The organism is Nocardia jiangsuensis (assembly GCF_042650385.1).
GTDB classification, from domain to species: domain Bacteria; phylum Actinomycetota; class Actinomycetes; order Mycobacteriales; family Mycobacteriaceae; genus Nocardia; species Nocardia jiangsuensis.
In genome coordinates this window covers 66,371-124,041 of the sequence record NZ_JBHSAX010000013.1, presented here as the reverse complement: position 1 = coordinate 124,041, position 57,671 = coordinate 66,371, and the positions used below count along the sequence as shown (strand labels likewise).

Annotated in this window: 44 protein-coding genes and 1 pseudogene; 23 read left to right on the top strand and 22 right to left on the bottom strand. The window is 72.4% G+C overall.

The genetic code is table 11. The features are described 5' to 3' along the window. Nucleotides 1–53: 53 nt before the first annotated feature. Together ACFO0B_RS12140 and ACFO0B_RS12135 are read right to left on the bottom strand one after the other, a co-directional pair. Entirely contained in the window at nt 54–872 is an 819-nt protein-coding gene (locus tag ACFO0B_RS12140) for an alpha/beta fold hydrolase (protein ID WP_378612498.1), read from the bottom strand. Between the two features lie 116 nt (nt 873–988). Then, entirely contained in the window at nt 989–1,486 is a 498-nt protein-coding gene (locus tag ACFO0B_RS12135) for a tellurite resistance TerB family protein (protein ID WP_378612497.1), read from the bottom strand. A gap of 136 nt (nt 1,487–1,622) precedes the next feature. Between ACFO0B_RS12135 and ACFO0B_RS12130 the strand changes: the two genes are divergently transcribed. Beyond that, nucleotides 1,623–3,260 (top strand): alkaline phosphatase D family protein, encoded by a 1,638-nt coding sequence (locus ACFO0B_RS12130; RefSeq protein ID WP_378612496.1) that lies wholly within the window; start codon nt 1,623–1,625, stop codon nt 3,258–3,260. A 106-nt stretch (nt 3,261–3,366) separates the two neighbouring features. On the opposite strand, the gene ACFO0B_RS12125 is transcribed toward ACFO0B_RS12130, so the two are convergent. The 6 genes from ACFO0B_RS12125 to ACFO0B_RS12100 all read right to left on the bottom strand — a co-directional run bounded on the left by ACFO0B_RS12125 (nt 3,367) and on the right by ACFO0B_RS12100 (nt 19,907). After that, nucleotides 3,367–4,173 carry an ABC transporter permease gene (locus tag ACFO0B_RS12125; RefSeq protein WP_378612495.1) on the bottom strand — a complete coding sequence of 269 codons (807 nt, stop codon included), beginning with the start codon at nt 4,171–4,173 and terminating at the stop codon, nt 3,367–3,369. Further along, on the bottom strand, nt 4,173–5,000 hold the full coding sequence (locus ACFO0B_RS12120) for an antibiotic transporter (RefSeq protein ID WP_378612494.1): 828 nt from the start codon (nt 4,998–5,000) through the stop codon (nt 4,173–4,175). The genes ACFO0B_RS12125 and ACFO0B_RS12120 overlap by 1 nt, the downstream gene beginning before the upstream one ends. Next, the gene (locus ACFO0B_RS12115; RefSeq protein ID WP_378612493.1) at nt 4,997–5,956 is read right to left on the bottom strand and encodes an ATP-binding cassette domain-containing protein; all 960 of its coding nucleotides are present in this window, start codon (nt 5,954–5,956) and stop codon (nt 4,997–4,999) included. The genes ACFO0B_RS12120 and ACFO0B_RS12115 overlap by 4 nt, the downstream gene beginning before the upstream one ends. Beyond that, on the bottom strand, nt 5,953–18,873 hold the full coding sequence (locus ACFO0B_RS12110) for an amino acid adenylation domain-containing protein (protein WP_378612492.1): 12,921 nt from the start codon (nt 18,871–18,873) through the stop codon (nt 5,953–5,955). The genes ACFO0B_RS12115 and ACFO0B_RS12110 overlap by 4 nt, the downstream gene beginning before the upstream one ends. 42 nt (nt 18,874–18,915) lie before the next feature. After that, nucleotides 18,916–19,317, bottom strand: a complete 402-nt coding sequence (locus tag ACFO0B_RS12105; protein ID WP_378612491.1) for an AMP-binding protein — start codon at nt 19,315–19,317, stop codon at nt 18,916–18,918. A 170-nt stretch (nt 19,318–19,487) separates the two neighbouring features. Then, nucleotides 19,488–19,907 (bottom strand): DoxX family protein, encoded by a 420-nt coding sequence (locus ACFO0B_RS12100; RefSeq protein ID WP_378612867.1) that lies wholly within the window; start codon nt 19,905–19,907, stop codon nt 19,488–19,490. A gap of 119 nt (nt 19,908–20,026) precedes the next feature. On the opposite strand from ACFO0B_RS12100, the gene ACFO0B_RS12095 reads away from it, so the two are divergent. The 3 genes from ACFO0B_RS12095 (at nt 20,027) to ACFO0B_RS12085 (ending at nt 21,774) form a co-directional block, all read left to right on the top strand. Next, nucleotides 20,027–20,686, top strand: a complete 660-nt coding sequence (locus ACFO0B_RS12095; protein WP_378612490.1) for a TetR/AcrR family transcriptional regulator — start codon at nt 20,027–20,029, stop codon at nt 20,684–20,686. Between the two features lie 10 nt (nt 20,687–20,696). Continuing rightward, nucleotides 20,697–21,515 (top strand): mycofactocin-coupled SDR family oxidoreductase, encoded by an 819-nt coding sequence (locus ACFO0B_RS12090; RefSeq protein ID WP_378612489.1) that lies wholly within the window; start codon nt 20,697–20,699, stop codon nt 21,513–21,515. Nucleotides 21,516–21,627: 112 nt separating this feature from the next. Further along, on the top strand, nt 21,628–21,774 hold the full coding sequence (locus tag ACFO0B_RS12085; RefSeq protein ID WP_378612488.1) for a hypothetical protein: 147 nt from the start codon (nt 21,628–21,630) through the stop codon (nt 21,772–21,774). Nucleotides 21,775–22,018: 244 nt separating this feature from the next. Here ACFO0B_RS12085 and ACFO0B_RS12080 read toward each other — a convergent pair whose 3' ends face one another. The 6 genes from ACFO0B_RS12080 to mftR all read right to left on the bottom strand — a co-directional run bounded on the left by ACFO0B_RS12080 (nt 22,019) and on the right by mftR (nt 27,393). After that, nucleotides 22,019–24,334, bottom strand: a complete 2,316-nt coding sequence (locus ACFO0B_RS12080) for a SpoIIE family protein phosphatase (protein ID WP_378612487.1) — start codon at nt 24,332–24,334, stop codon at nt 22,019–22,021. Continuing rightward, nucleotides 24,331–24,963 carry a SpoIIE family protein phosphatase gene (locus ACFO0B_RS12075; RefSeq protein WP_378612486.1) on the bottom strand — a complete coding sequence of 211 codons (633 nt, stop codon included), beginning with the start codon at nt 24,961–24,963 and terminating at the stop codon, nt 24,331–24,333. Before ACFO0B_RS12075 ends, ACFO0B_RS12080 begins: the two co-directional genes overlap by 4 nt. After that, nucleotides 24,956–25,369, bottom strand: a complete 414-nt coding sequence (locus ACFO0B_RS12070) for an ATP-binding protein (protein ID WP_378612866.1) — start codon at nt 25,367–25,369, stop codon at nt 24,956–24,958. Before ACFO0B_RS12070 ends, ACFO0B_RS12075 begins: the two co-directional genes overlap by 8 nt. Beyond that, nucleotides 25,359–25,745 (bottom strand): STAS domain-containing protein, encoded by a 387-nt coding sequence (locus tag ACFO0B_RS12065; protein ID WP_378612485.1) that lies wholly within the window; start codon nt 25,743–25,745, stop codon nt 25,359–25,361. Before ACFO0B_RS12065 ends, ACFO0B_RS12070 begins: the two co-directional genes overlap by 11 nt. 16 nt (nt 25,746–25,761) lie before the next feature. Further along, on the bottom strand, nt 25,762–26,667 hold the full coding sequence (locus ACFO0B_RS12060) for an STAS domain-containing protein (protein ID WP_378612484.1): 906 nt from the start codon (nt 26,665–26,667) through the stop codon (nt 25,762–25,764). A 72-nt stretch (nt 26,668–26,739) separates the two neighbouring features. Next, entirely contained in the window at nt 26,740–27,393 is a 654-nt protein-coding gene (gene mftR / locus ACFO0B_RS12055; RefSeq protein WP_378612483.1) for a mycofactocin system transcriptional regulator, read from the bottom strand. Between the two features lie 81 nt (nt 27,394–27,474). On the opposite strand from mftR, the gene mftE reads away from it, so the two are divergent. Together mftE and mftD are read left to right on the top strand one after the other, a co-directional pair. Next, nucleotides 27,475–28,182 carry a mycofactocin biosynthesis peptidyl-dipeptidase MftE gene (gene mftE / locus ACFO0B_RS12050; RefSeq protein ID WP_378612482.1) on the top strand — a complete coding sequence of 236 codons (708 nt, stop codon included), beginning with the start codon at nt 27,475–27,477 and terminating at the stop codon, nt 28,180–28,182. Beyond that, nucleotides 28,179–29,390, top strand: coding sequence for a pre-mycofactocin synthase MftD (gene mftD / locus ACFO0B_RS12045; protein WP_378612481.1), 1,212 nt, complete (start codon nt 28,179–28,181; stop codon nt 29,388–29,390). The genes mftE and mftD overlap by 4 nt, the downstream gene beginning before the upstream one ends. A gap of 129 nt (nt 29,391–29,519) precedes the next feature. Here the strand turns inward: mftD and ACFO0B_RS12040 are convergent, their stop codons facing one another. From ACFO0B_RS12040 to ACFO0B_RS12030, 3 genes are all read right to left on the bottom strand, one after another. Then, entirely contained in the window at nt 29,520–30,767 is a 1,248-nt protein-coding gene (locus tag ACFO0B_RS12040) for a fatty acid desaturase family protein (protein ID WP_378612480.1), read from the bottom strand. An 8-nt stretch (nt 30,768–30,775) separates the two neighbouring features. After that, nucleotides 30,776–31,888, bottom strand: coding sequence for a ferredoxin reductase (locus ACFO0B_RS12035; protein ID WP_378612479.1), 1,113 nt, complete (start codon nt 31,886–31,888; stop codon nt 30,776–30,778). Between the two features lie 282 nt (nt 31,889–32,170). Then, nucleotides 32,171–32,920 (bottom strand): helix-turn-helix domain-containing protein, encoded by a 750-nt coding sequence (locus tag ACFO0B_RS12030; RefSeq protein ID WP_378612478.1) that lies wholly within the window; start codon nt 32,918–32,920, stop codon nt 32,171–32,173. 54 nt (nt 32,921–32,974) lie between these two features. On the opposite strand from ACFO0B_RS12030, the gene ACFO0B_RS12025 reads away from it, so the two are divergent. Further along, entirely contained in the window at nt 32,975–33,346 is a 372-nt protein-coding gene (locus tag ACFO0B_RS12025) for a VOC family protein (protein ID WP_378612477.1), read from the top strand. Nucleotides 33,347–33,445: 99 nt separating this feature from the next. On the opposite strand, the gene ACFO0B_RS12020 is transcribed toward ACFO0B_RS12025, so the two are convergent. Beyond that, nucleotides 33,446–33,910 (bottom strand): MarR family winged helix-turn-helix transcriptional regulator, encoded by a 465-nt coding sequence (locus ACFO0B_RS12020; RefSeq protein ID WP_378612476.1) that lies wholly within the window; start codon nt 33,908–33,910, stop codon nt 33,446–33,448. A gap of 165 nt (nt 33,911–34,075) precedes the next feature. Here ACFO0B_RS12020 and ACFO0B_RS12015 point away from each other — a divergent pair, with 165 nt between their 5' ends. Together ACFO0B_RS12015 and ACFO0B_RS12010 are read left to right on the top strand one after the other, a co-directional pair. Beyond that, nucleotides 34,076–35,752 (top strand): fumarate hydratase, encoded by a 1,677-nt coding sequence (locus ACFO0B_RS12015; protein WP_378612475.1) that lies wholly within the window; start codon nt 34,076–34,078, stop codon nt 35,750–35,752. Between the two features lie 19 nt (nt 35,753–35,771). Continuing rightward, a complete protein-coding gene (locus ACFO0B_RS12010; RefSeq protein ID WP_378612474.1) occupies nt 35,772–36,338 on the top strand; it encodes a M15 family metallopeptidase in 567 nt (188 codons plus the stop codon). A 45-nt stretch (nt 36,339–36,383) separates the two neighbouring features. On the opposite strand, the gene ACFO0B_RS12005 is transcribed toward ACFO0B_RS12010, so the two are convergent. Next, nucleotides 36,384–37,523, bottom strand: a complete 1,140-nt coding sequence (locus ACFO0B_RS12005; RefSeq protein WP_378612473.1) for an XRE family transcriptional regulator — start codon at nt 37,521–37,523, stop codon at nt 36,384–36,386. A gap of 353 nt (nt 37,524–37,876) precedes the next feature. On the opposite strand from ACFO0B_RS12005, the gene ACFO0B_RS12000 reads away from it, so the two are divergent. Then, on the top strand, nt 37,877–38,182 hold the full coding sequence (locus ACFO0B_RS12000) for a hypothetical protein (protein WP_378612472.1): 306 nt from the start codon (nt 37,877–37,879) through the stop codon (nt 38,180–38,182). Between the two features lie 48 nt (nt 38,183–38,230). On the opposite strand, the gene ACFO0B_RS11995 is transcribed toward ACFO0B_RS12000, so the two are convergent. Next, a complete protein-coding gene (locus ACFO0B_RS11995; protein ID WP_233019019.1) occupies nt 38,231–39,115 on the bottom strand; it encodes a PAC2 family protein in 885 nt (294 codons plus the stop codon). Between the two features lie 102 nt (nt 39,116–39,217). Here ACFO0B_RS11995 and metH point away from each other — a divergent pair, with 102 nt between their 5' ends. From metH to ACFO0B_RS11940, 11 genes and pseudogenes are all read left to right on the top strand, one after another. Continuing rightward, the gene (metH, locus tag ACFO0B_RS11990; RefSeq protein ID WP_378612471.1) at nt 39,218–42,805 is read left to right on the top strand and encodes a methionine synthase; all 3,588 of its coding nucleotides are present in this window, start codon (nt 39,218–39,220) and stop codon (nt 42,803–42,805) included. Between the two features lie 366 nt (nt 42,806–43,171). Continuing rightward, nucleotides 43,172–45,727: a serine/threonine-protein kinase gene (locus ACFO0B_RS11985; RefSeq protein WP_378612470.1), complete on the top strand. Its 2,556-nt coding sequence runs from the start codon at nt 43,172–43,174 to the stop codon at nt 45,725–45,727. Nucleotides 45,728–45,789: 62 nt separating this feature from the next. After that, nucleotides 45,790–46,479: an HAD family hydrolase gene (locus ACFO0B_RS11980; protein WP_378612469.1), complete on the top strand. Its 690-nt coding sequence runs from the start codon at nt 45,790–45,792 to the stop codon at nt 46,477–46,479. A 114-nt stretch (nt 46,480–46,593) separates the two neighbouring features. After that, entirely contained in the window at nt 46,594–47,457 is an 864-nt protein-coding gene (locus ACFO0B_RS11975; protein ID WP_378612468.1) for a HalD/BesD family halogenase, read from the top strand. 111 nt (nt 47,458–47,568) lie between these two features. Then, nucleotides 47,569–48,312 (top strand): class I SAM-dependent methyltransferase, encoded by a 744-nt coding sequence (locus tag ACFO0B_RS11970; protein ID WP_378612467.1) that lies wholly within the window; start codon nt 47,569–47,571, stop codon nt 48,310–48,312. Further along, nucleotides 48,309–50,129: a choline/carnitine O-acyltransferase gene (locus tag ACFO0B_RS11965; protein WP_378612466.1), complete on the top strand. Its 1,821-nt coding sequence runs from the start codon at nt 48,309–48,311 to the stop codon at nt 50,127–50,129. Before ACFO0B_RS11970 ends, ACFO0B_RS11965 begins: the two co-directional genes overlap by 4 nt. A gap of 81 nt (nt 50,130–50,210) precedes the next feature. Beyond that, complete coding sequence (locus ACFO0B_RS11960; RefSeq protein ID WP_067659283.1) at nt 50,211–50,474, top strand: phosphoribosyl-ATP diphosphatase; 264 nt, start codon at nt 50,211–50,213, stop codon at nt 50,472–50,474. Nucleotides 50,475–50,537: 63 nt separating this feature from the next. Beyond that, on the top strand, nt 50,538–51,389 hold the full coding sequence (gene hisG, locus ACFO0B_RS11955) for an ATP phosphoribosyltransferase (protein WP_378612465.1): 852 nt from the start codon (nt 50,538–50,540) through the stop codon (nt 51,387–51,389). Between the two features lie 102 nt (nt 51,390–51,491). Continuing rightward, entirely contained in the window at nt 51,492–51,620 is a 129-nt protein-coding gene (locus ACFO0B_RS11950) for a hypothetical protein (protein WP_378612464.1), read from the top strand. A gap of 19 nt (nt 51,621–51,639) precedes the next feature. Continuing rightward, nucleotides 51,640–52,398: pseudogene (locus tag ACFO0B_RS11945) on the top strand (YeiH family protein); the annotation flags it as partial. Between the two features lie 309 nt (nt 52,399–52,707). Next, complete coding sequence (locus ACFO0B_RS11940; protein ID WP_378612463.1) at nt 52,708–53,274, top strand: TetR/AcrR family transcriptional regulator; 567 nt, start codon at nt 52,708–52,710, stop codon at nt 53,272–53,274. Between the two features lie 25 nt (nt 53,275–53,299). Here the strand turns inward: ACFO0B_RS11940 and ACFO0B_RS11935 are convergent, their stop codons facing one another. Continuing rightward, nucleotides 53,300–54,169 carry a RecB family exonuclease gene (locus ACFO0B_RS11935; protein WP_378612462.1) on the bottom strand — a complete coding sequence of 290 codons (870 nt, stop codon included), beginning with the start codon at nt 54,167–54,169 and terminating at the stop codon, nt 53,300–53,302. Between the two features lie 86 nt (nt 54,170–54,255). Between ACFO0B_RS11935 and ACFO0B_RS11930 the strand changes: the two genes are divergently transcribed. After that, entirely contained in the window at nt 54,256–55,089 is an 834-nt protein-coding gene (locus tag ACFO0B_RS11930; protein WP_378612461.1) for a tRNA (adenine-N1)-methyltransferase, read from the top strand. A gap of 129 nt (nt 55,090–55,218) precedes the next feature. Here ACFO0B_RS11930 and ACFO0B_RS11925 read toward each other — a convergent pair whose 3' ends face one another. Then, nucleotides 55,219–55,722 carry a hypothetical protein gene (locus tag ACFO0B_RS11925; RefSeq protein ID WP_378612460.1) on the bottom strand — a complete coding sequence of 168 codons (504 nt, stop codon included), beginning with the start codon at nt 55,720–55,722 and terminating at the stop codon, nt 55,219–55,221. Between the two features lie 209 nt (nt 55,723–55,931). Here ACFO0B_RS11925 and arc point away from each other — a divergent pair. Beyond that, nucleotides 55,932–57,671, top strand: a 1,740-nt coding sequence (gene arc, locus ACFO0B_RS11920; protein WP_378612459.1) for a proteasome ATPase, incomplete at its 3' end; no start/stop codon positions are given.

The window sequence follows — 57,671 nt, the reverse complement described above, 5'->3', positions numbered from 1 at the left end:
GCACCGAGGTGTGAGTCCGAGCGGGACCACAAGGTGGCCGGCGGCTCGCCCGGTCAGCCTGCCGCGAGCACGGCTTCGCGCACGATGTCGGCGACGGCGTCCGGCTGCGAGACGTAGGAGGCGTGCGAGGCGGCGACCTCGCGGGTCCGGCCGGGCGCCACCCGCTCGGCGGTCTCGCGCTGCAGCGCGGGCGGGATCACCCGGTCCGCGCCGGAGACCAGGTACCAGCTCGGGGTGTCCGCCCAGGACGGGTCGCCGGTGCGCTCGAGGTTGGCGGTGGCGGCGAGGGTGCGCTGGTTGCGGTACATCTCCGCGGCTTTCGCTGGCGCCACGTCCTGGGCGAAGACCTCGCGGAAGAACGGCTCGGTGACGAAGGCGTCCAGGTTCACCCCGGCGGGCCCTGCCGGGTCGGCGACCGGCTTCACCAGCAGGGCGGGCGGGAGCAGCAGGCTGCCCGGGTGCGCGATCGGGTTCACCAGCTCGGCGAGCAGCTGGTTGCGCTGCGGCGCGTAGGCGGCGACGAAGACATTGGCGGTGACGTCCGGGTCGTGGGTATTGGTGATGACGGCGCCACCGTAGGAGTGGCCGACCAGCACGATCGGGCCGTCGATCCCGGCCAGGAACTCGGTGAGCTTCGCGGAGTCGTTGGCGATGCCGCGCAGCGGGGTGTCGAAGGTGCGGACCGGGATGCCGTCCGCGGTGAGCCGGTCGGCCACGTCCGACCAGCCCGAGGAGTCGGCGAAGGCGCCGTGCACCAGCACCACGGTCGGCGTCGGGGCCGCGTGCGCGGGTGCCGCGCCGAGGCCGAGCGCGAGGGCGGCGGCCACGGCGGTGCCTGCGGCGCGGAAGCGGGCGGTTCGGCGGGTGTTCATGGATTCCTCCGTCGGTCGTCGGGGCGCACGGCACCGGGCGCTGACCGCTCCGAGCGTGCCATACCGGAGATTCGCTGCGCGTGTGCCCGCGGTTTGCGGAGAATCCGGACCGGGCCCTAGCGGGGCAGCTCCAGCATGGGCGGGATGCCGAGCGCGGCGCAGGCGTCGCGCACGGCGTGCACCTCGGCGGGGGAGAGCGTGCCGTCGGCGTTCGCGATCATGATGCCGATCTGCACCACCGCGCGCGCCTGCTCCGGCTTGCCTGCCACCTTGGTGATCTGTTGCAGCACGTGCGCCCGGCCGAAGGCGGGGTCCTGGACCAGCCGGTCGCAGTTGCCGTCGAACAGGGTGCGCAGCTGCTCGGCCGGGAAGTTGTCGAGCACCGAGTCCCCGGTGATGAGCCCGGCGACCTGCGCGCGCTCCGCGGCGGTGATGGTCCCGTCGGCGGCGGCGACCAGCGCGCACATTCCCATCACCGCGTCCCGGAAGGCGCCGCTGGTGAACTCGTTCTTCTTGGACAGGAGCTGGGACCGCCACTGCGGCGCCTTGTCCACCAGGTCCATCAGCCGGGTGACGGTGTGCCCGGAGCTCAGCAGCTTGTTCAGGAACGACATGACGGACTCCCGCGCGAGGGGCCGGCGCGCGACGACCCGCCCCGGCGAACATTCGGAAGGTAGCAGATCCGCAGGTGCGCCGCCCCGCGATCCCGCCGCTGGCGTTTCGGCGCTCGACCGTCGAGGATGGGGAAACGTGGGAGCAGCGATCGAGGGGCCGCCGGTCGGCCGCCGGACCGTGCTGAAGGGCGGTGCGGTCGCGGCGGCGGCCGTTCTCGCCGGGACCGCGCGCGCCGTCGCGCAGACGCCGGTGTTCGCGCACGGTGTCGCCTCCGGCGACCCGCTGCCGACCGGCGTGATCCTCTGGACCCGGGTGACCCCGGCCCCGGACGCGACCCCCGGCTCGAACCGCGGCCCGGACGTCACCGTCCGCTGGGAGGTCGCCCGCGACGACTCCTTCGGCGCCGTCGTCGCCGCCGGAACCACGACGGCGACAGCGGCTTCCGACCACACCGTGAAGATCGACGCATCCGGCCTGGCCCCCGGCACCGACTACCGCTACCGCTTCACCGCGCTCGGCGCCACCTCGCCGACCGGCCGCACGAGAACCGCCCCCGCCGCCGCCGACACCCCCGAGCGGCTCCGCTTCGGCGTGGTCTCCTGCTCGAACTGGGAGGCCGGGTACTTCGGCGCCTACCGGCACCTGGCGGCCCGCGGCGACCTGGACGCCGTGCTGCATCTCGGCGACTACCTGTACGAGTACGAGCGCGGCCAGTTCGGTGGCCGCGGCGGCGCGGTGCGCGCACACGATCCGGAGCACGAGCTCACCACGCTCGCCGACTACCGGATCCGGCACGGCCAGTACAAGACCGACCCCGACCTCGCGCTGCTCCACGGCTCGGTGCCGTTCATCGCCACCTGGGACGACCACGAGACCGCCAACGACGCCTGGTCCGGCGGCGCGCAGAACCACGACCCCGCCACCGAGGGCGACTGGGCGGCGCGGCGCGCGGCGGCCAGGCAGGCGTACCGGGAGTGGATGCCGGTGCGCGACACCGCCGACGGCAGGCTCTACCGGCGGCTCCGCTTCGGCACGCTGGCCGAGCTCTCCCTGCTCGACCTGCGCAGCCACCGCGACCGGCAGGTGCGCCCCGGCGCGGGGTGGCGCGACGTCGACGCGCCGGAGCGCAGCATCACCGGCCGCGAGCAGCTGGACTGGCTGATCGGCGGGCTGGCGTCCGCGCCGGTCCGGTGGAAGCTGGTCGGCAACCCGGTGATGATCGCCCCGGTGCTCGTCCCGCCGCTAGAGCCCGCGGTGACCGAGGGGCTGGCCAGGACGATCGGGATCCCGGCGGGCGGCATCCCGATCAACGCCGACCAGTGGGACGGCTACACCGCCGACCGGAACCGGCTGTTCCGCGCCGTGCACGACGGCGGGGCCGGCGGGGTGCTCTTCCTCACCGGCGACATCCACAGCTCCTGGGCCGCCGACCTCCCGCTGGACGCGGCGGCCTACCCGGCCGGGCCGGTGGCGGGCGCGGAGTTCGTGGTGCCGTCGGTGACCTCGCAGAGCCCGGGCGATATCGCCGGGCCCGCGGCGCGCGGCGGCGTCGTCGCCGCGGAGCACGCGGTGCGCGAGGTCAATCGGCACCTGCGCTACCTGGAGATGACCGCGCACGGGTACGGCGTGCTGCACGTGGACGCCGGGCAGGCGCAGATGGACTGGTTCTACCTGCTCGATGTCGCCGACCCGGCGTCCGGCGTCCGGCACGGCATCTCGCTCGCGGTCGGCGCGACCGGCCGGATCGAACCGCGGCCGGGCCCGGTCGGCTGAGCGAAACGCCGACCGGCCGATCGGCGAACGAGGTCGTGGCGCTGCCGCGTTCCGGCGCACGGGATCTCGCTGTGCCCGGCCCCGGGGCCGCCGCGGATCGAGCCGCTCAGCACCTGCTCGCCCGGCGGTACCCGATCGCCGCAGGCACCGAGAAGACCACGATCGCGCCGAGCGACCACGCCACGGTCAGCGTCAGCGGCCGGGCCAGCGCACCGCCCTCGGCGAGTGCGCGCATGGTGTCCACCGCGGCGGAGAGCGGCTGGTTGCGCACCACCGGCTGGATCCACTGCGGGTACGCGGCCAGCGGGACGAAGCCGGTGCTGAAGAACATCATCAGCGAGGTGACGATGGTGATCCCCTCCACCAGCGTGGATTTCGCGGTGAAGACCGCGACCGCGGTGACCAGGGTGGCGAAGGCGAGTCCGAAGAGCACCGGGACGCCGAAGAAGGCCAGCGACGGCAGCAGCCCGCGCTGGAACCGGAAGCCGAGCAGGTACCCGACCGCGACGATGGCCACCGTGCCCGCCAGAATGCGGCAGCCCTCGGCCAGGATCCGGGAGGCGATCCCGGAGCCGCGGTGCACCGGGAGCACCCAGAACCGGGCCAGCAGCCCGGCGTCGCGCTCCCGGCCGAGCAGGATGCCGCCCGCCACCGCCCCGGAGAGCGCGCCGACGACGGCGACCAGCGGCACCGAGCCGAAGAGCGCCTCGCTGCCGGTGAAGCGGCGGATCTGCCCGCCGATCACGGTGTCGAGCATGACCAGCAGCAGGCACGGGACGATCAGCGTCTCCAGCAGCGACACCGGGTTGCGGACCCAGCGCATCAGCAGCCGCCGGGTCTGGATCAGGGTGTGCGCGCCGAAGGCGAACAGCGAGGACTCGGCGACGGGCGCCGGGGTCGCGGTGGGAATCATCAGGCCCTCCTGCGGCTCAGCCGGACGGAAAGGGGGACGCAGAGCGCGACGATGCCGAGCGCCCAGGCCAGCGGCGGCGCCAGCAGTGACCAGGTGACGGCGCCCGCGTTCGGCAGCGAGTCGCCGGCCAGCGCGCGCAGCGCGGCCGCCCACTGCGAGACCGGCTGGTTGCGCACGAAGGGCTGCACCCAGCCGGGGAACTGCGCCGCGGGGGCCAGCCCGGTGGAGAGCATGCCGAAGATCAGCGGCGGCAGCACCAGCGCCTGCGCGGTCGCCTCCGGGCTGCGCGACGCGGTGCCGATGACGTCCGCGCCCAGGCACAGCGCGACCCCGATGAGCAGCGAGAAGAGCAGGAAGCCCGCGGTGTCGGCCGCGCCGGTGTAGAACCGGAAGCCGATCACGTGCCCGCACACCACCGCCGTGAGCATCGCCACCACCAGCCGGAACACGTTGCCGGACATGCGCGCCGCCGCGGGCACCAGCGGGCCGACCGGCATCGAGCCCCAGCGCCGGTTCAGCCCGGAGACCGCGTCGGAGGCGGCCCGGAACGCCGCCGAGACGGCGGTGAACGCGGCCGCCTGCAGGATCACCAGCGGCATCAGGTACTGCGCGTAGCTGCTGAAACCGGTTCCGGCGAAGGTCATGATGGTCTTCAACGGGATGTAGAAGCTGGCCGTGAAGGTGACCGGCGCCAGCACCGAGGTGATCACCTCGCCGGAGCGCAGCGCCGGGGCGACCAGCCGGGCGGTGAGCACCCACCACTGCTGTGCCCGCCGCGGCGCCGCGCCCGCGCGCGCCAGCCAGGCGGCGCCGGTCGCGGCGGTCACGCGGTCACCTCGACGGAGGTGGCGAGGTGGCCGGTGAGCTGCAGGAAGACATCGTCGAGCGAGGGGCGGCGGAGCGCGATGTCGACCAGCTCGACCCCGGCGCCGTCCAGCCTGCGCAGCGCCTCGGCCAGCGTCTTGGCGCCGTCCGGGGCCGGGATGGCGATCCGGTCGGCGTCCGGGCCCGGGTAGCGGTCCTCGGGCAGCAGCGTGCCGAGCGCGCGGGCGACCGCGGGCAGGTCGGCGGTGCTCAGCGGGACGATCTCGCAGTAGCTGCCGCCGGTGCGCGACTTGAGCTGATCGGCGGTGCCCTCGGCGATCACCCGGCCCTGGTCGATGACGATGATGCGGTCGCTGAGCGCGTCCGCCTCCTCCAGGTACTGGGTGGTGAGCAGGGTGGTGATCCCGGCCTTCTTGAAGCCGGCGACCAGGTCCCACACCCCCTGCCTGCTGCGCGGATCGAGCCCGGTGGTCGGCTCGTCCAGGAACACCACCTCCGGCCGCACCACCAGCCCGCAGGCGATGTCGATGCGCCTGCGCATGCCGCCGGAGTAGGTGCCGACCGGCCGGCCGGCGGCACGCTCCAGGCCGAACTCGCCGATCAGCTCGTCCGCGCGCAGCCGCGCCGCGCGCTTGCGCAGCCCCATCAACCGGCCGAACATGACCAGGTTCTGGTGCCCGCTGAGCATGTCGTCGAGCGCGGCGTACTGGCCGGTGAGCATGATCGAGCGGCGCACCGCGGCCGGGTCGGCGACCACGTCGTGCCCGGCCACCAGCGCGCGGCCGCGGTCCGGCTCGATCAGGGTGGAGAGGATGTTGACGGTGGTGGTCTTGCCCGCGCCGTTCGGCCCGAGGATGCCGAGCACCTCGCCGGGCTCGGCGTGGAAGTCGATGCCGCGCAGTGCTCGTACGGAACCGAACGACTTCTCGATTCCGCTGACGACGACGCCGTGGGTCATCGCTGGCCTCCCAGGTGGTGATCGAGCACGCGCGCCACGATGGCGAGCGCGTGCGGTGCGGTGAGTTCGTCGTGGGTGACCGCGACGTCGTGGTTGGTGATGGCGCCGGTGACGTAGGGCCGCCAGTTCTCGGCGCCGAAGATCTCCGAGCTGTCGACGGTGGCGGAGACGTACACGATGTCGCCGTCGAACACCGGGCGCCGGTAGCCGGTCCTGGTGTGCGCGGAGGCATTGTGCGAGCCGGCCAGCCGCTCCAGCGTCCCGGCGTCGATCAGCGCGATGCCGAGCCGCTCCCTGATGTGCTCGGCGGCCTGCTCCGCGGTGGCGTCGGCGGGGACGTCGTCGATGCCGAAGACCGAACCGAAGGCGTTCACGAACGCGCCCGGGGTGAGCGGCTCGAAGCTGTCGCCGTCGAGATCGGCGGTGTCGGCGTCGAGCAGCGTGACCACGCCGAGCTCGGCGCCCTGCTCGCGCAGCTTCGTCGCCACGTGGTGTGCGATGAGCCCGCCGAACGACCAGCCGAGCAGGTGGTACGGCCCCTCCGGCTGCAGCGCGCGGATCTCCCTGGCGTAGCGGTCGGCGAACTCCTCGATGGAGCGCGCCGACGGCTCGCGCCCGCTCAGATCCGGCGCCTGCAGCCCGTAGATCGGGCGGCCCGGCGCCAGCAGGTCGGCGAGGCCGAGGTAGGTCCAGGCCATGCCGGAGGAGGGGTGCACGCAGAACAGCGCGGGCTCGGTGCCGTCGGTCCGGATCGGAAGCACCACGTCCAGGCCGAGTCCGGAGCCGACGGGGGCCGGTGCGGTCTCGGTGAACGCGCGGGCCGCGTCGGAGCCGGCGAAACGGGCGGCCGCGGCGAGGGTGTCCAGCCAGAGATCGGCCAGCCGGGCCGCGAAGGGCTCGTCGAGCAGCTCGCCGGGGTAGCCGACGGTGATCTGCAGCCGGTCGCGGACGACGAGGGCATTGATGTCGATCACCGACTGCAGCGGCACGTCCGGGTGCTCGCCGGCATGCAGGTCACCGAGCGCGTCGGTGGGCAGCCAGCCCAGCCCGTCCAGCCCGGCCGGGATGTCGGCGGCGGCGTAGCGGCCCAGGTAGTTCACGCTGACCTGGCCGGGCAGCCCGGCCGGGAGCTGCGCCGCGGTCTCCGCGTTCAGGTAGCGCAGCAGCCCGAAACCGATTCCCCTGTCGGGGATGTCGCGCAGCTGCCGTGCGGTGGCGCGGATGGCGGCGCCCATGGCGGGGCCGCCGGCGAGTGCCTCGGCGAGGTCGATCCCGGTGAGGTCGAGCCGCGCCGGGTAGAGGCTGGTGAACCAGCCGACGGTGCGGGAGAGGTCGGCGCCAGGGATCACCTCCTCCTGCCTGCCGTGCCCCTCCAGCCGGAGCAGCACCGGGTCGGTGCCGCCGCGCAGCCGCAGCAGGGTGAGCGCGAGCGTGGCGAGCAGCGCGTCCTCCACGCCGCCGCCGAAGATGCCGGGCAGCGTGGTGAGCAGTGCGGCGGTGACCTCGGCGGTGGCCTCGCGGTCGAGCAGCCGCAGGGTGCGGGTGGTGTCGATCGCGGGATCGAGCGGGCGGCGGGCGAGCAGCGGGTCCGGGGTGGCGGCGACCGCCTGCCAGTGCCCGAGCTCGGCGGTGCGGTGCGCGCTGTGCGCCTCCTCGGTGAGCGCGGTGGCCCAGCGCCGCACCGAGGTCCCGGTCTCGGCGAGCACCGGGGTGGCACCCGCCGAGACCTGCGCCCAGGCGCCGATCAGGTCCGGGATCAGGATGCGCCAGGAGACGCCGTCGATGACGAGGTGGTGCGCGACGATGATCAGCCGGCCGGTGCCGGACTCCGGGTCGAGCCAGACGAACTGCAGCACGGTGCCTGCTCCCGGGTCGAGCCGGTCCAGCGCCGCGTCCAGCTCGCTCGCCGCGTGCTCGCGGAGCTCGATCGGGTCGGTGGTGCTGTGGCGCACCCGGTGCAGCAGTCCGTCCACCCGGACCGAGCCGGGCTCGGCGACCAGCACCCGCGGCTCGCCGTGCGCGACCAGCCTGGCACGCAGCATGTCGTGCCGGTCGAGCACCGCGGCGAGCGTGGCCACGATGCCCGCCCGGTCGATTCCGGCGGGCAGGTCGAGCACGGCGGTCTGCGCGAAGCGGCGGTGGTCGCCGCCGCGCTCCAGCATGTAGTGGCCGATCGGCGGCAGCGGGAACTCGCCGACCCCGCCGCCGGGCAGCTCGTCCAGCACCACCGCGGGCCCGCTCGCGTCCGCGGCGGCGGCCAGCGCGGCCACCGTGCGGTGCTCGAAGACTTGCAGCGGCGTGCAGGTGACGCCGTGCTGCTTGGCCCGCGACACCAGCTGGATGGCGAGGATGCTGTCGCCGCCGAGCGCGAAGAAGGAGTCGTCGGCGCCGGCCCGGTCCAGTCCGAGCAGCTCGGCGTAGACCTCGGCCAGGATCTTCTCGGTCGGTGTCGCCGGTTCCCGATATCCGGCGCGCTCGGTGCTGAACTCCGGTGCGGGCAGCGCCTTCCGGTCCAGCTTGCCGACGGCGGTGAGCGGCAGCTCGTCGAGGACGACGAAGGCGGCGGGCACCATGTAGCCGGGCAGCGTCTCCGCCGCGGCGGCGCGCACCCGCGCGGTGTCCAGCTCGGCGCCGGGGGAGCGCACCAGGTAGGCGGCGAGCGCGGTGCCGCCGGGGCCTGGCACGCCGAGCGTCACCGCCGAGCGCACGCCGTCGATGCGGCCGAGCACGGCGTCGATCTCGCCGAGCTCGATGCGCTGACCGCGCACTTTGACCTGGAAGTCGGTGCGGCCGATGTACTCCAGCCGCAGCCCGGCGCCCGCGCGGGTCAAGCGCACCAGGTCGCCGGTGCGGTACGCGCGCCGCCCCGGCGCGAACGGGTGCGCGACGAAGCGGGCGGCGCTGAGCCCGGGGCGGCCGGGGTAGCCGCGCGCCAGCGCGGGTCCGGCCAGGTACAGCTCGCCCGCGACGCCGACCGGTACCGGCCGCAGCCGGTCGTCGAGGACCAGGACCGACGCCCCGCGGATCGGGGAGCCGATGGTCACCGGCTCGCCCGCGGTGAGCGGCGCGGAGGCCGTCGCCCAGATGGTGCTCTCGGTCGGGCCGTACAGGTTCACCAGGTCGCGCCCGGCCGCCCAGCGCGCCACCAGCTCCGGCCCGACGGCCTCGCCGGCGACGGCGAGCACCCGCACGCCGGGCACCGCGGCCGGGTCGATGGTGGCCAGCGCCGACGGCGTGATGACCAGGTGGCTCACCGCCTCGGCGGCGATCAGCTCGGCCAGCGCGGCACCGCCGAACACCTCCGGCGGCGACACCACCGCGGCGGCGCCGTGGCCGAAGGCCATGAGCGCCTCGAAGATCGAGGCGTCGAAGCTCGGCGAGGCGACCTGCAGCACCCGGGCGGTCTCGTCCAGGCCGAGCAGCTCGCGCTGCGCGGCGACCAGGTCGGCGATACCGCGGTGCGCGACCGCGACGCCCTTGGGGGTGCCGGTGGAGCCGGAGGTGTAGATCAGCCAGGCGATGTCGTCCGGGTGCACGGCGGGCAGCGCGGCCTCCGGCCGGTCGCCGAGGTCGTCGAGGACCAGCCAGTCGACGGTGTCCGGCAGGAGGTCCCGGTACGCGGCGAGGGTGATGCCGGTGCGGGCGCCGGAATCGGTGAGCATGTGTGCGATCCGCTCGGCCGGGTGCTTCGGATCCACCGGCAGGAAGGCGGCGCCGGCCAGCGCGGCCGCCCACACCCCGGTGAGCAGCGCGGCGCCGCGCGGCAGCCCGAGCGCCACCACCGAGTCGGTGTTCGCGCCGCGCAGCAGCCGGGCCAGCCGGGTGCCGCGCTCGGCCAGCTCGCGGTAGGTGAGCGTGGCGCCGTCGGCGATCACGGCCGGGCGGTCCGGGTGGCGGTCGGCGGTGCCGGAGAGGAGCGCGGGAAGTGTTGTCGTTCGCACGGTCTCCGGGCCGGCGACGGTGGCCAGCTCGCTGCGCTCGGCCGCGTCGAGCAGGTCGATATCGCCGATCCGGACGCCGGGTGCGGCGGTGACCGTGCTCAGGATGCGCTGCCAGCGCCGGATCAGGGCGCGGGCGGTCGGCTCGTCGAAGAGGTCGGTGGCGTAGGTGAGGACACCGGTCAGCCCGTCCGCGTGTTCCCGCAGGTCGACGGTGAGGTCGAACTGCGAGGAGCCGCGGTCGAAGTCCTCCACCTCGACCCGGAGGCCGGGCAGCTCCAGCACCGGCGCCACGTAGTTCTGCAGGCTCAGCGTGACCTGGAAGAGCGGGTGGTGCGCGGTCGAGCGGGCCGGGTCGAGCACCTGCACCAGCCGCTCGAAGGGGACGTCGGCGTGCGCGAAGGCATCCAGGTCGATGCCGCGCACGGTGGCCAGGAACTCGCCGAAGGTGGCGGCGGGGTCGACGGGGGTGCGCAGGGCGAGGGTGTTCACGAACATGCCGACCAGGTCGTCGAGGGCACGGTCGCCGCGGCCGGCCACCGGGGTGCCGATCACGACGTCGGCGGTGCCGCCGAGCCGCGCGGTGAGCACCGCGAGCGCCGCGTGCGCCACCATGAACAGGCTGGCGCCGTGCGCGGCTGCCAGCTCGCGCAGCGCGCCTGCCAGCGCCGGGTCCAGGGTGAAGTCCAGGTCGGCGCTGCGCAGCGACTGCACCGCTGGGCGCGGGCGGTCGGCGGGCAGCTCGACCACGTCCGGTGCGCCGGTCAGCGCGTCGGTCCAGAACCTGACCTGGCGCGCCGCGACCGAATCCGGGTCGGACTCGGTGCCGAGCAGCTCCCGGTGCCACAGCGCGAAGTCCGCGTACTGCACCGGCAGCGGCGGCGCCGTCGCGGCGCTCCCGGCGGTGTGCCCGGCGTAGGCGGTGACCAGGTCGGCGGCGAGCGGGGCCATGGAGGCGCCGTCGGCGCTGATGTGGTGCACGACGAGCAGTACCACGTGCGTCTCCGGCGCGAGCCGGAAGACGGTGGCGCGCAGCGGCGTCTGCTCGGCCAGATCGAAGCCGACGGCCGCCGCGGCGGTGATCTCGGCGCGCAGCGCGGCGGGCGCCACGTCGCGCAGCGCGACCTCGGGGGTGGCGTCGGCGGCGTCGAGCACCACCTGGCGGGCGCCCTCGGCGTCCTGCGGGTAGACGGTGCGCAGGCTCTCGTGCCTGGCGACGACGGTACCGAAGGCGGCGCGCAGCGCGGCGGTGTCCAGCGCGCCGGTGAGCCGCAGCGCGACCGCGATGTTGTAGCCGGGCGAGCCGGGATCCATCCGGTTCAGCACCCACATGCGCTGCTGCGCGGGGGAGAGCGGGATCCGGTCCGGCCGCACCCGCGCGGCGAGCGCGCGCCCGCCGCCTGCCTCGGCGGTGGGCACCACCCGCGCCGCGAGCTGCGCGACGGTCGGGGCGTCGAAGAGGTCGCGCAGCGCGATCCGCGCGCCGAGCGCCGCGTTCACCCGCGCCACCACCTTGGTGGCGCTCAGCGAGTTGCCGCCCAGCTCGAAGAAGGACTGGTCGGCGCTGACCCGCTCGGCCTCCAGCACCTCGGCGAAGACGGCGGCCACCGCCTCCTCGACCGGGGTGCGCGGCGCCAGGTACGGACGGGCGTCGGTGAAGTCCGGGATCGGCAGCGCGGCCCGGTCCAGCTTGCCGACCGGGGTGAGCGGGATCGCGTCCAGCACCACCACGTACGCGGGCACCATGTACCCCGGCAGCACCGCCGCCACCCGCTCGCGCAGCAGCTCGACGTCGAGCGGAACGCCCGCGGCGGGCAGCACGTACGACACCAGCACGGTCGCCCCGGCCGGCCCGGCGCGGCCGACGGTGACCGCGTACTCCACCCGCTCGTCCCCGGCGAGCACCGCGTCGATCTCGCCGAGCTCGATCCGCAGCCCGCGGATCTTCACCTGGAAATCGCTGCGGCCCAGGTACTCCAGCTCGTGCCGCTCGGTCCAGCGCACCATGTCGCCGGTGCGGTACATGCGGCTGCCCGGCTCGCCGTACGGGTCGGCGACGAACCGCGCCGCGGTCATCCCGAACCGGTTGAAGTAGCCGCGGGCCAGCGCGGGCCCGGCCAGGTACAGCTCGCCCGGTACGCCGATCGGAACCGGGCGCAGCCAGCCGTCCAGCACCACCGCCGCGGCGCCGCGGATCGGCCCGCCGATGGTGATCCGCTCGCCCGCGACCAGCTCGGCCGGGCCGGTGGCCCAGATGCTGAACTCGGTGGGGCCGTACTCGTTCACCATGCGCCTGCCCGGCGCCCAGCGCTCCAGCAGCTCGGGGGTCGCGGCCTCGCCCGCGACGACGAGCACCCGCAGCTCCTCCAGCCCGGCCGGCTCCATGGTGGCCAGCGCGGACGGGGTGATCACCGCGTGCGTCACCCGCTCGGCGCGGAGCAGCTCGGCCAGCGCCGCGCCGCCGTAGACCTCCGGTGGCGAGACCACCAGCCGCCCGCCGGAGGCGTGCGCGCTGAGCAGCTCGTACACCGAGGCGTCGAAGCTCGGCGAGGCCACCTGCAGCGCGCTGGTCGCCGGGTCGTGGCCGAGCGTTTCCCGCTGGTACGCGACGATGTTCGCGATGCCGCGGTGGCTGAGCAGCACCGCCTTCGGCTTGCCGGTCGAGCCCGAGGTGTAGATCAGGTAGGCGGTCTGGTCCGGGAAGATCGGCCCGCCGCGCTCGGCGTCGGTGATCGGGTCGGCGGAGACCGTCATCACCCGGCGGATGGTGTTCAGGTCGTCCAGCAGCAGCCAGTCGATGGTGCTCGGCAGCGTCTCGCCGGTCGCGGTGACGGTGACGCCGATCGGGGCCTTCGAGTCGGTGATCATGTGCTCGATCCGCTCCACCGGGTGGTTCGGGTCCAGCGGGGCGAAGGCGGCGCCGGTCTTGGCCAGCGCCCAGACCGCGACCACCGACTCCAGCGAGCGGGTCAGCGCCAGGATCACGAACACCTCGCGGCCGATGCCGCGGCGCAGCAGCATCCGCGCGAACCGATTGGACCAGGTGTCGAGCTCGCGGTAGGTCATGCTCAGGTCGCCCGCGCGCACCGCGATCGCATCGGGGTCGAGCGCGGCGCCCGCGGTGAGCAGCTCGGGCAGGGTGCGCGGGGGGACCCCCGCGGGGCCGCGTACCGGGGCCAGCGCGGCCAGTTCGGTGTCGTCGCAGGTGCGCAGGTGGGCGAGCGGGGCGTCCGGCCGCGCGGCGAGCCGGTCGGTGATCCGGACGAAGCGCTCCAGCAGCGGCCGCGCGGCATCGGGGGCGAGGTGCCCGGTGAGGTACTTGAGCGTGACCTCGAGGGTGTCGCCGTCGTCGCCGCGCTGCGGGATCACCATGAGGTTGAGCGGGTACGGGGTGGCGTCGGTGCCCGCCACGTCGAGCACCCGCATCCCGGCGATGTCCAGCGCCTGCGAGAGCGCCGCCCGGTCGATCGGGTAGGACTCGAAGACGGTGAGCGTGTCGAAGAGCTCGGCCAGCCCGACCGCCTCGTGGATGGCGGCCAGCCCGACGTGCTGGTGATCCAGCAGCCGCGCCTGCTCGGCCTGCACCCGGGCCAGCAGCGCGGCCGCGCTCTCGGCCGGGTCCAGCCGGACCCGCACCGGCAGCGTGTTGATGAAGAGCCCGATCATCTCCTCGACGCCGGCCAGCTCCGGCGGCCGCCCGGAGACCGTGCCGCCGAAGACCACGTCGGTGCGGCCGGTCAGCATGGCGAGCAGCAGCGCCCAGCCCGCCTGCACCAGGGTGTTCACCGTGGCGCCCGCGGCGCGGGCCGTGCTCTCCCAGCGCGCGACGGTCGCGCGCGGCAGCTCCAGCGTGACCGCGCCGGTCTCGGTGGTCTCGATCCCGGCCAGGCTCGGCAGCGCCCTGGTCGGGGTGTCGATGCCCGCCAGCGACTCGGTCCAGGCGGCGAGCGAGGCGGCGTCGTCGCGCTCGGCCAGCCAGGCGAGGAACTCGCGGTAGGAGTGCGCGGGCGGGAGCGCGGCGGCGTCGCCCGCGGTGACGTAGAGCGTGAGCAGCTCGCGGACCAGCAACGGCGTCGACCAGCCGTCGAGCACCAGGTGGTGGTTGGTGAGGATCAGCCGGTAGGTGTCGCCGGGCAGCCGGACCAGGGTGAAGCGGACCAGCGGCGGGCGGGTCAGCTCGAAGCGGGTGCGGGCGTCGACGGCGACGATCCGGTCCAGCTCGCGCTGCCTGGCCTCGGGGTCGGCCACCGCGCCCAGGTCGAGCTCGCGCCAGCCCACCTCGGCGGCGGCGACGACGAGCTGCCGCGGCCCGTCCGCGGTCTCCACGAAGGCAACCCGCAGGTTCTCGTGCCGGTCGATCACCGCCTGCGCGGCGGCGTGCAGCCGGGCCGCGTCGACGGTGCCCGCCAGGGTGAGCAGCGACTGCACGGTGTAGCCGTCGGCGGTGTCGGTGTCGTAGACGGCGTGGAAGAGCAGCCCGTACTGCAGCGGCGAGAGCGGCCAGACGTCGGTGAGCGCGGGATATTCGCGCTCCCAGCTCTCGATCTGCGGCTGGTCGAGCGTAAGCAGCGGGAAGTCGGACGGCGTCCGCCCGCCGGTCTCCGCGGCGGCGAGCGCGCGCAGCGCCGCCTCCCACAGCGCGGCCAGCTCGGCGACCTCGGCGGCGGTGAGCAGCCGGGCGGCGTAGGCCCAGGTGACCTCCAGTCCGGCCGCGGTGCGCACCGCGTTGATGTCGAGCGCGGCGGCCAGCGGCGCGCGGTCGTCCTGGGTGGCGGCGAACCGGCGCGGCAGCCAGGGGCCGCTGCCGTCGGTGTCGGCCCGGCCCAGGTAGTTCATGCTGATCTGCGGCTCGGGGTGCCCGGCGAGCGCGGGTGCGGTCGCCGGGTTCAGGTAGCGCAGCATGCCGTAACCGATGCCCCTGTCCGGCACCGCGCGCAGCTGCTCCTTGACGGCCTTGAGCGCCGCGCCCGGGTCGGCGGGGTCGATGCCGGTCAGGTCGATCGCGGCCGGGTGCACGGTGGTGAACCAGCCGACCGTGCGGGTGATGTCGGCGCCGGGCAGGATCGATTCGGCGCGGCCGTGGCCCTCCAGGGTGACGACCGCCGTGCGGCGATCCCGCCAGCGCGTGATCGCCAGGGCGAGCGCGGCGAGCAGCACGTCGTCGGGGCCGCAGTGGAACCGCTCGGCGGTGGCGCCGAGCGCGGCGTCGGCGAGCGCGGGCGCGACGACGGTGTGCTCCCGCGCCATGGTGCCGACCACGTCCAGCGCGGGGTCGAAGGGCGCGGAGCCGATCGGCGGGTCGTCGGTGGCGGCGATGCGCTGCCAGACCGGCAGCTCGGCAGCCCTGCCTGCGGCGTGTTCGCGCTGGCCGTGCGCCCAGCGCCGGAACGAGGTGCCGACCGGGGCGAGCGTGCCGCCGAGCGCGGCGGTGGCGAGGTCGGGGAGCAGGATGCGCCAGGAGACGCCGTCGGTGACCAGGTGGTGCAGCACCAGCCAGGCCAGCGGCTCGTCCCGCTCGACCACGACCACCCGGACGACGACGCCGCGCTCCGGATCCAGCCGGTCGGCGGCGGCGTCCAGCGCGGCGTCGGGATCGGTCTCGCCGGGCACGGTCTCGATCAGGTCGCGGGCGTCGACCGCGCCGGGAGCGGCGACATCCCAGGTCCAGCCGTCGGTGTCCGGGTCCCGGCGCAGGGTCGAGCGCAGCAGGTCGTGGTGGTCGAGCAGGGTCCGCAGCGCGGGCGCCAGGTCGGTGCCCGCGGGCAGCCCGATCAGCACCGCCTGGCCGAAGCGCCGCCAGTGGCCGCCCTCGAGCATGGCGTGCACGATCGGGGTCGGCTCGACCGGACCCGTTCCGCCGCCGGGCAGTTCGCGCACCGCGACCGCGGTGACGTCGGTGGCGACGGCGGCCAGCGCGGCCACGGTCTTGCGCTCGAACACGTCGCGGGCGCCGAAGCCGAGCCCGGCCGCCTTGGCCCGCGACACCAGCTGGATGGAGACGATGCTGTCGCCGCCGAGTGCGAAGAAGCTCTCGTCCACCCCGACCGACTCGAGCCCGAGCACCTCGGCGAAGAGCCGGGCCAGCAGCTCCTCCCGCGGTGTCGACGGCGCCCGGCCGGTGCGCGCGCCCGCGCCGAAATCGGGCGCGGGCAGCGCCTTCCGGTCCACCTTGCCGAGCGGAGTCAGCGGGACGCGGTCGAGCAGCAGCACCACCGACGGCACCATGTACGCGGGCAGCGACTCCCCGGCGGCCGCCTTCAGCGCCTCCGGATGCGGCGCGGTGCCCGGCCGCGGCAGCACGTAGGAGACCAGCGCGGTCGCCCCGGACGGGGTCTCGGCCCCGACGGTGAGCGCGAACTCGACCTCGGGATGCCGGTGCAGCGCCGCGTCGATCTCGCCCAGCTCGATCCGGAAGCCGCGCACCTTCACCTGGAAGTCGCCGCGGCCCAGGTACTCCAGCTCGAAGCGCTCGGTCCAGCGCACCAGGTCGCCGGTGCGGTACATGCGCTCGCCCGCGGCGTACGGATTCGCCACGAAGCGGGCGGCGGTGAGCCCGGTGCGGCGGTGGTAGCCGCGCGCCAGCCCCGGCCCGGCCAGGTACAGCTCGCCGGTGGTGCCCGCGGGCACCGGGCGCAGCCAGGGGTCGAGCACCACCGCGGCCACCCCCGGCTGCGGGGTGCCGATGGTGACCGGGGCGTCCGGCCCGAGCGGCCCGGTGAGCGTCGCGGTGACCGTGGTCTCGGTGGGGCCGTAGCCGTTCAGCAGGGCGCGGCCGGCCCAGCGGGTCACCAGCTCGGGCGGGCAGGCGTCGCCGCCGACCACGACGGTGCGCAGTGCGGGCAGCGCGGCGGGGTCGAGCGAGCCGACCACGGTCGGGGTGACGTTCAGATGTGTCACGCCGTGGCCGCGCAGCACCGAGGCCAGCTCCTCGCCCGCGTAGGCCGACGGCGGGACGACGGCGAGCGTGGCGCCGCGCGCCAGCGTCACCAGGATCTCCTCCACCGAGATGTCGAAGCTCGGCGAGACCGCGTGGGCGACGACCGAGTCGGCGGTGACCCCGAAGCCGTCGCCGGAGCCGGTGACCAGCCCGGCCAGGCCGCGGTGCGGCACCACGACGCCCTTGGGCAGCCCGGTGGAGCCCGAGGTGTAGATGACGTAGGCGGCCTGGTCCGGATGCACCCGGACGGCGGGCGGCTCGGTGCTGTGCCCGGCGATCCGGGCCGCGGTGGCGGGATCGTCCAGCACCAGCCAGTCGATCCGGCCGGGCAGCGCGGCGGCGACCGTCACGCCGGTCACCACGCCGCTGTCGGAGAGCATGTGCTCGATCCGGTCGGCCGGGTAGGTGGGGTCGATCGGGACGAAGGCGGCACCCGTGCGCGCCACCGCGAGGGTAGCGAGCACGGAGTCGACGGAGCGCGGGATCGACACCGCGACGGCGTGTTCCGGCCCGGCCCCGCGGGCGACGAGCTCGCGGGCCAGCTGCGCGGTGCGGGCGTCCAGCTCGGCGTAGGTGAGCGAAGTGCCGTCCCCGGTGAGCGCGACGGCACTCCGGTCCAGATCGATCCCGGCGGAGATGATCTCGGGCAGCGTCTGCACGACGGGGCCGGGGGTACCGCGCCGCGGTGCCAGCTCCGCGCGCTCGGCAGCGGTGAGCACGGTGAGCCCGGCCAGCGGAGCCTCCGGCCCGGCGGCCAGGAAGCGGTGCAGGAAGAGCAGGAAGCGGCGGTGCTGCGCGGCCAGCTCGGCCGCGCTGTAGAGGTTGGCGTTGCCCTGGAAGTCGATGTGCGTGCTCTCGCCGCCGACGCCGGGGTAGAGGTTGACGAAGAGGTCGTCGATCAGCCCGGAGGTGAGCACGTGCAGCCGCCCGGTCACGGCGCCGAGCCGGATCCTGGTGTCGACCATCATGAGGTTCACCGACGGGCCGAAGGAGACCGCCTCGTCCATGGCACGGCCCAGGTCGCGGAAGATGTCCTCCTGGCGGTAGCGCTGGCGGCGCAGCGCACCGGTCAGCTCGCCCTGCGCGGCCCGGATCACGGCGCCCACCGTGGTCGCCGGGCCCACCGCGAGCCGCAGCGGAACCACATTGGCGATCATCCCGCCGGAGCGGCGCAGGCTCGCCTTCGTGCGCGCCGAGACCGGCAGCGAGAGCACCACCTCCGGCGCGCCGGTCATGGCGGCCAGGTAGGCGCCGAAGGCGGCGACCATGGTCGGGGCGGCACCGGAGTTCACCGCCGCCGCCACCGAATCCAGCAGCGCGGCCGTTGCTTCCGGCAGCGCGCCGGAGACGAGCCTCGGGTGGCCGTCCACCGCGGCGACCCGCCCGGCCAGGCTCACCGGGTCGGCCATCCCGGCCAGGTGCTCCAGCCAGTACTCGCGGTCGGTCTCGAAGCGGCCGGACGCGCGGTAGGCGCGGTCCGCGGCGACGATCGTGCGCAGGTCGTCGGCCTTGGCGGCGGGCGGCTCGACGCCGTCCACCGCCGCGTTGTACAGCTCGCCGGTGCGCTGCACCATGGCCAGCGCGCCCATGCCGTCCAGTACGAGGTGGTGGATGCGCGAGTACCAGTACCAGCGGTCTTCGGCGATCCGCAGCACCGCGACGTGCACCAGCCGGTCGGTGGCGGGATCGAGCGGCGCCCGGTACTCGGCCCGCATCCACGCCTGCGCCGCCGCCTCCGGGTCCGGCTCGGCGCGCAGGTCGAGCAGCTCCAAGCTGTCGTCCAGGGTCGGGTCGACCAGCTGGTACGGCCTGCCGTCGGCCTCCCCGATCCGCAGGTAGCCGGTGCCGAACTCGCGGCCGGCCCGGCGCGCCGCGCGCTCCAGCTCGGCGACGTCCACGGCACCGTTCAGCTCGACGTACTGCGCGATGGAGATGGGCGTCGCGCCGGCGATGTGCTGCGCGAACCAGATCCCGAGCTGCGCCGCGGAGAGCTCGAACGAGCCGTCGGGGGCGCGAGTGACCGGGGGAGTGAGCTGCTGCATGGAGACGTCCTTCGACCCGCGACCGCGGGAGTGCGAGCGGGTTCAGGCGGAGCGGTCGGCCACGGTGATCGTGGAATCCGACCCGACCAGGTAGCGGCGCAGCGTGGACGGCTCGTCCAGGATCAGCCAGTGCACGTCGTCGGTGAGCGTCGTCCGGCGCGCCCGATGGGTGATCCCGAGCGCGGTGCCCGCGGGCAGCACGCCGTCCCCGACCGGCAGCGGAATCCCGCGCACCTTGGCGATCGCGCGCTCGGCCACGGCGGCCTCGACCGGGGAATCGATGGCGATGGCGATCACCGCACCCGCCTTCGCCCCCATCCCGAGCAGCATCCGGGCCAGCCGGTTGGACCAGCGGTGCAGCTCTTCGGCGGTCAGGTCGGTATCGGGGCCGGAGACGACGACGGTGTTCCGGTCGGCGGGGTGCCGGGGCGCGGTGGAAGGCATGAGGGGGTCCTTCGGATCGGGTGTACGAGGGGTACCTCGAATACTCCGCCCGCGGCGGCCGTCCCGATATGACCCCAGCGAGTGTGTGTGCACCTCCGAGGGGTTGCGAATCCCCACCCTTGGTGGGGCGATCCGGCGGTGGCCGCCCGTCGAACGGCCACCGCCGCGCCTCAGTCGACCCTGACCCCGCGCCTGCGCATGATGTAGTGATCGGCGGCGGCCCGGCCCGCGTGCGAGAGCCCCACCGCGAGCAGCCCGGCGATCAGGGCGAGCGGGAGCTCGTAGCCCCCGTCGCTGTTCCAGAAGCCGCTGTCCCAGTGCGCGTACCAGATGGCGCCGAGCATGTTCAGGATGAGCAGCAGCGAGACGATCGGCAGCAGCAGGCCGATGATCAGGAAGATCCCGCCGAGGAGTTCGACCCAGGTGGAGTACTGCGCGGCGATCCCCGGCGCGGGGATCCCCATGGCATCGAACCCCTTCTCCACGTTGGAGATTCCGTTCGTGTGCAGCTTCTGCCAGCCGTGCATGACGAAGATGAAGCCGAGGATCAGGCGGGCCAGGAAGAGCGCCGCGTCGCGTGAGCCGTACATGTCGGTCCTTCCGTCGCTGATAGCCACTCGGCATGACAATATCGCGCCGGGGCTCGCACGGCGATGGTCGACAAATTACGCCAGCTGACTTAATCTCGCGGACGAACGATCGGAGCGAGATGGCACGGCAGAGCGAGGTGGCCCGCGGCGCGCTGATGGACGCCGCCGAGGAGCTGTACGGCCGGGACGGCATCGACCAGGTGTCCAACCGGCGCATCGCCGAGCGCGCGGGCCATGCCAACCACTCTGCGGTCGCCTACCACTTCGGCGACCGGGACGGCCTGATCGCCGCCATGCTCGACCGCTACACCGAGCAGGCCGAGCCGTCACGCGCGGAGATGCTCGCCGCGCTCGGCCCCGATCCGACGCTGGTCGAGCTGCTGCGCTGCCTGGTGCTGCCCGCGGTCCGCAGCCTGCTCGACCGGCCTGCGCCCTGCTGGCGTGCCCGCTTCCTGAACCAGGTGCGCGCGACCCCGTCCACCGCGGCGCTGCTGGAGCGCCCGGTCGCCGGGACATCCGCCACCGCCGCCATCATGGCCGCCACCGGGGAGCGGCTGCGCCACGTGGATCAGCCGGTGCTGAACGGCCGCGGCTGGATGCTCACCGGGATGGTCTTCGAGGTCTGCGCCGCCTACGAGGCCGAGGTGGCGGCGGGCGAGCGGGAACCCGACTCCGCCGCGCTCGGCTGCTTCCTCACCGACGCCGCGGCCGGCCTGCTCGCCGCCCCCGTCACCGCTCCCGGCGGCTTCGCCCCGGACCCCACGCTCATCCATCTCTGAGAGGACCCCCATGACCGGACGTGTAGCAGGCAAGGTCGCGCTGATCACCGGCGCGGCGCGCGGACAGGGCCGGGCGCACGCCGTGCGCCTCGCCGAGGAGGGCGCTGCCGTCATCGCCGTCGACCTCGCCGGCCCGCTGCCCGGCGTGCCCTACGACTCGCCGACCCCCGACGACCTGGACGAGACCGTCCGCCTGGTCGAGAAGGCGGGCGGGCGGATCGTCGCGAGCATCGCCGACGTCCGCGACATCGACGCCCTGCGCGCCGCCACCGACGCCGGGGTCGCCGAGCTGGGCAGGCTCGACATCGTGATCGCCAACGCGGGCATCTGCATCCCGAACGCCTGGGACGCCATCAGCCCGCAGGAGTTCCGCGACGTCATCGACACCAACGTGGTCGGCGTCTGGAACACCGTCACCGTCACCGCCCCGCACCTGATCGCGGGTGGCCGCGGCGGCTCGATCGCGCTGATCAGCTCCTACGCCGGGGTCAAGATGCAGCCGTTCATGGTGCACTACACCGCGAGCAAGCACGCCGTCACCGGCATGGCCCGCGCCTTCGCCGCCGAGCTCGGCAAGCACGAGATCCGGGTCAACTCGGTGCACCCGGGCGGGGTGAACACGCCGATGGGCTCGGGCAACATGCAGGCCGCCATCGCCGCCGCCGGCGAGACGAATCCGCTGCTCGGGAACATGGGCACCCCGTTCCTGCCGCGCTGGGCCGCCACCGCCGAGGAGATCGCCGATGCAGTGCTCTTCCTGGTCAGCGACGAATCGAAGTACATCACCTCGATCCCGCTCTCGATCGACGGCGGGGCCTCGCACTACTGAGCGCACTCCGGACGATTCCGCGCGCGGAAAAGGGGCCCGTCGTGGGAGAATAGTGTCGGCGGGTTGGGTAATGCTGTGCCCGATCGCCCTGTTTCGCCCGAAGGAGTCCGTCGTGAGCAATATCGATCAGGCCCCGCTCTTCAGCCATGTCGAGGCCGTAGTCGCCACCGGCACGGCCCCCGAGACCGCCGTTCCGCTGCCGGTGTTCAGCAGCGGTGAGCGTGCTGTCGCCCGCGAGGACGGGCGCCCCGGGCGGTAGCCGGGCAAGGGTCTCGCGCAGCGCGCCCGAAACGGAATCTCCCCGCGCGGGCGGCCGTTCCGCATCGGTACGAAGATCGGGATCAACTCCTTCCTGACCGACGGGGGATCGGCCCGCTCGAACCGGGGCGGACGCTCGAAGAGCGCGGTTTCGAATCGCTGTTCTCCGTGGAGCATTCGCACATCCCGCTGAGCGGGGAGACGGCCCACCCGGCCCCGGCCGACCCGGCGGTGCTCGACGCCCGCTACGCGGGCTGACCGGCGCTGCGGATCGGGTTCGCGGTGGGGAAGGTGATGGCGGGCAGCGTGACCCACATGCGCACCCGCGTCCCCTCCTCGGTGTGCTCGATCTCCACGTCCTCGGTGAGCGCCTTCATCATCTCGATGCCGCGGCCGCGGTAGCCGGGGTCGGCGGCGCGCGGCTTCCAGTCGCCGTCGTCGCGGACCACGATCACCACGGTCTCGGTGTCGCACTCGGCGGAGAGCACCACCCGTCCGGGACGTTTGTGCAGGTAGGCGTGCTCGACGCTGTTGCTGCAGGCCTCGTTGGCGGCGGCGACCAGGTCGGCGGCCAGGTCGTGCGGCACCGCGGCGGCGGCGAACCACGCCTTGAGCGTGCGGCGCAGCACCGTGAGCTGCTCGGCGGCGGCGGGTACGTCGAGCAGCAGCGGGGCGGGCGGCTGCCGGTAGACCACCATGGCGACGTCGTCGTCGTACCCGGCGGCCGGGCGCAGCCTGCTCAGCACCGCGTCCGCGACCTCGCGCGGCAGCCGCCCCGGCGTCCCGGCCAGCACGTCGGCGATCTGCGCGAAGCTGTCGTCGATGTCGACGCCCCTGCGCTCCACCAGACCGTCGGTGAAGAGCACCAGCGTGGCGCCGGGCGGCAGCGCGGTGCTCGCCTCCGGCCTGCGCGGCGTGTCGAAGGTGGCCAGCGGCACCGCGCGCCCGCCCTCCAGCAGCCGCCCGACCTCGCCGACATCGGCCAGGATCGGCGGCATGTGCCCGGCGCTGCTGTACCGGACGACACCGCGCACCGGGTCGAGCACCGCCGCGCAGACCGTGGTGCACATGGCGCCGGGAATCCGCGCCGCCACCGCGTCCAGCTCGGCCAGCAGCTGTGCCGGACCCGCTCCGCGCAGCAGCAGCGCCCGCGCGGCCGTGCGCAGCTGGCCCATCACCACCGCGGCGGAGAGGCCGCGGCCGACGCAGTCGCCGACGACGACGCCGATGGTGCCGTCGCGCAGCGGCACCACGTCGTACCAGTCGCCGCCGATCTCCAGCGGCGGCAGCGCAGGCTCGTAGTGCACCGAGAAGCGCGGCGGCAGCTCGATCGGGCCGAGCATGGCCCGCTGCAGCGTGAGCGAGGTGGCGCGGGCCTGGTCGAAGTTGCGGGCCCGCTGCATCGCCAGGCTCAGGTGCCCGATGAGCAGCGAGAAGAGCGTGCGGTCGGCGGCGGCCACCGCGCGCGGGGCGGCGAAGCGCAGCCAGAGCGCGGCGTCACCGGTCTCGCCGAGCGGGGCGACGATGCCCGCGGCGCTGTCCAGGCCGTCCGGCAGCACCTGCAGCGAGCGCGGCGAGCGGCGCCGCGCCCGCTCCAGCAGCGCCCTGGTGGCCGGGTCCGGCCCGTCCGGGACCGCGCGCGCCGGGACGTCGGCGAACTCGTCCTCGTCCGGGCGGTCCGGGCCGGAGGTGTAGATCTCCGGCTCCGCGGTGCGCGCGGGCCAGACCGCGACGACGGCCGCGGCGGCGCCCGCGGTGCGGCGCAGCTCGTCCAGCCCGACGGCGAGCACCTCGGCGACGCTGGTGGCCGCGCCGACCGCGGTGGCCAGCCGGGAGGCGGCCTGGTCGCGGGCCTGCGCGTCGTGCTCGGCGGTGACGTCGCGGATGGTCCCGACGAAGATGCGCTCGTCGTTCTCCGGCTTCACCAGTGAGCTGGTGCTCACCGCGAGCCAGACCTTGCGGCCGTCGCGGTGCTGCACCGGCATCACCCAGCGCAGCGATTCGGAGCCGAGGTCCGGGTAGCGCGGGGTGTTCGGCGGCGACCACGGGTGCGGCAGCGCGAACGGGACGTCGCCGGGGCCGTACCCGGTGAGCGCGCCGAACGCCGAGTTCACCTCGACGATGGTGCCGTCCGCCTCGGCCACGAAGAAGCCGTCCTGCAGCGACTCCACCAGCGCGGTGCGGAAGGCATCGCGCCCGGCCAGATCGTCGGCGCGGGTGCGCTGCTGTTCGTAGGCCTTGGTGCCGTCCAGGTAGCCGCGGGTGGCGATGTCGAGCGCGGCCAGCGTCTGCAGCAGGAACTCCAGCGCGTTCTCCGCGATCCGCTGGTCCTGCGCCGCGGGCGAGCGCTGCGCGGCCTGCACCACCCGGTAGTGGTTCTCGGTGAGGTCGAGCAGGCTGATCCGCTCGACCAGGGCCCGCCTGCCCAGCTCGTACCCCTCGCCGAGCCCGCCCTGCTCCGGCGCGGTCAGGTGCCTGCGCAGCACCGCCGCGTAGTCGTCGAGGAAGGCGGTGAGCACCGCACCGGCGTCGTCGGCTCGCTCTCCGGCGTCCATCGTCATGCCGCCGGGTCGGTGGCGCCGCGGTGCCGCGCCGCGAGGACGAGGGCGTCGTCGGTGGTCTTGGCGTAGGTCTCCAGGATGGCCGCGGTGATCTCGGCGGTGGAGCGGGCCAGGTCGATCGCGCCGTCGGACTCGGCGAGGATGCCGTCGGTGGACATCAGCAGCAGGTCGCCCGGGCGCACCGCGATGCTCTGCGGCTGCAGCGTCGGCGGCAGCCGGTAGCCGACGATCCCCGCGGTGAGCAGCATGGTCGCGCGCACCGCGATCCCCGCCGGGCCCGCGGTCAGCACCCGCGACTCCACATTGCCGACCCCGAGCCAGTGCACCGACTGGTCCGCGCCGAACGAGGCGAGCGAGACCGCGGCGCCCCTGGTGTCCGACATCGCCCGGTGGCACAGCACCAGCAGCACGTCCAGCGGCTCGGAGCGGTTCTCCGCCAGCACCTGCGCCGCGCGGTCCGCCGCCTCGGCGGCGCCGCGGCCGTGCCCGAGCCCGTCCAGCACCCCGAAGAGCACCCGGCCGCCCCCGGCGTCGAGCACGACGCCGCGGTCACCGGAGGTCTCCTGACCGGGGTGCGCCCGGCCGGCGACCGCCCACTCGACCCGGTCGACGAAACCGTGGTCAAACATTCTCCGGCACCCACTTCCACATCTCGATGAGGGTGCCCTGCCCCGGATTCGAGTCGATGGTGAGCCGGTCCATGAGCCTGCGCGCGCCGGGCAGCCCGAGCCCGAGCCCGCGGCCGGTGGAGTAGCCGTCCTCCAGCGCCCTGGTGATGTCGCGGATGCCCGGCCCCTGGTCCTCGGCCTGCACGATGAGCGCGCGCCTGCCTTCGCGCTCGTCGACCAGCAGCCGGACCTCGCCGGTGCCCGCGTAACTGGTGATGTTGCGGGCGATCTCGGAGATGGCGGTGGAGATCATCGTGCGGTCGGTGAGCGAGAAGCCGAGCTCGGCCGCGAGCTCGCGGCCGGCCTGTCGCGCGATCACGATGTCACCGGACACCTTGACCAGGATCACGTGGCTCTCAGCGGCCACTGTCACGGCCGTCTCGATGGCGCCGGGAGGTTTTCGTGTTCAGCCAGGCGAGACCCTCTTCGAGGTCGAGCGCGGTGTGCATGTCCTCGAAGGTCAACCCGAGCTGCACCATGGCGAACGCGACCTCGGGCTGCAGCCCGACGATCACCGTCTCGGCCCCCCGCAGCTGCGTCATGTGCGCGATGGTACGCAGCGAGCGTGCGGCGAACGAATCCATGATGTCGATCGCGGTGACGTCCACGATGATGCCGGTCGCCCGGTATTTGCTGACCTGTCGCATCAGGTCGTCCTGCAGCCGTTCGGTGTCGGCGTCGGTGAGCGCGGACTGCACCGACGCGATCAGATAGGTGCCCTGTTTGAGAATCGGAACCGGCATCTGCCCGCCCGCCCGCTCAGCGGCTGTCGCGCTCGGTGAGCCGGTCCGTCACCCTGGTGACCTCGTAGCCCAATAGCCGCTCCGCCTCCTCGATCCCGCCCTGCAGATCGCCGACGGCGTTCATCTTGGACAGATCCAGCCCGATGGTGACCAGCGTGAGCGCGATGTCGGAGGAGAGCCCGGTGATGATGACGTTGGCGCCCATCAGCCCGGAGGCGTCGACCGTCTGCACCAGGTGGTTGGCGACGGTGGAGTCGATGTTCGGGACGCCGGTGATGTCGATGACGACGACCTTGGCGCGGTTGGCCCGGATGGCGCGCAGCAGCTGCTCGGTGAGCTGGCGGGCGCGCTGGGAGTCGAGCACGCCGATGATCGGCAGGATGAGCAGCTGCTCGCGGACCTGGAGCACCGGGGTGGAGAGCTCGCGGATGGCCTCCTGCTGCTGCCGGATGACGCGCTCGCGCTCCTGCACGAAGGAGATGGCCACGGTGCTGGCGATCCGGTTGGCGGCGGGCTCGTAGGCGTCGAGGACGTGGTTCAGCAGTTCGAAGTTCGTCTGGTACTTCTCGAACAGCGAGCGGGCCAGCACATCTCGCAGCAGCAGCACGATGCCGATGACCTCGTCGGTCTCGACGCCGCGGGGGATGATGCGCTCGGAGAGGTCGCGGGCGTAGGCCTGCAGCGCCTCGACGCTACCGGTCTCCAGCACCTCGACGTAGTTGTCGTAGATCGAGGTGGCCTCGGAGAAGATCTCCTCCGGCGTCATCGCGGTCAGCAGCTGCGCGTCGGTGATCCGGCGCGCCCACTCCTCGCGCAGCGCGGTGCGGTTCTGCCGCAGGTGCTCCACGAGCTGGGGGAGCAGGTTGTCGACCGGCCCCGCTACGAGCGGATCCGCCGAAAGGCTCATGGACACCTCGGACATGGAATTCCAGGCCCCTTCTCATCGGTTGGACGGGGTAGTTCTGCCGGTCGGACAGGTCGGCACCGAGCCTACTCATACCCCATCGTGACCGCCCCCCAAACCTGCGGGTAGCTCGGCGGCAGCCGGGGCGGGGTCGGCGAAGCCGGCGGCCAGCGCGGCCAGCGCCCGATCCAGGTAGACCGTGAGGTCGCCGTCGGCGCGGCCGAGCCAGGCGTCGAAGGCGGCGCGCGCGGTCGCCAGGGTCGCCCGCCCGATCGCCAGCGGGACGAGCTCGTCCGGTGCGCCGCCGAGCCTGCGCGCCGCGAACTCGCTGACCGTCCGCTCCCAGGCGTCGTAGTGCGCGCCCGCGGTCGCCGCCAGCCCGGGAACCGTTGCCAGCAGGTGCATCCTGGTGCGCAGCTCCGGGACGTCCTCGGCGCGATAGGCATTCGCCGCGACCACCACCCGGCGCACCGCGGTCATCATCGGAACGTCGTCGGCGATCGTGGCGAAGAGGCCGCGCAGCGTCGCCACCTCGTCGTCGAACTGGTACCAGAGCAGCTCGCCCTTGCTCGGGAAGTAGCGGAAGAAGGTGCGTTCGCTGATCCCGGCGGCGGCCGCGATCTGGTCCACCGTGGTGTCCTCGAAGCCGCGCTCGGTGAACAGCTCGAGCGCGATGAGCTCGAGCTGGCGGCGGCTGGTGCCGCGCGGCCTGCCGCGGGTGCGGGTGTTCGCCTGCTCGGTCACCGGGCGATTATCGCAGGCTTGATTTTGTCAGTCGGTGACGATAATGTTTCGACCGTGGCCGAACTCACAGCACCGGGTCGCGTGGGCACTCGAGTGGCCGCGCTCACCTGGCCTGAGGTGGGTGCGCTCGGCCGCTCGGCCATCCTCGCGGTCCCCCTGGGGGCGACCGAGCAGCACGGCCCGCACCTGCCGCTCTCGACCGACACCGATCTCGCCGTCGCGGTGTGCGCGGGGTTGGCCGCCGCCCGGCCGGACGTGCTGGTCGCGCCCGCGCTGCCGTACGGGTCCAGTGGGGAGCACGCGGGGTTTCCCGGAACGCTCTCCATCGGGCAGGCGGCCCTGGAGCTGGTGCTGGTCGAGCTGTGTCGTTCGGCCACCGACACCGTCGACCGGGTGCTGCTGGTCAGCGGCCACGGGGGCAATCGCGATCCGTTGCAGCGGGCCGGTTCGCTGCTTCGAAGCGAAGGCCGTGACGTGCGGTTCTTCCTGCCGCAGTACCCCGGCGACGCGCACGCCGGGCGCAGCGAGACTTCGCTGCAACTCGCGCTCGACCCCGCGCGGGTGCGGCGCGACCGCGCCGAACCGGGGGAGACCCGGGCCCTGCGCGACCTGCTCCCCGCGCTGCGGTCCGGCGGAGTGCGCGCGGTCAGCGCCAACGGCGTACTCGGCGACCCCGCCGGCGCCACCGCCGCCGAGGGCGCGGCCCTGCTGAACCGGATAGTGACAGACCTGATCGAGCGCGCCGGCCGCTGGTGGCCGGCGCCCTCCCCGGAAAGGATCCGACGATGAATCCCTGGTTCGAGACCGTGGCCGAGGCCCAGCGGCGAGCGAAGAAGCGGCTGCCCAAGCCGGTGTACGGCGCGCTGATCGCCGGTTCCGAGCGGGGGCAGACCATCGAGGACAACCAGAAGGCCTTCACCGAGCTCGGCTTCGCCCCGCACGTGGCCGGGCCGATCGGCGAGCGCTCGCAGGCCACAACGGTGCTCGGGCAGAGCGTCTCCATGCCGGTGCTCATCTCGCCGACCGGTGTCCAGGCCGTACACCCCGACGGCGAGGTCGCCGTGGCCCGCGCCGCCGCCGCGCGGGGGATCGCGATGGGGCTCAGCTCGTTCGCGAGCAAGCCCGTCGAGGAGGTGATCGCGGCCAACCCCGCGACCTTCTTCCAGCTGTACTGGTGCGGCTCCAAGGACGACATCCTCGCCCGCATGGCCCGCGCGAAGGCGGCCGGAGCCGTCGGGCTGATCCTCACCCTCGACTGGTCCTTCTCGCACGGGCGGGACTGGGGGAGCCCGGAGATCCCGCAGGGGCTCGACTTCCGCACCATGCTCAAGTTCGCGCCCGCGACCGTGATCAAGCCGCGCTGGCTCACCACCTACCTGAAGTCGGGCACCCTTCCCGACCTCACCGTGCCCAACCTGGTCACCGGCGACGCGAAGGCCCCCGGCTTCTTCGCCGCCTACGGCGAGTGGATGGGCACCCCGCCGCCGGACTGGGCCGATGTGCAGTGGGTGGTCGACAACTGGGACGGTCCGGTGCTGCTCAAGGGCGTTATCCGGGTGGACGACGCGCAGCGCGCGGTCGACGCCGGGGTCGCGGGCATCTCCGTCTCCAACCACGGCGGCAACAACCTGGACGGCACCCCCGCCGCCATCCGCGCCCTGCCCGCCATCGCGGACGCGGTCGGTGACGACATCGAGGTCCTGCTGGACGGCGGCATCCGCCGTGGCAGCGACGTGGTCAAGGCCGTCGCGCTCGGCGCCCGCGCCGTGCTCATCGGCCGTGCCTACCTCTGGGGTCTGGCGGCGAACGGCCAGGCCGGGGTCGAGAACGTGCTGGACATCCTGAAGGGCGGAATCGACTCCGCGCTGCTCGGGCTGCGCAAGACCAGCATCCACGACCTCGACCGGGACGACATCGTCGTCCCCCAGGGATTCGTCCGCGACCTCGGCTCCCCGGTCGCGCCGACCCGCTCCCTGGACGCCGCGGCCTCCTCCTGACCCCCACCGCTTCGGGCGGAGTGCGAAGTCGTCCGGGCGACTTCCACTCCGTCTCCGCGACGGTGGTCACCTATCCGGCGCTTGCTGACGCTGCTCGGCAACGGCCGACGGACTGAATCGTTGGGAAGGTCAGCCGGCCGCCCGCGATCGGATCGGGGCGCGGTTCAGCTCGCGCAGCGCGGTACGCAGTCCTCGGCGCTTGCCGGTGACGGGATCGACTCCGAAGTGGTCCGACAAACCTTCCCGCACGGCGAAGCGGAGTTCGGAGGCGGTCTCCGGCGCGTCGTCGGAGGTGGCGGCCAGCAGGCCGTTCGGCACCGAGAGCTTGGCGATGGTGCGGAAGGTCTGCAGGTACTGGTGGCCGATGGACCCGGTCGTGTAGGGGAGGTCGTACTTGTCGCAGAGGGCGCGGACCCGCACCCCGATCTCCTCGTACCGATTGCTGGGCAGGTCCGGGAAGAGGTGGTGTTCGATCTGATGGCTGAGGTTGCCGCTCATGAAACGCATGAGCGGTCCCGCGTGGAAGTTCGCCGAGCCCAGCATCTGCCGGAGGTACCAGCGCGGCTGGTCCTCGTCGGCGAATTCCTGCCTGGTGAATTTCTCGGCACCGTCCGGGAAGTGGCCGCAGAAGATCACCATGTACGCCCAGTAGTTCCGGATGATGTTGGCGGTGGCGTCGGCGGTGAGCGTCGTCTTCCAATTCTTCCCGGCCAGCGCGGGGAAGATCAGGTAGTCCTTCGCGGCCTGCTTGCCGACCTTGGTGCCGATGACACGCAGATCGCGGAAGACCTGCCCCCAGCTCTTCTCCTTCTTCCGGATCTTCTCGACCTCGAGGTGGTGCAGCGCCACGCCCCATTCGAAGAAGGTCGCCAGCAGCAGGTTGTAGACGGGGTTACCGACGTTCCACCACAGCCACCGCTGGTCGCGGGTGATCCGCAGGATTCCGTAGCCCACATCGTCGTCCATGCCGACGATATTGGTGTACTTGTGGTGCACGAAATTGTGCGAATGCTTCCACTGCACGCTGGGGCAGGTGGTGTCCCATTCCCACGACGAGGAGTGGATCTCCGGATCGTTCATCCAATCCCACTGCCCGTGCATGACGTTGTGCCCGAGCTCCATGTTCTCGATGATCTTCGCGGCCGAGAGCATGGCGGTTCCCGCCAGCCACGCGGCCTTGCGATTGCTGAACATGAGTGTCGCGCGCCCACCGGCGGCCAGCGCCCGTTGCAAGGCGATGGTGCGGTGGATGTATCGGGCGTCGCGCTCGCCGCGGGACTCCTCGATATCGCGGCGGATGGCGTCGAGTTCGGCGCCGAGCGCCTCGATGTCCTCGGCGGTCAGGTGCGCGTAGACGTCGATATCGGTGATGGCCACCGAGCCTCCTACAGGTCGAGCGTGCATTCTCCGGACACGGTGCTGATGCAGGTCTGAATTCGTTCCCCTTCGCGCCGCTCCTCGCCGGTGCGGAGGTCGCGCGCGTATCCCCCCGCCAGCGGGACGACGCAGGTCTGGCAGATGCCCATCCGGCAGCCGAACGGAAGGGCGACGCCCAGGTTCTCCCCGGCCTCGAGCAGCGTTGTCGCGCCGTCGATCTCGGCCTTCTTGCCGGAAACGGCGAAGTGCACCGTCCCGCCCTCGCCCCCGTGGTCGGTCCGGGCGATCGTGAACCGCTCGGTGTGCAGGCGCCGGCGGAGCCCGCCCGCCTCGTACTGCGCCTCCATGGCGTCGAGCAGCGCGGGCGGCCCGCACGCCCAGCAGTCCCGCTCCCGCCAGTCGGGCACCCACTCGTCGAGGCGCGCGGCGTCGAAATTGCCCATCTCGCGGGTGAGCTGCAGGGTCAGGTCGTAGCCGTCGGTTTCGTCCGCGCGGGCCCGCATCTCGTCCAGGAAGATGACATTCTCGCGGGTCGGCGCGGAGTGGATGTGCCGGATGTCGGGTGCGTGACCGTGGGCCGTGAGCGAGCGGAGCATCGCCATCACCGGGGTGATTCCGCTGCCCGCGGTCACGAACAGGATCTTCCCCGGCACCGGTTCGGGCAGGTGGAAGTCGCCCTTCGGCGCGGCGAGCCGGATGATGGTGCCGGGCTCCACGCCGTCGACCAGGTGCGTCGAGAGGAAACCGTCGGGATTCGCCTTGACGGTGATCGACAGCGTCCTGTCCACGGTGTCGCCGATCGAGGTCAGCGAATACGACCGCCAGTGCCATCGACCGTCGATCTGCAGGCCGATACCGATGTACTGGCCCGGGCGATAGGTCGCGGGGAAGCCCCAGCCCGGCCGGATGACGACGGTGGCCGAGTCGGCGGTCTCCTTCACGACGTCGACCACCTTGCCGCGCAGCTCGCGCGCGGTCCAGAGCGGGTTGATCAGGCGCAGGTAGTCGTCGGGGAGCAGCGGTGTGGTGGCCCGCGCCACCAATCCGCGCACGATATTGACCGGCGGTCTCGTCGCGTCGACGTCCGCGGCCGGCCGTTTGCTCCACTTCAGCAGGTCCATCGGCAGCCCCTCATTTCTGTGCACGACCGTACACCCACCCTGCCGTCGCGGTGCGAATATCGCTCAGCGGGTTGTACGACAACGCGGGACACCTCCGCTCGTCGAGGCGCCACCATGGAAAGTATGTCTGGGGTATACCACCACGGATCAAAATGCATGCGCGGCCGAAACGATCGTTTTCAGTTTACAGATGTACGCTGACGCGGACCGACGCACGGCGGAGGATCCGCTCCGTACCGGATACCCCGCGAAGAACTCCGCACTCGGTGCAGTCTTCTTCGATCAACCGCTCCGCAGGAAACCCCCGGGCGGTGTGCCCAGTTCGCGGGTGAAGGCCGCGACGAAGGCGGACGGCGTCGAGTACCCGGCGTCCGCGGCGGCCCGCGTCACCGACACCCCCGCCGCCAGCGGCTCCAGGGTGTCCAGGATGCGAGCGCGCCGCCGCCAGGCGCCGAGCGTCATGCCGGTCTCGGCGCGGAAGCGGCGCTCCAGCGTCCGGACGCTCAGCCCGACCGCCCCGGCGACGGCGCCGGTGGCGAGCCAGGGCTCGGTGCGCAGCAGGTCGGCGGCGCGGGCGGTGTCCGGATCGCGCGGCACGGCCAGGGCGAGGTCGGCGGCGGGCAGCTCGCGCAACTGGTCGAGCAGCACGGTGAGCACCGCCGCGCGGCTGCGGTCGGCATCGTCCAGCGGGCAGACCCGGACCACGTGCAGCAGCAGTTCGCGCGGGAACCCGGTGAGCATGACGATGCCGGGCTCAGCCCCGGCGGCGCCGAGCCGGACGGCGAAGTAGAGCACGCGCACGGCGGCCGGGTAGCGGTTGCGCATGGCGGCGGGCACCCCGTCCGGCAGCCAGAGCGCTCGGTGCGGGGGCACCGTCCACAGCCGCGCGCCCGCCCGCACCGAGAGCGTCCCCGCGGCGGTGTAGACCAGCCGATCCCATCCCGGGTGCACCGGCAGGGCGGTGCGGCCGCTCGGGTGAGTGACGGCGTACCCGCGCAGCAGCGGCTCGTCCGGGTGTCGTTTCTCCGACATTTCCCGGCAAAGATTACGTGGTGCGACGCCGGATGGCGGTGCGACGATCGGCCCATGACAGTGAACCTCGCGCATTTCGCGATCAACGCGGACGACGTACCCGCCACCAAGACCTTCTACGAGAAGGTGCTCGGCTGGCAGTTCGACGCCTGGGGCCCGCCCGGGTTCTACAAGATCCGCACCGGCGCCGGCGGCATCGAGGGCGCGCTGCAGCAGCGTCGTTCGCTGATCGAGGGGCAGCCCGGCGGGGTGGAGTGCACCTTCGCGGTGGATGACGTGGACGCCACCGCCCGCGCCGTGCGGGAGGCGGGCGGCACCATCGTCCTGGAGCGCTTCACCATCGCCGGCGTCGGGCATCTGATCTTCTTCGCCGACCCGAACGGCAATGCCATCGGCGCCATGCAGTTCGACCCGGGCGCGAGCTGAGGTCTGTGGCACCGCGGCGTCCGCGCGGCGGTGCTGCTCGGTGCGTCGCCGCGTCCGGCGGACCGGGAGCTCCGTCCGGCCGAGCGCTCACGCCGAAGTCTAGGGATTCGCGGAGCGGCGGTGATGCGCGAGGAGGGTGTCGTAGATGTCGGCGAGGGCGGCGAGCTGGTCCCGGTCGAGGACGTCGATCATGTTCCGCCGCACGCTGCCGACGTGCATCGGCGCCGCGTCGGCAAGCGCCAGAATCCCATCCGGGGTCAGCCGGGCGGCGGTGCGCCGCGCATCGTCCGGAAGCGGCTCACGGGCGACCAGCCCCCGCCGCTCCATCCGCGTGATCTGGTGCGAGAGCCGACTCTGCGACCACTCCAGCTTCGCCGCGAGTTCGGCGAAGGTCAGCGACTCACCGCTGAGGGACAGATACGCCATGACCGAGTACTCGGCGAAGGTCAGGTTCGACTCCCTGGTGGAGTCCCGGCCCACCGCCGCGGCGACCAGATCCCGGGTGCGCACGTACCCGAGCCACGCCCGCATCTCCAGATCGTCGAGCCACTGTGGGTCGGTCACCGCCTGTGTTCCCCTCCTCGCCGGTCTGCTGTCGTCGCGCTCTGGTTGAAGGTACAACCCGGGTTGTGCTCGGCTTGCATAGGGGAGCCTAAGCAACGGTCGGCCGAAACGCGGTCGTTACGCTCCGGGTGCTTCGAAGACAGCCCGCCCGAAGGAGTGCGTTCCGTGACCGCGCCCGAGTTCCGCTATTCCGATCTGCTGCCGATCGGCGCCGACGAGACGCCGTACCGGTTGCTCACCACCGAGGGAGTCTCCACCGTCGAGGTCGGTGGCCGCACTTTCCTGCAGGTCGAGCCCGACGTGTTGCGGCTGCTGACCGCGGAGGCGATGCACGACATCAGCCACTACCTGCGGCCGGCACACCTGCGGCAACTGCGGCGGATCATCGATGATCCGGAGGCGAGCGGCAACGACCGGTTCGTCGCGCTGGATCTGCTCAAGAACGTGAACATCTCGGCGGGCGGGATTCTGCCCATGTGCCAGGACACCGGCACCGCCATCGTGATGGGCAAGAAGTCCGAGGGTGTGCTGACCGGCGTGGATGATGCCGAGTGGATCAGCCGCGGCGTGTTCGACGCCTACACCAAGCTGAACCTGCGGTACTCGCAGCTGGCGCCGATCACGATGTGGGACGAGAAGAACACCGGGTCGAACCTGCCCGCGCAGGTGGAGCTGTACTCGGCGCCGGGCGATCCGGCGAATCCGGCCTACAAGTTCCTGTTCATGGCCAAGGGCGGTGGCTCGGCCAACAAGTCCTTCCTGTACCAGGAGACGAAGGCGGTGCTGAACCCCACGCGCATGCTGGAGTTCCTGGACGAGAAGATCCGCTCGCTCGGCACCGCGGCGTGCCCGCCCTACCATCTGGCCGTGGTGATCGGCGGCACCAGTGCGGAGTTCGCACTCAAGACCGCGAAGTACGCCTCCGCGCACTACCTGGACTCGCTGCCCACCGAGGGCTCGCCGGCCGGGCACGCCTTCCGTGATCTGGAGCTGGAAGAAGAGGTCTTCGAGCTCACCCAGTCGTTCGGGATCGGGGCGCAGTTCGGGGGCAAGTACTTCTGCCACGACGTGCGGGTGGTGCGGTTGCCGCGGCACGGGGCCAGCTGCCCGGTCGCGCTCGCGGTCTCCTGCTCGGCCGATCGGCAGGCGCTGGCGAAGATCACCGCTGAGGGTGTGTTCCTGGAGCAGCTCGAGCGGGAGCCCGCGCAGTACCTGCCGGAGCAGACCGACGAGATTCTCGGTGGCGACGTGGTGCACATCGACCTGAACCGGCCGATGGCCGATATCCGTGCGGAGCTCTCCAAGTACCCGGTGAAGACGCGGCTCTCGCTGAGCGGGCCGCTGGTGGTGGCGCGGGACATCGCGCACGCGAAGATCAAGGATCGGCTGGACGCCGGTGAGCCCATGCCGCAGTACCTGCGGGACATGGCCGTGTACTACGCGGGGCCGGCCAAGACGCCGGACGGGTACGCCTCCGGGTCCTTCGGGCCGACCACCGCCGGCCGGATGGACTCCTACGTGGACCAGTTCCAGGCGGCGGGCGGCTCCCACGTGATGCTGGCCAAGGGGAACCGCTCGGCGCAGGTGACCAGGGCGTGCAAGGAGCACGGCGGGTTCTACCTGGGGTCCATCGGCGGGCCGGCGGCGCGGCTGGCGCTGGACTGCATCAAGTCGGTCGAGGTGCTGGAGTACCAGGAGCTCGGCATGGAGGCGGTGTGGAAGATCGAGGTCGAGGACTTCCCGGCCTTCATCGTGGTCGACGACAAGGGCAACGACTTCTTCGCGGAGACGCAGAAGCCGATCGCGCTGCGGGTGCGGACCCGGTCCGCCGAGCGGGTCTGAGCGCGCCTACGATCGCCGCATGATCGAAGAGCGCGGGGTGGGTGCCGGAGTTCGACCCGATCGGTCCGGTGCCGGTCTGCGTCGGTGTGGCGCGGTCGCGCTGCTCGCGGCGGGGCTTGCCCTGGCCGCGCCCGCCGCCCATGCCGCGCCGGAGCTGCCCGCCGCCGGCGCGATCGATCAGCGCGAGGGGATCGGCTCGGCGACCGGCACCGAGGGGCTCAACCCGGCGCTCGCCCTGGCCTACACGCTGGCCGAGGGGGAGGCGCACGCCGAGGGCGTGCCGCTTTCGATCACCTCCGGGTACCGCGGCCCGGCCGAGCAGCAGGCGCTGTGGGACGACGGGCTCGCCACCTACGGCGGCCCGGACGAGGCGCGGCGCTGGGTACTGCCGCCGGACGAATCCACGCACGTCAGTGGGGACGCGGTCGATGTCGGGCCGCTCGAAGGCGCGCAATGGCTGGAGGCCAACGGATATCGCTGGGGGCTCTGCCGCACCTTCGACAACGAGTGGTGGCACTTCGAGCTCGCCGCCGCGCCGGGCACGGCATGCCCGGCGCGGATTCCGGACGCGAGCGCCCGAAACTGACGGGCGGAGGCGCCGCCGGGCGTCGCACCCGCCGCGGCCGCGCACCTACACCCTGGCCAGCGCCCGGAGCTGGTCCAGATAGTCCTGGCCCCGCGGATCCCCGGGGAACCGATCGGTGATCTCGCGCGCCAGCTCACCCGCGATCCAGCCGAGCGAGGGCAGCGAGCGCCGATCGTGCCCGAACGCCAGCTCCGCCTCGGCCAGCGCGTACTCCAGATCGCGCTCGCGGGCGGCGAGCACGGCCAGCGTGAGGTGCGCTTCGGCCGCGCGCATGGGGTTGCGTACCGTGCCGTCCACCCGGAACGAATCCCGGATGACCTCCTTGGCGTAGGCCCGCGCGGCCCGGTCGTCGCCGACCACCCGGCTGCAGTCCATGGCGTAGAAGTCGAACTTCTGCGGGTCGACGACGAAGTGGTTGTCCAGGTCGGCGGGGTGCTCGAGCTGGTCGAGGACCGCGCGGCCGCGCTCCAGCGCCTGCTCCACCTTGGCCCGGTCGCCGAGCCGGGCCCACCCCTTGGCCTGCTGGGCGGCCAGCTGCACCCCGACCCCGTAACCGCGGCACGACTCCATGAGCGGCTCCGCGGCCTCGATCGCGCCGCGGTAGTTGCCCTGGGTGAGCGCGAACCACGACGCCATCTCGGCGGCCCAGCCCATGATTTCCGGATTCTCCGACTCGGTGCCGAGTGACAAGGCCGCTTGCCGGGTGGATTCCGCGGAGGCCCGTTTGCCGAGGTCGTACTCGACGCAGCCGACCAGCAGCGCGACCCAGCCCGCCAGGGACAGGATTTCCCGGTGCTGGGCGAGCGTGAGCCGCCCGTCGAGCAGGGCGGCTATCCGCCGCAGCCAGGCGGTGCCCTCGCTGTGCAGCTCGATCGGGTCGGCGTAGGCGTACTCGCAGCAAAGCCGCTCCGCGGTGATCCGCACCGCGTCCAGCGTGGAGCCGGAGACGTCCGATATCCGCAGCCTGCCGACGAATTCGAGGGTGTCCATGCCGGTCGCGGAGAGCAGCTCGTCGTCCCGGTTCGGCCTGGCCTTCGGGAAGAACGAGGCCGCCGCGGAGTCGAAAGCCGCCGCGATGATGGGCGCGTAGAAGTCGTCCGGCTTCGACTCACCCGCCTCCCACCTGCGCCAATTGCGCAGCAGCGTGCTGTCGGTCGGCAGATTGTGCGCGGACTTGGCACGCATCACCCGGATCGCGTCGGCTTGGGACCACCCCCTCGCGTCGCGTTCGGAGCGCATGCGGACTGCCCAGACGGGTCGATCGTCGGCTATGGCCACGCCGCCAGTATCGCACCAGTTAACCTTCGGCGTCCTCGATAGGGCAACCCGATGTCACCGGGTTGACATCTGCATTCGCACTATGTCGTTCGGCATCCTGTAGGGGAGCGAAAAGTTTGCCCAAAGGTTCCTGTAAGTGCAGATGGACGTACATCCGCAACCGATGTCACGTGCGCAGGGGTGGAACCGGCGGGTGGTCCCTGGAAGCGCTCCCGGGGATCGCGGGACGCGAAGTCATACCGAGTCCAATGGAGGTTTCGGTGCAAGCGTTGACCTACGGATACGTGCGGGACGATCTGGCCGACGGACGGGGGGAGGAGCTGGAGCGCGAGTTGCGCGCCCTGGCCCGGTCCCGCGGCCTCTGTTTCGCCGCGACCTTCCACGAGTCCTGTGACGGCGACGGCACGGCGCTCGCGGAGCTCACCCACGAGCTCCAGCGCGCCGACGCGCACCACGTGCTGACGCCATCGCTGGACCACCTGGGCGGCCAGACCATCCCGCGCGAGATCCTGATCGCCCGGCTGGCCCGCGATGCCGCCGCACTCGTGCTCACCCTGGACGGGTGAGCGGCCCGGCGCCCGGCCCCGCCCCATCCCCGGCGGGGCCGGCGCGCCTCACAGCCCGAAGTTCCCCGGCCCCCGGCGCCGCAGGTACTTCTCGAACTCGGCCGCGATGGCGTCGCCGTCGATCTTGGAGATGGCCTCGTTCAGGTCGACCGCGGCGTCGCCGCGCTCCTCCAGCGAGCGCACGTACTCGCTGATCTCCTCGTCGCCCTCGGTCATCTCGTTGACCGTCTCCTCCCACTCCTCGGCCTGCTTGGGCAGCTCGCCGAGCGGGACCTCGATGTCGAGCACCTCCTCGACGCGGTGCAGCAGGGCGATGGTGGCCTTGGGGTTGGGCGGCTGCGAGATGTAGTGCGGAACCGCGGCCCAGAAGGAGACGGCGGGCACGCCGGCCCGCACACACTGGTCCTGCAGGACGCCGGTGATGCCGGTGGGGCCCTCGTAGCGGGTCTGCTCCAGGGCGAAGCGCTCGGCGGCCTCGGGGCTGTAGGCCGAGCCGGTGACCGGGACCGGCCTGGTGTGGGGGGTGTCGGCGAGCAGCGCGCCGAGGATCACCACGGTCTGCACGCCGAGCTGCTCGATGAACTCCAGCAGGTCGGCGCAGAAGCTGCGCCAGCGCATGTTCGGCTCGATGCCGCGCAGCAGCACGATGTCCTTGTCGCTGCCGGGCGGCGAGCACACCGACAGCGAGGTCGACGGCCACTGGATCTCCCTGGTGACGCCGTCCACCTGACGTACCGTCGGCCGGTTGACCTGATAGTCGTAGTAGTCCTCGGAGTCGAGCTCGGCGAGCGGTTCGGCGTCCCAGATCAGTTCCAGGTGCTCCACGGCGCCGCTGGCGGCATCGCCCGCGTCGTTCCAGCCCTCGAAGGCCGCGACGAGCACCGGATCCCGCAACGTCGGCAGTTCCGAATCGGGAGTTTCACTGCGGTTCACCCGGTCAGCCTACGGCGTGGCATCCGGGGACGCGGCGTCCGGTGATGGCGCGTCCGGGCGTGCGGGGAGATGGCGTCGGACCAGCCCACTACCCTGGTCTCCATGGTTGCGTCCCGGTTCGACACCACCCTGCTGGATACCCTCGCGCGCCGCGTCGTGATCGGCGACGGGGCGATGGGCACCATGCTGCAGGCCGCGGAACTCACCCTCGACGACTTCCGCGGTCTGGAGGGTTGTAACGAGATCCTGAACGAGACCAGGCCGGACGTGTTGCGCCACATCCACCGGGCCTACTTCGAGGCGGGCGCCGACGCGGTCGAGACCAACACCTTCGGCTGCAACCTGCCCAACCTCGCCGACTACGACATCGCCGATCGGATCCGCGATCTGTCCGAGCGCGGCACCAGGCTGGCCCGCGAGGTGGCCGACGAGATGGGGCCGAGCGCCGACGGCACGCCGCGCTACGTGCTCGGCTCGATGGGGCCGGGCACCAAGCTGCCCACCCTCGGCCACGCCCCCTACGCCGCCCTGCGCGACGCCTACGCCGAGGCCGCGCTCGGCATGCTCGACGGCGGTGCCGACGCCGTCCTCATCGAAACCTGCCAGGACCTGTTGCAGGTCAAGGCCGCGGTGGTGGGCAGCAGGCACGCCATGGCGACCGCGGGCCGCCGGATCCCGATCATCACCCACGTCACCGTCGAGACCACCGGCACCATGCTGGTCGGCAGCGAGATCGGCGCCGCGCTGACGGCGATCGAGCCGCTCGGCGTCGACATGATCGGGCTGAACTGCGCCACCGGCCCGGCCGAGATGAGCGAGCACCTGCGGCACCTCTCCCGGCACGCGCGGCTGCCGGTATCGGTCATGCCGAACGCCGGGCTCCCGGTGCTCGGCAAGCACGGCGCCGAGTACCCGCTCTCCCCGGAGGAGCTGGCGATCGCGCTCCGCGATTTCGTCAGCGAGTTCGGGCTGGCGCTGGTCGGCGGCTGCTGCGGGACGACGCCGGAGCACATCCGGCAGGTCAGCGCGGCGGTGCGCGAGGTCGAGCGGGCGCTGCCGCCGATTCCGGAGCGCAGGCACCCGGAGCCGGAGCCGAGCGTCTCCAGCATGTACACCGCGGTCCCGTTCGAGCAGGACGCCAGCGTCCTGATGATCGGCGAGCGCACCAACGCCAACGGCTCCAAGGCCTTCCGCGACGCCATGCTGGCCGGCGACTGGCAGCGGTGCCTGGAGATCGCCAAGGACCAGACCCGCGACGGCGCGCACATGCTCGACCTCTGCGTCGACTACGTCGGCCGGGACGGCAGCGCCGACATGCGCGAGCTGGCCGGCAGGCTCGCCACCGCCTCCACCCTGCCGATCATGCTGGACTCCACCGAGACCCCGGTGCTCCGCGCCGGGCTGGAGCACCTGGGCGGGCGCTGCGCGGTGAACTCGGTGAACTACGAGGACGGCGCCGGGCCGGAGTCGCGGTTCCAGCAGACCATGGCGCTGGTCGCCGAGCACGGCGCCGCCGTGGTCGCGCTGACCATCGATGAGGAGGGGCAGGCCCGCACCGCCGCCAAGAAGGTGGAGATCGCGGAGCGGCTGATCGAGGACATCACCACCAACTGGGGGATGCACGAGTCCGACATCATCGTCGACACGCTGACCTTCACCCTCGGCACCGGGCAGGAGGAGTCGCGCCGGGACGGCCTGGAGACCATCGAGGCGATCCGCGAGCTCAAGCGCAGGCACCCCGAGGTGCAGACCACGCTGGGGCTGTCGAACATCTCCTTCGGGCTCAACCCCGCCGCCAGGCAGGTGCTGAACTCGGTCTTCATGCACGAGTGCGTCCAGGCCGGGCTGGATTCGGCGATCGTGCACGCCTCCAAGATCCTGCCCATCGCGCGGATCCAGGAGGATCAGCGGGAGGCCGCGCTGGACCTGGTCTACGACCGGCGGCGCGAGGGGTACGACCCGCTGCAGAAGCTGATGGAGCTGTTCGAGGGGGTCTCCACCGCGTCGTCGCGCGCCTCGCGGGCCGAGGAGATGGCGGCGCTGCCGCTCTTCGAGCGGCTGGCGCGGCGGATCGTCGACGGCGACCGGAACGGCCTGGAGCCGGATCTGGACGAGGCCATGCGCGAGGTGCCGCCGCTGCAGATCGTGAACGAGACGCTGCTGTCCGGGATGAAGACCGTCGGCGAGCTGTTCGGCTCCGGGCAGATGCAGCTCCCGTTCGTGCTGCAGTCGGCCGAGGTGATGAAGACCGCGGTCGCCTACCTGGAGCCGCACATGGAGGCCACCGACGACAGCGGCAAGGGCCGGATCGTGCTCGCCACGGTCAAGGGCGACGTGCACGACATCGGCAAGAACCTGGTCGACATCATCCTCTCCAACAACGGCTACGAGGTGGTCAACCTCGGCATCAAGCAGCCGATCGCGACCATCCTCGACGCCGCCGTGGACAAGAAGGCCGACGTCATCGGGATGTCCGGGCTGCTGGTGAAGTCGACGGTGATCATGAAGGAGAACCTGGAGGAGCTCAACACCAGGGGCGTGGCCGACCAGTTCCCCGTGCTGCTCGGCGGCGCCGCGCTCACCCGCTCCTACGTGGAGAACGACCTCACCGCCGTCTACCGGGGCGACGTGCACTACGCGAGGGATGCCTTCGAGGGGCTACGGCTGATGGACACCATCATGACCCGCAAGCGCGGTGGCGGCCCGGACCCGGACAGCCCGGAGGCGATCGCCGAACGCGAGAAGGCGGCCGAGCGCAGGGCGCGGCACGAGCGCTCCCGGCGGATCGCCGAGGAGCGCAAGGCCAAGGAGGTGCCGATCGAGGTGCCCGCCCGCTCCGACGTAGCCGCCGAGCTGCCGGTGCCGACCCCGCCGTTCTGGGGGACGAGGGTGGTCAAGGGGCTCGCGCTGCACGAGTACTCCGGGCTGCTGGACGAGCGCGCGCTCTTCCTCGGACAGTGGGGGCTGCGCGGGCAGCGCGGCGGCGAGGGGCCGAGCTACGAGGAGCTGGTGGAGTCGGAGGGCAGGCCGCGGCTGCGCGCCTGGCTGGAGCGGCTCAGCACCGAGGGCGTGCTGCAGCACGCGGCGGTCGTCTACGGCTACTTCCCCGCGGTCTCCGAGGGCGACGACGTGATCGTGCTGGCCGAGCCGCGGCCGGACGCGCCGGAGCGCTACCGCTTCACCTTCCCGCGGCAGCAGCGCGACCGCTTCCTCTGCATCGCCGACTTCATCCGATCGCGCGAGCACTCCGAGCGTGCCGGGCAGGTGGACGTGCTCCCCTTCCAGCTGGTGACCATGGGGCAGCCGATCGCCGACTTCGCCAACCAGCTCTTCGCCGCCGACAACTACCGCGACTACCTCGAGGTGCACGGCATCGGCGTGCAGCTCACCGAGGCGCTGGCCGAGTACTGGCACCGGCGGGTCCGGGAGGAGCTGGTGCTGGAGGGGCACGCGGTCGCCGAGTCCGACCCGGACGACGTGCAGGAGTACTTCAAGCTCGGGTACCGTGGCGCCCGCTTCTCCTTCGGCTACGGCGCCTGCCCGGAGCTGGAGGACCGGGCCAAGCTGGTCGACCTGCTGGCGGCGGAGCGGATCGGGGTCCGGCTCTCCGAGGAGTTGCAGCTGCACCCGGAGCAGTCGACGGACGCGTTCGTGCTGCTGCACCCGGAGGCGAAGTACTTCAACGCCTAGTGTGAGCGGTTTCACCCTGGAAACGGGCACGGCGACGGCGTTCGTGCCGGATCATGGCGCGGGCGTGCCTGCCCGTGAAACCGGGTGCCGGGGAACGGAATCGCCGCGGTGCCGGGGGCTGCTCGGCGCGCGCTCGATGCGGAGCGTGTGCGCCGGTGGCGTACCGTGCTGAGGTCCGCCGATGGAACGGCCCGCAGGCGGGTATGCCACTGTCGGACATCGCGCACCGGAGCGCTCGCCGTATGCCGCACCGGGTGGCATGCGGCCCGCCCGGAGTCGAAGCGGCTCGGGGCGTAGGATTTTCGCCGGGCTCCGGGGCTCGTGCGCCGAGTTGCGGTACTGCTCGGCGGGAAGGAGCACGATCAGATGACGTCGGACCGGTTGATCGCGGGACGGTATCGGCTCTCCGATCCGATCGGCACCGGCGCCATGGGCGTCGTGTGGAAGGCGACCGACGTCCGGCTGCAACGGACCGTCGCGGTGAAGCAGCTGCGGCTGGATCCGGGGCTCACGCCGTCGCAGCGGGTCGAGGCGCGGGCTCGGGCCATGCGCGAGGGGCGGATCGCCGCTCGGCTGCACCATCCGAACGCCATCACCGTCTTCGACGTGGCCGAGGAGGACGGGCGGCCGTGGCTCGTCATGGAGTTCATGGACGCGCCGAGTCTGGCCGCGCGGATCTCCGGTGGGCGCACGCTGCCGCCGATGGAGGTGGCGCGGATCGGGGCGCAGGCGGCTGCCGCGCTGGGCGCCGCGCACAAGGCCGGGATTCTGCATCGGGATGTGAAGCCGGGGAATCTGCTGGTCGGGGATGACGGCACGGTCAAGATCACGGACTTCGGGATCTCGCGGGCGGTCGGGGATGTGACCGTTACCGCGACCGGGTTTCTGGCGGGGACGCCCGCATATCTGGCGCCCGAGGTGGCGCGGGGAGAGGACGGGGAGCCCGCTTCCGACGTGTTCGCGCTCGGGTCGACGTTGTATGCGGCGGTGACCGGGAGTCCGCCGTTCGGCGAGGGGGACAATCCGCTCGCGGTGCTGCATGCCGTGGCGCGGGGGCATGTGCAGCCGCCGCAGCACGCGGGGGCGCTCGGGCCGGTGCTGATGCATCTGCTCGCGCCCACGCCCGAGGCGCGGCCGACCATGCTGGAGGCGGTCGCGGCGCTCGAAGGGGTCGCCGTGGGGCGGCCGGCCGGGTCTGCCCCGGTGCTGCCGCCCGGTGGGTATCCGCGTACCGCCGTGCTTGCCGGGCCGAGTGGGACCACCGTTCTGCCTGATCCCGGGCGGTTCGGTGGGCCGCAGCCCAACGATCCGCGCAGTGTTCCGCCGTCCGGGCCGCGGGTGAATGCTTTTCGGCCCGCATATGGGCCGGGGTCCGGTGCGCCGGGGGTGTACGGGCCGGGGAGCGGGCCGGTTGCTCCGGGGTCCGGGCCCGCCCGGGTGCCGCAGGGGCCGCCGAGTGGACCGGCCGGGGGTGGGTCGGCGCCGGGTGTTCGGCCGGACGGCGTTCCGGCCGGTGGTTTCGGCGCCGGCGGTTCGGCACCGGCCGCGGGCAGCGCAGCGGGTTCGACGCCCGCGAATTCGTCCGGCGCGGGCGATGCCGGGAGTTCGGCAGCCGGTACCGGAGGCGGAACGCCAGGAGCGGACGCCGCGCCGGGCTCCGGCAGGCGGGTCGAGTTGAGCAAGCGGCGGGATGCCTCGGTCGCAGCCGGTGTGGCGGGGGCGGGTGTCGTCGCGGTATCGAACTCCGGCGATGCCGGAAGCGCGGCCGCGGATTCGGGCGCGACCGATTCCGCGTCGCCGAGCGGTGACGCGAGCGGCGCCACGTCGAGCGGTGACGCGGCCGGGAGTGCCGATCCGGGATCCGGTGCGGCGGGTGCCGCTTCGGGTTCCGGCCCGACAGCGGGCCCCGCCGACGGCGTCGTCTCCGATTCCGGTGTGGCGGGAAAGTCTGCCGATGGCGTCGCCTCGGGTTCCGGTGTGGCGGGAAAGTCTGTCGACGGCGTCGCCTCGGGTTCCGGTGTGGCGGGAAAGTCTGTCGACGGCGTCGCCTCGGGTTCCGGTGTGGCGGGAAAGTCTGCCGACGGTGCCGCCGAGGGCTCCGGTGCGGCCGATGACTCCTCCGCAGCCGGCGATGTCCTCGCGGGCTCCGCCGCGGCGGGCAGCGCTGCGTCCGGCGGTAGCTCCGCCGATGCGGGCGCAGTAGGCCCGAGCGCGGCCGGGAGCGGCCCCTCGGCTTTCGGGAAAGGCCCGAACCCCGACCCCGCCACCACCGCGCTCCCGCCCGCCGCGGGCGACCCGCCCTACACCCCGGACTACGCCGCCTTCGCGGCCGCCGCGCGCCCGGCTCCCGTCACCCCGCTCGAGTACACCCCGCCCCGCCGCGACCCGGCGGCGGGCAAGCGGCTCCAGCTGACCGCGCTCGGCGCAATCGCCCTCGCGGTGATCGTCCTCGCAGGCGTGCTCATCGCACTGATCGCCAACGGCACCGGCGACGACGACCAGCAGGCGGTACCCCCACCGCCGAGCCCTTCCGCCGTGACCACGGAGGCTCCGGCCACCACCACGGAGGCCCCCGCCCCCGCCACCTCGAACGCCCCGGCCCCGCAGAACGGCCCGCCGACCCCGGAGCAGCAGGCCCAGTTCGTGCAGGGCTACTACGGCATGCTGCCGGGCGACATCAACGGCGCCTGGGCGCAGCTCTCCCCGGGGTACCAGGCGCAGACCGGCGGCTTCGGCGAATACTCGCAGTTCTGGTCGACGATCCGCGGGGTGCGGGTCGGCTCGGTCACCCCGACCGGCCCGGACACCGTGGTGGCGTCGCTGACCTACACCCTGGCCGGCGGTGGCACCAGCTCGGAGAGCCGCTGGTTCCGGGTGGCCAACGAGGGCGGCCGCTTCGTGATCGCCGGCTCCGGGCTCTGACCGGCACCGGTACGGCCGTCCCGATAGGCTGACCGGCGGCGGCACGAGAGAGGCGGACCACGATGACCCGACCGGCGGGTGTGCTCTGGGACATGGACGGCACCCTGCTCGACTCCGAGAAGCTGTGGGATGTCGCGGTCCGCGAGCTGGCCAGGGAGCACGGTCACGAGATGACCGACGAGATCAGGCACGCCCTGATCGGCGCCTCCGGGCCGAACGCGCTGCGCATCATGTTCACCGGCCTCGGCATCGAGCCGACGCGGCAGTCGCTGCGGGCGGCGGGTGAGTTCCTGGAGCGCCGCGTCACCGATCTCATGATCGGCCCGATCCCGTGGCGGCCGGGCGCGGTCGAGGCGCTGGCGATGATCGCCGCGGCCGGGGTGCCCGCCGCACTGGTCACCAACACCAAGCGGTCACTGACCGAACTCGCCTTGAATACGCTCGGCCGGGACAATTTCGCGGTCACCGTCTGCGGCGACGAGGTGCCGCACGGCAAACCGGAGCCGGACGTCTACCTGCGCGCCGCCGAACTCCTCGGCGCCGACCCGCGCGACTGCGTCGCCGTCGAAGACTCGGTGACCGGTTCCGCCGCGGCCGCCGCCGCCGGCTGCGCGGTCCTGGTCGTGCCCTGCGAGATCGCCGTTCCCGCCGCGCCCGGACTGGTTTTCCGGGAATCGCTGACCGGGCTCTCGATGGCCGATCTGACCGCGGTGCTCGGCGCCGCGGAACGTGAGCCCGCCGCCCGCCCCTAGCGAGAGTTACTGCGCGGCAACAGCAATATCCGCACGTCGGGGTTGTGACAGTAGTCACCGGGCGGCTCGGCGAATCCCGGGCGTGTTCCCCGCGCGCTGCCTCACAATATCGCCATGACGGTGATGGGGGTCCTCGACGAAATCGTCGATACCGCACGGTATCCGCTGGCAGATCCCGAGGGGGAGGGGTGGCGCGCCGCGGTCGGCACCGCTGCGGCCGAGCTCGCCGCCACCGGCTGCCACGTCCTGCGCGAGTTCGTCCGGCCGGAGCTGGTCGAGACGCTGCGCACGCAGGGCGCGGCCATCGCGCCGGACGCCTACTACAAGGTGGAGCGGGTCAACGCCTACAACATCCCGCTCGATTCCGAGCTGCCGCAGGATCATCCGGGCGCCATCGTGCTCGAGCGCGGCAATGCCTTCGTGCCGCGGGATCTGATCCCCGCCGACGCGCTGATCCACCGGCTGTACGTGAGCGAGGTCTTCCAGCGCTTCGTCGCCGACTGCTTCGGGCTGCCCGGGCTGCACGAGTTCGCCGACCCGCTGGCCGGGCTCTGCCTCAACGTGGTGGCGCCGGGGATGTCGCACCCGTGGCACTTCGACACCAACGAGTTCACCGTCAGCATGCTCACCCAGCCCGCCGAGGCGGGCGGCGTCTTCGAGTTCTGCCCGAACATCCGCAGCGCCGAGGCGGAGAACCTGGACGACGTCCGCGCCGTGCTCACCGGCACCGGCGACCACCCCGTGCGGAGGCTCGACCTGCGCCCCGGTGATCTGCAGCTCTTCCAGGGGCGCTTCTCCCTGCACCGCGTCTCCCCGGTTTCCGGCGCGGTGCAGCGGCATTCGGCGATCTTCGCCTACACCGACCGGCCCGGTGTGATCGGCACCGTGGAACGGACCCGGCAGCTTTTCGGCCGGGTGCTGCCGGACCATGTCGCCGCGGCGGCCTCCGCCGTCCGCGGTGACCGATTACTCGATTGATCCTGGCTCGACCGAGAGGAACGCACAGTGCCGGTACCCTTGCACACGACCGGGAAAGCCTCCTTCGACCACATCTACGATCGCCCCGATCCCCGTGCGTACTACCGGCGGATGTCGGAGCTGGGCTATTCGATCCCCGATTCGGCGGCACCCTTCTTCCAGCAGCAGCTCCGCGAGTACCGGGCCTCGGCCCGGGTCGCGGTGCCGACGGTGCTCGACATCGGCTGCTCCTACGGGGTGAACGCGGCGCTGCTGCGCTTCGGCACCAGCGTCGCCGAACTCGCCGGGAGCTACGCGGGCACCACCGACCGGGATTCCGCGCTCGCGCTGGACAAGGGCAGGGCCGAGGTGCCCGGCGTCGACGCCCGCTTCCTCGGGATCGACGCCTCGCGCCCCGCGCTGGAGTACGCCGCCGAGGCCGGGCTGCTCGACGAGGTGGTGCACGCCGACCTGGAGGCGGCCGATCCGGACGAGGACCAGCGCGAGGTGCTCGCCCGCGCCGACCTGGTGATCTCCACCGGGTGCATCGGTTACGTCACCGAGAAGACGCTGGTGCGGGTGGCCACCGCGCACCCGCGCCGCAGGCCGTGGATGGCACACTTCGTGCTGCGCATGTTCGACTACGGTCCCGTCGCCGCGGAGCTCGCGGCGCTGGGGTACCGCACCGAGCAGGTGCCCGGACTCCACGCACAGCGGCGCTTCGCCTCCGCCGACGAGCAGGCGCAGGTGTTGAAGACGCTGGCGGACAAGGGCATCGACACCACCGGGTACGAGGCCGACGGGTCGCTGTATGCGACCCTTCACCTCTCCCGACCGCTACCGGAACACTCCGCCGACCCCGAGGACAACTCGTGAGCCCACGAACCTTCGCCGCCGAGGACCAGCTGCCGAGGGTGCCGCTGCCGACCCTGGACGACAGCGCCGCCCGGTTCCTGGAGTGGAGCGCCCCGCTCCTCACCGCCGACGAGCGCGCTGCCACCGAGGCCGCCGTGGCCGACCTGCTGCGCCCGGACGGCCCCGGTCGCACCCTGCACGCCGCGCTCGCCGAGTACGACGCCACCCCCGGCGTCGGCAGCTGGCTCGACCTGTTCTGGCCCTCCCGCTACCTGGGCCGCCGCGACCGGATCGCGCTGAACGCGAACTTCTTCTTCCTGTTCCGCGACGACACCCCGCTCGCCGCCGCCACCTCGGCCGACCAGGCCGAGCGGGCCGCCGCCATCACGCTCGCCGCCGTCGACTACAAGCTCGCGCTCGACGCCGAGGAGATCCCGCCGGTCACCCAGCGCGGCAAGCAGCTCTCCATGTGGCAGAACAAGTACCTGTTCGCCGAGACCAGGATCCCGGGCGCGGAGCAGGACTCGGTGCGGGTGCCCTACTCCGACGAGTACCCCGGCCCCGCCACCGCGCGGCACATCCTGGTTTTCCACCGCGGCAATGCCTTCCGGCTCGACGTGATCGGCCCGGACGGCGCGCCCTACTCGGCCGAGGACATCACCGACGGGTTGCGCGCGGTGCTCAAGGCGGGCGCGAAGGCGGCCGCCACCGATACCGCTGTCGGGCACCTGACCACCAAGGCGCGTGCGGAGTGGGCCGCGAGCCGGGCCGAGCTGCTGGCCGACCCCGGCAATGCCGCGGCGATCGAGACCATCGAGTCGGCGCTCTTCGTTGTCGCGCTGGAGGACTTCGCCCCGCAGGACGAGCAGCAGGCCAGCGACCAGCTGCTGCACGGCGACAGCGGCAACCGGTACTTCGACAAGGCCGTCACCTTCGTCGTCTTCGCCGACGGCCAGGCCGGAATCAATGTCGAGCACTGCGGGCTGGACGGCACCACCGTGCTCTCCTTCGTCGACACCCTGCTCGGCACCCCGCTCGCCGAGCACGCCGAGCGTTCGGGGGCGCGCGGGCAGGGGCTGCCGCCGGTCGAGCCGATCGAGTTCACGCTGACCGCCGCGCAGCGCGCCGACATCGCGGCGGCCGCCGCCGATTTCGCCGCCTACGCCGCGGCGAACGCCACCCAGGTGGTCGCGTTCGACGACTTCGGCACCGAGGCGGCCAAGGCGCTGAAGATCAGCCCGGACGCGTTCGCGCAGCTCAGCTACCAGATCGCGCACCGGCGCAGCAAGGGCTTCACCGGCGCCACCTACGAGTCCATCGCGACGCGGCAGTGGCGCAACGGCCGCACCGAGGCCATGCGGGTGATCACCCCGGAGATGATCGCCTTCGTCGACGCCTTCGAGGACGGCGGCGCCTCCACCGAGGCCAAGCTGGCCGCCGCAAGGGCCGCCGCGGCGGCGCACGTGGAGCGGGCCAGGCAGTGCCAGGCCGGCGCCGCGCCCGAGCAGCACCTGTGGGAGCTGGAGTGGATCCAGCGCCGCCGGGGCGCCGAGCTCGGGGTCACCGAGCCGCTGCCGCTGTACACCAGCCCGGGCTGGCGGATCCTGCGCGACGACTACCTGAGCACCAGCTCGGCGCCGTCGGTGCACATCCGCCAGTTCGGTTTCGGCTCCACCAGCCCGACCTGCATCGGCGTCGCCTACGTGCTGCTGCCGGACCGCTGGAACCTCTACCTCGCCACCCCGCAGCCGGTGGCCGGGGAGATGCACGCCTTCGCGGAGCACCTCCGCACCGCCGTCGCGGACCTGCGCGAACTGCTGGCGACCGACGCGAGCTGAGCCGGGCCGGTGCCGCGGCGGGGTTCCCCGTCGCGGCACCGGAACGGAGCGCGACCACCCGGGTCTGAAAGAATGACCCGCGTGAAGAACTTCGAGGCCCTGTTCGCCGAGCTGCAGGACCGCGCCGCCACCCGCCCCGAGGGATCGGGAACCGTGGCCGCGCTGGACGCGGGCGTGCACACCCAGGGCAAGAAGGTGCTCGAGGAGGCGGGCGAGGTCTGGATCGCCGCCGAGCACGAGAGCGACGACGCCCTCGCCGAGGAGATCTCCCAGCTCCTGTACTGGGTACAGGTGCTGATGGTGGGCCGCGGGCTGACGCTGGACGACGTGTACCGACATCTGTGACGGCACTCCGCCGACACCCGTCGACCGTCGAGAGCACTCATCCCACCCCGAAAGGACCCCATCGTGCTGCGCGTCGCCGTACCCAACAAGGGCTCGCTCTCCGAATCCGCCTCCTCCATCCTCGCCGAGGCCGGATACCGCACCCGGACCGATTCCCGCGACCTGACCGTGCTGGACCCGGCCAACCAGGTCGAATTCTTCTTCCTCCGCCCCAAGGACATCGCCATCTACGTCGGCTCCGGTGAGCTCGACCTCGGCATCACCGGCCGCGACCTCGCCCTCGACTCCGGCGCGCCGGTGAAGGAGCGGCTCGCGCTCGGCTTCGGCCGCTCCAGCTTCCGCTACGCCGCGCCGCAGGGGCAGCAGTGGTCGGTCGAGCAACTGGCCGGCAAGCGGATCGCAACCTCCTATCCGAACCTGGTCCGGGCCGACCTGGCCGCACGCGGGCTGTCCGCCGAGGTCATCCGGCTGGACGGCGCGGTCGAGATCTCCATCCAGCTCGGCGTCGCCGACGCCATCGCCGACGTGGTCGGCTCCGGCCGCACGCTGCGCCAGCACAACCTGGTCGCGTTCGGTGAGTCGCTCTGCGATTCCGAGGGCGTGCTGGTCGAGCAGGCCGACTCCGGCGCCGCCGACCGGGCCCGCAACCAGCTGGTCGCCCGGATCCAGGGCGTGGTCTTCGCCCAGCAGTACCTCATGCTGGACTACGACTGCCCCAAGAAGCTGCTGGATCAGGCGGTGCTCATCACCCCCGGCCTGGAGTCGCCGACGGTCTCCCCGCTGGCCGACGCCGACTGGGTGGCGGTGCGCGCGCTGGTCCCGCGCAAGCAGGGCAACGACCTCATGGACCGGCTGGCCGAGCTGGGTGCGAAGGCGATCCTCGCCACCGACATCAGGTCCTGCCGAGCCTTCTGAGCGCGCTCGTCAAGGATTGCGTTCCGCGGAAAGGCAATCGGTGTGCGGGCGGGCGGGGCGTTGCTACGGTGCGCCCTGCCCGCTAGCACGAGGAGACCCGCCGTGTCGTCACCATCACCCCAGCCCGAGCGCCGCTTCCCGCTGAACGAGGACTGGCTCGCCACCATCGTCGGGCTGGTCCTGCTCGTCCTGATCCTGGCCGGCGCCGTCCCCGGATGGCTGGTGCCCTGATGAGCGATCCGGAGAAGCGGCGCTGCTGCTGATCACCGTCGTCTTCGGCTTCACCTGGTGGTTCGCCGGGCGGCTCGGCATCGACGACAAGCTGCGCGCGCTGCTCGCCTCCGCCGTCTCCATCTGCGGGGTGAGCGCCGCCATCGCGGCGGCGGGCGCGGTGCAGGCCAGGCGCGAGCAGATCGCCTACGCCGCCTCGCTGGTGATCCTCTTCGCGCTGCCCTCGATCTTCCTGCTGCCCTGGCTCGCCGATGTGTTCGGGCTCTCCGACGCGGTGGCCGGCGCCTGGATCGGCGGCAACATCGACACCACCGCCGCGGTCACCGCCTCCGGTGCGCTCGCGGGCGAGGAGGCGCTGCAGATCGCGACCATCGTGAAGACCACGCAGAACGCGCTGATCGGGCTGGTCGCCATCGCGCTCACCGCCTACTTCACGCTCCGGATCGAGCGCACCGACGGTGCGGCGAGGCCGAAGCCCGGCGAGTTCTGGGCGCGGTTGCCGAAGTTCGTGCTCGGCTTCATCGCGGCCTCGGTGATCGGCACCATCTACCTGCAGCAGGTCTCCGCGGCGACCGGCAGGGAGCACATCACGCTCGTCAACGACCTGCGCACCGACTTCCTGATCCTCGCCTTCGTCTCCATCGGGCTCGAATTCTCGGTGCCCGGGCTGCGCGAGGCGGGCCGCCGCCCGATCCTGGTCTTCGGCTCCGCGGTGCTCGTGAATCCCGTTGTCGGCCTGGGGCTGTCAATCCTGATGTTCCACGATTTCGAGGTCTGAGCCGTCCGGACCGGGATGTCCATGCGGTGAGCCGGGCGCCGAGTGGTTCAGTGGCGCTCGGCCAGCGCGACGCTCGGGCCTGCGTTGGCGCCGGCGGTCGTGCTCAGCAGGCCGAGAGGCCGGACGAACCCATGTGCGCGGCGGCACGAAAAAGCGGTGGAATACGCCGACGGCCCCGCTCTGCGGAAACATACGCTCAACGCGATCGACGCCCGCCACTGTCCTTCTCGTGCGGCCTCGCACCCATGAACCTCGGTCCGGCCGGATTCCCTCCTGCTACCGTTTTCCGTCGACTCCTGGGAGAGACGCATGTCGCAGTGGATGGACACTCGGGAGCTGATCCTCGAGGCCGTTGTGCGGATCATCGGGACCCACGGGGCGGCAGCGGTGACGAATCGGCGGATCGCCGCGGAGGCTGACGTGTCTCCAGGCACGCTCACCTATCACTTCGCGACGCAACGCGATCTGGTGCGGTCGGCGTTGGCTTCGTTCGTCGCCGACGAAGCCCTGCGCTTTCAGGAGGTGACCTGTCAACTCGCGGCGAGGAACCCGGACCTCGCCGCGGAGCAAACAACACTGGACGACATCGTCTCGAGCACCGGCGACAGCGCCGCCTGGTTCGAGTTCATCATCCAGGTCGCCCACCACCCCGAATTGCACGAAGCGACCGCCGGCTTCTTCGATACCTACGACGAACTGGCAGAGCAGGTGCTGCGCGCCGAGGGCGTCGCCGATGTCGAGAATGTCGCGCCGATTGCTGTTGGGCTACTCATCGGCTCACAGTTGCGGCGGCTGGCCACCGGCGGATCCGTCGATGACGTGAGTGCCGTGATGTCGCGGCTGACTCAGCTCCTGCACGGCACGGCAGGGATCTGACAGAGGTGGGGTCAGGCCGGCGTTCTCAATCCTTGATGTCCAGATCTGACATCGCGTCGGCGCGATGTAGCCCAGGGTACGGTGGCGGGGTGCCGCCGTACGCGGGGCAGAGCGGCTTGAAATCGCAGTAGGCGCAGAGCCATCCGGTGCTCGGCCGGAAATCGCCGGTCCGCACCGCCTCGGCGACCGCGCGCCAGAGCGCGGCGAGGGTGCGCTCGAAGCGCTCCAGCTCGGCGGCGTCGGGGGTGTAGGTGAGCACCTGCTCGTCGGCCAGGTAGATCAGCCGCAGCTCGGCCGGGACGATGCCGCGGGTGCGGAACATCATGAGCGCGTAGAACTTCAGCTGGAACAGCGCCCTTGTCTCCTGGGTGACCCCCGGCGCCTTCCCGGTCTTGTAGTCGACCACCCGCAGCGCGCCGTCCGGCCCGGCGTCGATCCGGTCGACGAAGCCGCGCAGCGGCACCCCGTCCGCGGACTCCGCCTCCAGCCGCAGCTCACAGGACTCCGGATCGAACGCGGTCGGATCCTCCAGCCGGTAGTAGCCGGCCAGCAGCGCCGCCACCTCCTCGGCGAAGGCCGGGAAATCCGCGTCCGAGATCAGCGCGCCCGCCTCCGGCCGCTCGGTGCGCACCCGCTCCCACGCCGCGGGCAGCAGCGCGCCGACGGCATCCGGAACCCGCTGCGCGGCGGGGAGTTCGAAGAGCCGCTCCAGGACCGCGTGCACGACGGTCCCGCGTACCGCCTGCCTGGACGGCGCCTCCGGGAGCCGATCGACCGCCCGGAAGCGGTACTTGAGCGGGCACTGCTTGAAATCGGCGGCGCGCGAGGGGGAGAGCGCGAGCCCGGCCGGCGCGGACGGCGGTCCGGCAGGGGGCGTGGTTACCGGCAGCGACATACCTGGCAGGCTATCCGGCGGTACCGACACCCCGCGGCCGCAGACCGCGCGGCGGGGGCCGGACAACGACCAGCGAACGGAGATCCATGACGGCCAGACGGACCGGGCCATTCACCATCGGGGACCGGGTGCAGCTGACCGACGCCAAGGGCAGGTTGCACACGGTGATCCTGGAACCGGGGAAGGAGTTCCACACCCACCGCGGCGCGATCAGCCACGACGACCTCATCGACGCGCCCGAGGGCAGCGTGGTGAACTCCACCAACGGCACGCCCTACCTGGCCCTGCGCCCGCTGCTGGTCGACTACGTGCTCTCCATGCCGCGCGGTGCCGCCGTCATCTACCCCAAGGACGCGGCGCAGATCGTGCACGAGGGCGACGTCTTCCCCGGCGCCCGCGTGCTGGAGGCCGGGGCGGGCTCGGGCGCGCTCACCTGCTCGCTGCTGCGCGCGGTCGGGCCGGAGGGCGAGGTGATCTCCTACGAGATCAGGGACGACCACGCCGAGCACGCGGTGCGCAATGTCGAGCGATTCTTCGGCGAACCTCCGGCGAACTGGTCGCTCACGATCGCCGACGTGGCGGCCTACGACGGCGAACCGGTGGACCGGGTGGTGCTGGACATGCTGGCGCCGTGGGACGCGCTGCCCGCGGTCTCCGGCGCGCTGGTGCCGGGCGGGGTGCTGATCGTCTACGTGGCGACCGTCACCCAGCTCTCCAAGGTGGTCGAGGCGCTGCGCGAGCAGCAGTGCTGGACCGAGCCGCGCTCCTGGGAGTCGCTGGTGCGGCCGTGGCACGTGGTCGGGCTCGCGGTGCGGCCGGAGCACCGGATGCAGGGGCACACCGCGTTCCTGGTCAGCGCGCGGCGGCTCGCGGAGGGCCAGGTGGCGCCCAAACCGCAGCGGCGGCCGTCGAAGGGCTGAATCGCATCCGCGAGAATCCCGTGTCGGAATCCGCCCGCCGGGGAACAATGGCAGCGTGGAAACGCAGGGTCGCGGTGCGGGTGGTGCCGGGTACGGGCTCCCGCCCGGTACCCGGCACCCGCGCGTCGATCAGGCGCAGGGGATCTGCGCGAAGCCGAGCAGCGTGCACGCCGTCGCATCCGACAGCTTCCAGGTACCGCCGTCGTTCTCCCAGGTGAGCGGGATGGCGGGGGCGGCGCCGTTGGGCGAGGTGATCACGGTCGGCGCGGTCGCTGTGTTGCCGGCCACAGTGACATCGGACACCGTGAAGGTGAGCTTGCCGTACCCGGCGAGCGCCTGGGTCAGCTGCTCGATGGCGGCGGCGCGCTTCGCGCCGTCCACCACCACCGCCGTCTTGTCGGCGGTCGGCGTGGCCGGATCGGCCAGCGTGTCCAGGGTGGCCTGCAGCTGCGCCGCGGTCGGCTGGGCGGCGTTGCCCGCCGCCTGCGAGCTGGACGCGGCCGCCGTCGAGGACGACGCAGCGGCGCTGCTCGCGACGGCACTGGTGCTCGAGGCGGCGGTCTCGGACGAGTCGTCCGAGCCGCAGCCGACGAGGCCGAGCGTAACGGCGACCGCCGCGGCGACGGTACCCACGGACACACGCAGTGCACGGGAAGGAAGGAGCATCTCGGCAACCTTTCGGTTTATCGGCGAGAGGACCCGCCGGGGTTTGTTAGGGCAGGCTAACATGGTGGATCGACGGCCGGTCGCAGCAGAGATGTGATCACGACGAAACCATGTCGGACAGCGAGAACGGTTCGCGCCCGGTAGCGTTGATAGACCGGGACTGGGAGGAGCAGCACATGAGCCCCATCGAGAATTCGGATTCGGCGGCCTGGAGAGAGCTCGAGGCGGTTCGTGCCGAGGCGGCTGCACTCCGCAGGCAACTCGCCGACTCGCCTGATCGCGGGCGCGAACTCGAGGCCCGCATCGATTCGCTCACGATTCGCAACACCAAGCTGATGGACACCCTCAAGGAGGCACGCCAGCAGCTGATCGCACTGCGCGAGGAGGTCGACCGGCTCGGTCAGCCGCCGAGCGGCTACGGCATCCTGATCGGCGCCTACGAGGACCAGACGGTCGACGTCTTCACCTCCGGCCGGAAGATGCGGCTGACCTGCTCGCCGAACATCGACACCGACACGCTCGAGTACGGCCAGACGGTCCGGCTGAACGAGGCGCTCACGGTCGTCGAGGCGGGCAACTTCGACGCCATCGGCGAGATCGGCACGCTCCGCGAGATCCTGGACGACGGCCGTCGCGCCCTCGTCGTCGGGCACGCCGACGAGGAGCGGGTGGTCTGGCTCTCCGGCCCGCTGAGCAAGCTCTCCGAGGCCGACGACCTGGACGACCCGGACTCCCCGATCCGCAGGCTGCGCCCCGGCGACTCGCTGCTCGTCGACACCAAGGCCGGGTTCGCCTTCGAGCGCGTCCCCAAGGCCGAGGTCGAGGATCTCGTGCTGGAGGAGGTGCCGGATGTCGACTACACCGACATCGGCGGCCTCGGCAGGCAGATCGAGCAGATCAGGGACGCGGTCGAGCTGCCCTTCCTGCACAAGGATCTGTTCCGCGAGTACGCGCTGCGCCCGCCGAAGGGCGTGCTGCTCTACGGCCCGCCCGGCTGTGGCAAGACGCTGATCGCCAAGGCGGTGGCGAACTCGCTGGCCAAGAAGATCGCCGAGGCCCGCGGTGAGGACGCCAAGGAGGCCAGGTCCTTCTTCCTCAACATCAAGGGCCCCGAACTGCTGAACAAGTTCGTCGGCGAGACCGAGCGGCACATCCGGATCATCTTCCAGCGGGCGCGCGAGAAGGCCTCCGAGGGCACCCCGGTGATCGTGTTCTTCGACGAGATGGACTCGATCTTCCGCACCCGCGGCTCCGGCGTCTCCTCGGACGTGGAGACCACCGTGGTCCCGCAGCTGCTCAGCGAGATCGACGGCGTGGAGGGGCTGGAGAACGTCATCGTGATCGGCGCCTCCAACCGCGAGGACATGATCGACCCCGCCATCCTGCGGCCGGGCCGGCTGGACGTGAAGATCAAGATCGAGCGGCCGGACGCGGAGTCCGCGCAGGACATCTTCTCCAAGTACCTGACCGACACGCTGCCGCTGCACGCCGACGACGTCGCCGAGTTCGGCGGCGACAAGACGCTCTGCATCCGCACCATGATCGAGCGGGTCGTCGACCGGATGTACGCGGAGAGCGAGGACAACCGCTTCCTCGAGGTCACCTACGCCAACGGTGACAAGGAGGTCCTGTACTTCAAGGACTTCAACTCCGGCGCCATGATCCAGAACATCGTGGACCGCTCCAAGAAGTACGCCATCAAGGCGGTGCTCGACACCGGCAACCCCGGGCTGCGCATCCAGCACCTCTACGATTCGATCGTGGACGAGTTCTCCGAGAACGAGGACCTGCCCAACACCACGAATCCGGACGACTGGGCGCGGATCTCCGGCAAGAAGGGTGAGCGGATCGTCTACATCCGCACGCTCGTGACCGGTAAGAACGCCAGTGCCAGCCGGGCCATCGACACCGAGTCG

Bases quoted from the DNA above. Each gene is read 5' to 3' on its own strand.
- ACFO0B_RS12115 (WP_378612493.1), bottom strand. From the start codon at position 5,956: ATGACCCACGGCGTCGTCGTCAGCGGAATCGAGAAGTCGTTCGGTTCC.
- ACFO0B_RS11930 (WP_378612461.1), top strand. From the start codon at position 54,256: ATGACGGCCAGACGGACCGGGCCATTCACCATCGGGGACCGGGTGCAG.
- ACFO0B_RS12090 (WP_378612489.1), top strand. From the start codon at position 20,697: ATGACCGGACGTGTAGCAGGCAAGGTCGCGCTGATCACCGGCGCGGCG.
- ACFO0B_RS11980 (WP_378612469.1), top strand. From the start codon at position 45,790: ATGACCCGACCGGCGGGTGTGCTCTGGGACATGGACGGCACCCTGCTC.
- ACFO0B_RS11940 (WP_378612463.1), top strand. From the start codon at position 52,708: ATGTCGCAGTGGATGGACACTCGGGAGCTGATCCTCGAGGCCGTTGTG.
- ACFO0B_RS11975 (WP_378612468.1), top strand. From the start codon at position 46,594: ATGACGGTGATGGGGGTCCTCGACGAAATCGTCGATACCGCACGGTAT.
- ACFO0B_RS12110 (WP_378612492.1), bottom strand. From the start codon at position 18,873: ATGCAGCAGCTCACTCCCCCGGTCACTCGCGCCCCCGACGGCTCGTTC.
- ACFO0B_RS12100 (WP_378612867.1), bottom strand. From the start codon at position 19,907: ATGTACGGCTCACGCGACGCGGCGCTCTTCCTGGCCCGCCTGATCCTC.
- ACFO0B_RS11970 (WP_378612467.1), top strand. From the start codon at position 47,569: ATGTCGGAGCTGGGCTATTCGATCCCCGATTCGGCGGCACCCTTCTTC.
- ACFO0B_RS12010 (WP_378612474.1), top strand. From the start codon at position 35,772: ATGATCGAAGAGCGCGGGGTGGGTGCCGGAGTTCGACCCGATCGGTCC.
- mftD (WP_378612481.1), top strand. From the start codon at position 28,179: ATGAATCCCTGGTTCGAGACCGTGGCCGAGGCCCAGCGGCGAGCGAAG.
- ACFO0B_RS12075 (WP_378612486.1), bottom strand. From the start codon at position 24,963: ATGTTTGACCACGGTTTCGTCGACCGGGTCGAGTGGGCGGTCGCCGGC.
- ACFO0B_RS12135 (WP_378612497.1), bottom strand. From the start codon at position 1,486: ATGTCGTTCCTGAACAAGCTGCTGAGCTCCGGGCACACCGTCACCCGG.
- ACFO0B_RS12060 (WP_378612484.1), bottom strand. From the start codon at position 26,667: ATGTCCGAGGTGTCCATGAGCCTTTCGGCGGATCCGCTCGTAGCGGGG.
- ACFO0B_RS12025 (WP_378612477.1), top strand. From the start codon at position 32,975: ATGACAGTGAACCTCGCGCATTTCGCGATCAACGCGGACGACGTACCC.
- ACFO0B_RS12030 (WP_378612478.1), bottom strand. From the start codon at position 32,920: ATGTCGGAGAAACGACACCCGGACGAGCCGCTGCTGCGCGGGTACGCC.
- ACFO0B_RS11935 (WP_378612462.1), bottom strand. From the start codon at position 54,169: ATGTCGCTGCCGGTAACCACGCCCCCTGCCGGACCGCCGTCCGCGCCG.
- ACFO0B_RS12065 (WP_378612485.1), bottom strand. From the start codon at position 25,745: ATGCCGGTTCCGATTCTCAAACAGGGCACCTATCTGATCGCGTCGGTG.
- ACFO0B_RS12095 (WP_378612490.1), top strand. From the start codon at position 20,027: ATGGCACGGCAGAGCGAGGTGGCCCGCGGCGCGCTGATGGACGCCGCC.
- ACFO0B_RS12105 (WP_378612491.1), bottom strand. From the start codon at position 19,317: ATGCCTTCCACCGCGCCCCGGCACCCCGCCGACCGGAACACCGTCGTC.
- ACFO0B_RS12125 (WP_378612495.1), bottom strand. From the start codon at position 4,173: ATGATTCCCACCGCGACCCCGGCGCCCGTCGCCGAGTCCTCGCTGTTC.
- ACFO0B_RS12140 (WP_378612498.1), bottom strand. From the start codon at position 872: ATGAACACCCGCCGAACCGCCCGCTTCCGCGCCGCAGGCACCGCCGTG.
- ACFO0B_RS11985 (WP_378612470.1), top strand. From the start codon at position 43,172: ATGACGTCGGACCGGTTGATCGCGGGACGGTATCGGCTCTCCGATCCG.
- ACFO0B_RS12005 (WP_378612473.1), bottom strand. From the start codon at position 37,523: ATGCGTGCCAAGTCCGCGCACAATCTGCCGACCGACAGCACGCTGCTG.
- ACFO0B_RS12080 (WP_378612487.1), bottom strand. From the start codon at position 24,334: ATGACGATGGACGCCGGAGAGCGAGCCGACGACGCCGGTGCGGTGCTC.
- metH (WP_378612471.1), top strand. From the start codon at position 39,218: ATGGTTGCGTCCCGGTTCGACACCACCCTGCTGGATACCCTCGCGCGC.
- ACFO0B_RS12035 (WP_378612479.1), bottom strand. From the start codon at position 31,888: ATGGACCTGCTGAAGTGGAGCAAACGGCCGGCCGCGGACGTCGACGCG.